Source organism: Planktotalea sp. (assembly GCF_965659345.1).
In the GTDB taxonomy this organism is placed as follows: Bacteria; Pseudomonadota; Alphaproteobacteria; order Rhodobacterales; family Rhodobacteraceae; genus Planktotalea.
Map to the genome: position 1 here is coordinate 57672 of NZ_CBFHVK010000012.1, position 54797 is coordinate 112468.

General features: G+C 52.5%; 59 protein-coding genes and 1 tRNA gene (2 of these 60 cut by a window edge). 34 read left to right on the forward strand and 26 right to left on the reverse strand.

The features are described 5' to 3' along the window. Both hpt and ACTG3Z_RS11325 read left to right on the forward strand, forming a co-directional pair. On the forward strand, positions 1 to 483 hold the 3' portion of the coding sequence (gene hpt / locus ACTG3Z_RS11320; RefSeq protein ID WP_439143175.1) for a hypoxanthine phosphoribosyltransferase. 81 nt of this gene lie to the left of the window's left edge; the window shows 483 of its 564 coding nt (coding positions 82-564); the start codon falls outside the window, past its left edge; it ends in the stop codon at positions 481 to 483. Further along, positions 480 to 650 (forward strand): hypothetical protein, encoded by a 171-nt coding sequence (locus ACTG3Z_RS11325; RefSeq protein WP_439143176.1) that lies wholly within the window; start codon positions 480 to 482, stop codon positions 648 to 650. The genes hpt and ACTG3Z_RS11325 overlap by 4 nt, the downstream gene beginning before the upstream one ends. On the opposite strand, the gene ACTG3Z_RS11330 is transcribed toward ACTG3Z_RS11325, so the two are convergent. Beyond that, positions 647 to 1057, reverse strand: a complete 411-nt coding sequence (locus ACTG3Z_RS11330) for a SufE family protein (protein ID WP_439143177.1) — start codon at positions 1055 to 1057, stop codon at positions 647 to 649. The two genes, ACTG3Z_RS11325 and ACTG3Z_RS11330, sit on opposite strands and share 4 nt — an antisense overlap. Positions 1058 to 1182: 125 nt before the next feature. Between ACTG3Z_RS11330 and ACTG3Z_RS11335 the strand changes: the two genes are divergently transcribed. Next, complete coding sequence (locus ACTG3Z_RS11335; RefSeq protein ID WP_439143178.1) at positions 1183 to 1701, forward strand: hypothetical protein; 519 nt, start codon at positions 1183 to 1185, stop codon at positions 1699 to 1701. A gap of 6 nt (positions 1702 to 1707) precedes the next feature. Here the strand turns inward: ACTG3Z_RS11335 and rnd are convergent, their stop codons facing one another. From rnd to purM, 3 genes are all read right to left on the reverse strand, one after another. Then, positions 1708 to 2865 carry a ribonuclease D gene (gene rnd, locus ACTG3Z_RS11340; RefSeq protein ID WP_439143179.1) on the reverse strand — a complete coding sequence of 386 codons (1158 nt, stop codon included), beginning with the start codon at positions 2863 to 2865 and terminating at the stop codon, positions 1708 to 1710. Positions 2866 to 2956: 91 nt separating this feature from the next. After that, positions 2957 to 3529, reverse strand: a complete 573-nt coding sequence (gene purN, locus ACTG3Z_RS11345; RefSeq protein WP_439143180.1) for a phosphoribosylglycinamide formyltransferase — start codon at positions 3527 to 3529, stop codon at positions 2957 to 2959. Then, on the reverse strand, positions 3526 to 4578 hold the full coding sequence (gene purM, locus ACTG3Z_RS11350) for a phosphoribosylformylglycinamidine cyclo-ligase (protein ID WP_439143181.1): 1053 nt from the start codon (positions 4576 to 4578) through the stop codon (positions 3526 to 3528). Before purM ends, purN begins: the two co-directional genes overlap by 4 nt. A gap of 108 nt (positions 4579 to 4686) precedes the next feature. On the opposite strand from purM, the gene ACTG3Z_RS11355 reads away from it, so the two are divergent. Continuing rightward, positions 4687 to 4763, forward strand: a tRNA-Ile gene (locus ACTG3Z_RS11355). 12 nt (positions 4764 to 4775) lie between these two features. Here ACTG3Z_RS11355 and ACTG3Z_RS11360 read toward each other — a convergent pair. The 3 genes from ACTG3Z_RS11360 to ACTG3Z_RS11370 form a co-directional block, all read right to left on the reverse strand. Continuing rightward, complete coding sequence (locus ACTG3Z_RS11360; RefSeq protein WP_439143182.1) at positions 4776 to 5174, reverse strand: WYL domain-containing protein; 399 nt, start codon at positions 5172 to 5174, stop codon at positions 4776 to 4778. Then, positions 5161 to 5895, reverse strand: coding sequence for an RlmE family RNA methyltransferase (locus tag ACTG3Z_RS11365; protein WP_439143183.1), 735 nt, complete (start codon positions 5893 to 5895; stop codon positions 5161 to 5163). The genes ACTG3Z_RS11360 and ACTG3Z_RS11365 overlap by 14 nt, the downstream gene beginning before the upstream one ends. A gap of 66 nt (positions 5896 to 5961) precedes the next feature. Continuing rightward, complete coding sequence (locus ACTG3Z_RS11370) at positions 5962 to 7098, reverse strand: Ppx/GppA phosphatase family protein (RefSeq protein WP_439143184.1); 1137 nt, start codon at positions 7096 to 7098, stop codon at positions 5962 to 5964. 264 nt (positions 7099 to 7362) lie between these two features. On the opposite strand from ACTG3Z_RS11370, the gene ACTG3Z_RS11375 reads away from it, so the two are divergent. From ACTG3Z_RS11375 to ACTG3Z_RS11385, 3 genes are read left to right on the forward strand one after another with little or no spacing between them, the layout of a single operon-like run. Further along, positions 7363 to 7659 carry a virulence factor gene (locus ACTG3Z_RS11375; RefSeq protein ID WP_439143185.1) on the forward strand — a complete coding sequence of 99 codons (297 nt, stop codon included), beginning with the start codon at positions 7363 to 7365 and terminating at the stop codon, positions 7657 to 7659. 42 nt (positions 7660 to 7701) lie between these two features. Next, positions 7702 to 8631: a methylenetetrahydrofolate reductase gene (locus tag ACTG3Z_RS11380; RefSeq protein WP_439143186.1), complete on the forward strand. Its 930-nt coding sequence runs from the start codon at positions 7702 to 7704 to the stop codon at positions 8629 to 8631. Between the two features lie 12 nt (positions 8632 to 8643). Further along, a complete protein-coding gene (locus ACTG3Z_RS11385; RefSeq protein ID WP_439143187.1) occupies positions 8644 to 9723 on the forward strand; it encodes a methyltetrahydrofolate cobalamin methyltransferase in 1080 nt (359 codons plus the stop codon). A gap of 83 nt (positions 9724 to 9806) precedes the next feature. Here ACTG3Z_RS11385 and ACTG3Z_RS11390 read toward each other — a convergent pair whose 3' ends face one another. From ACTG3Z_RS11390 to ACTG3Z_RS11410, 5 genes are all read right to left on the reverse strand, one after another. After that, positions 9807 to 10895, reverse strand: coding sequence for an ABC transporter ATP-binding protein (locus ACTG3Z_RS11390; protein ID WP_375266231.1), 1089 nt, complete (start codon positions 10893 to 10895; stop codon positions 9807 to 9809). Between the two features lie 26 nt (positions 10896 to 10921). Next, positions 10922 to 12574: an alpha-amylase family glycosyl hydrolase gene (locus ACTG3Z_RS11395; RefSeq protein WP_439143188.1), complete on the reverse strand. Its 1653-nt coding sequence runs from the start codon at positions 12572 to 12574 to the stop codon at positions 10922 to 10924. 64 nt (positions 12575 to 12638) lie between these two features. Further along, positions 12639 to 13787 carry a carbohydrate ABC transporter permease gene (locus ACTG3Z_RS11400; protein ID WP_439143189.1) on the reverse strand — a complete coding sequence of 383 codons (1149 nt, stop codon included), beginning with the start codon at positions 13785 to 13787 and terminating at the stop codon, positions 12639 to 12641. Between the two features lie 12 nt (positions 13788 to 13799). Further along, a complete protein-coding gene (locus tag ACTG3Z_RS11405; protein WP_439143190.1) occupies positions 13800 to 14819 on the reverse strand; it encodes a carbohydrate ABC transporter permease in 1020 nt (339 codons plus the stop codon). A 67-nt stretch (positions 14820 to 14886) separates the two neighbouring features. Next, positions 14887 to 16173 (reverse strand): ABC transporter substrate-binding protein, encoded by a 1287-nt coding sequence (locus ACTG3Z_RS11410; protein ID WP_439143191.1) that lies wholly within the window; start codon positions 16171 to 16173, stop codon positions 14887 to 14889. Positions 16174 to 16429: 256 nt separating this feature from the next. Here ACTG3Z_RS11410 and ACTG3Z_RS11415 point away from each other — a divergent pair, with 256 nt between their 5' ends. The 9 genes from ACTG3Z_RS11415 to ACTG3Z_RS11455 all read left to right on the forward strand — a co-directional run bounded on the left by ACTG3Z_RS11415 (position 16430) and on the right by ACTG3Z_RS11455 (position 22731). Beyond that, the gene (locus ACTG3Z_RS11415; protein WP_439143192.1) at positions 16430 to 17455 is read left to right on the forward strand and encodes a substrate-binding domain-containing protein; all 1026 of its coding nucleotides are present in this window, start codon (positions 16430 to 16432) and stop codon (positions 17453 to 17455) included. Between the two features lie 3 nt (positions 17456 to 17458). Next, positions 17459 to 18790 (forward strand): GH1 family beta-glucosidase, encoded by a 1332-nt coding sequence (locus ACTG3Z_RS11420; RefSeq protein WP_439143193.1) that lies wholly within the window; start codon positions 17459 to 17461, stop codon positions 18788 to 18790. 23 nt (positions 18791 to 18813) lie between these two features. Next, a complete protein-coding gene (locus tag ACTG3Z_RS11425; protein ID WP_439143194.1) occupies positions 18814 to 19767 on the forward strand; it encodes an ROK family protein in 954 nt (317 codons plus the stop codon). Between the two features lie 63 nt (positions 19768 to 19830). Beyond that, complete coding sequence (locus tag ACTG3Z_RS11430; RefSeq protein WP_439143195.1) at positions 19831 to 20325, forward strand: SspB family protein; 495 nt, start codon at positions 19831 to 19833, stop codon at positions 20323 to 20325. Between the two features lie 106 nt (positions 20326 to 20431). Further along, on the forward strand, positions 20432 to 21823 hold the full coding sequence (gene fumC, locus ACTG3Z_RS11435) for a class II fumarate hydratase (RefSeq protein ID WP_439143196.1): 1392 nt from the start codon (positions 20432 to 20434) through the stop codon (positions 21821 to 21823). Beyond that, a complete protein-coding gene (locus ACTG3Z_RS11440) occupies positions 21823 to 22002 on the forward strand; it encodes a DUF4169 family protein (RefSeq protein WP_439143197.1) in 180 nt (59 codons plus the stop codon). Before fumC ends, ACTG3Z_RS11440 begins: the two co-directional genes overlap by 1 nt. A gap of 74 nt (positions 22003 to 22076) precedes the next feature. Beyond that, the gene (locus ACTG3Z_RS11445) at positions 22077 to 22244 is read left to right on the forward strand and encodes a hypothetical protein (protein ID WP_439143198.1); all 168 of its coding nucleotides are present in this window, start codon (positions 22077 to 22079) and stop codon (positions 22242 to 22244) included. Next, positions 22241 to 22459, forward strand: a complete 219-nt coding sequence (locus tag ACTG3Z_RS11450) for a ribbon-helix-helix domain-containing protein (protein WP_375266243.1) — start codon at positions 22241 to 22243, stop codon at positions 22457 to 22459. Before ACTG3Z_RS11445 ends, ACTG3Z_RS11450 begins: the two co-directional genes overlap by 4 nt. A gap of 80 nt (positions 22460 to 22539) precedes the next feature. After that, on the forward strand, positions 22540 to 22731 hold the full coding sequence (locus ACTG3Z_RS11455; RefSeq protein ID WP_375266244.1) for a hypothetical protein: 192 nt from the start codon (positions 22540 to 22542) through the stop codon (positions 22729 to 22731). Between the two features lie 48 nt (positions 22732 to 22779). Here ACTG3Z_RS11455 and ACTG3Z_RS11460 read toward each other — a convergent pair whose 3' ends face one another. Genes ACTG3Z_RS11460 through ACTG3Z_RS11470 form a run of 3 tightly spaced genes read right to left on the reverse strand, consistent with a single transcriptional unit; the run spans position 22780 to position 26173 of the window. Next, a complete protein-coding gene (locus ACTG3Z_RS11460) occupies positions 22780 to 24141 on the reverse strand; it encodes a cytochrome P450 (RefSeq protein WP_439143199.1) in 1362 nt (453 codons plus the stop codon). Then, positions 24138 to 25361 carry a hypothetical protein gene (locus ACTG3Z_RS11465; RefSeq protein WP_439143200.1) on the reverse strand — a complete coding sequence of 408 codons (1224 nt, stop codon included), beginning with the start codon at positions 25359 to 25361 and terminating at the stop codon, positions 24138 to 24140. The genes ACTG3Z_RS11460 and ACTG3Z_RS11465 overlap by 4 nt, the downstream gene beginning before the upstream one ends. A 59-nt stretch (positions 25362 to 25420) precedes the next feature. Further along, positions 25421 to 26173, reverse strand: a complete 753-nt coding sequence (locus tag ACTG3Z_RS11470; RefSeq protein ID WP_439143201.1) for a cytochrome c biogenesis CcdA family protein — start codon at positions 26171 to 26173, stop codon at positions 25421 to 25423. A gap of 84 nt (positions 26174 to 26257) precedes the next feature. Here ACTG3Z_RS11470 and ACTG3Z_RS11475 point away from each other — a divergent pair, with 84 nt between their 5' ends. Then, on the forward strand, positions 26258 to 26491 hold the full coding sequence (locus tag ACTG3Z_RS11475) for a sulfurtransferase TusA family protein (protein WP_439143202.1): 234 nt from the start codon (positions 26258 to 26260) through the stop codon (positions 26489 to 26491). A 59-nt stretch (positions 26492 to 26550) separates the two neighbouring features. Here ACTG3Z_RS11475 and ACTG3Z_RS11480 read toward each other — a convergent pair whose 3' ends face one another. Next, entirely contained in the window at positions 26551 to 29343 is a 2793-nt protein-coding gene (locus tag ACTG3Z_RS11480) for an Rne/Rng family ribonuclease (protein ID WP_439143203.1), read from the reverse strand. Between the two features lie 746 nt (positions 29344 to 30089). Between ACTG3Z_RS11480 and ACTG3Z_RS11485 the strand changes: the two genes are divergently transcribed. Next, on the forward strand, positions 30090 to 30428 hold the full coding sequence (locus ACTG3Z_RS11485) for a TfoX/Sxy family protein (RefSeq protein WP_439143204.1): 339 nt from the start codon (positions 30090 to 30092) through the stop codon (positions 30426 to 30428). A gap of 1 nt (position 30429) precedes the next feature. Here ACTG3Z_RS11485 and ndk read toward each other — a convergent pair whose 3' ends face one another. After that, positions 30430 to 30852: a nucleoside-diphosphate kinase gene (ndk, locus tag ACTG3Z_RS11490; protein ID WP_375265327.1), complete on the reverse strand. Its 423-nt coding sequence runs from the start codon at positions 30850 to 30852 to the stop codon at positions 30430 to 30432. 156 nt (positions 30853 to 31008) lie between these two features. On the opposite strand from ndk, the gene ACTG3Z_RS11495 reads away from it, so the two are divergent. From ACTG3Z_RS11495 to ACTG3Z_RS11510, 4 genes are read left to right on the forward strand one after another with little or no spacing between them, the layout of a single operon-like run. Beyond that, on the forward strand, positions 31009 to 31410 hold the full coding sequence (locus ACTG3Z_RS11495) for a DUF6157 family protein (RefSeq protein WP_439143205.1): 402 nt from the start codon (positions 31009 to 31011) through the stop codon (positions 31408 to 31410). Positions 31411 to 31454: 44 nt separating this feature from the next. Continuing rightward, complete coding sequence (locus ACTG3Z_RS11500; protein ID WP_439143207.1) at positions 31455 to 33320, forward strand: ATP-binding cassette domain-containing protein; 1866 nt, start codon at positions 31455 to 31457, stop codon at positions 33318 to 33320. Next, positions 33317 to 33952 carry a MarC family protein gene (locus tag ACTG3Z_RS11505; protein WP_439143208.1) on the forward strand — a complete coding sequence of 212 codons (636 nt, stop codon included), beginning with the start codon at positions 33317 to 33319 and terminating at the stop codon, positions 33950 to 33952. Before ACTG3Z_RS11500 ends, ACTG3Z_RS11505 begins: the two co-directional genes overlap by 4 nt. Before the next feature lie 18 nt (positions 33953 to 33970). Beyond that, on the forward strand, positions 33971 to 34561 hold the full coding sequence (locus ACTG3Z_RS11510) for a retropepsin-like aspartic protease family protein (protein WP_439143209.1): 591 nt from the start codon (positions 33971 to 33973) through the stop codon (positions 34559 to 34561). 87 nt (positions 34562 to 34648) lie between these two features. Here ACTG3Z_RS11510 and ACTG3Z_RS11515 read toward each other — a convergent pair whose 3' ends face one another. Continuing rightward, a complete protein-coding gene (locus ACTG3Z_RS11515; protein WP_439143249.1) occupies positions 34649 to 35110 on the reverse strand; it encodes a DNA polymerase III subunit chi in 462 nt (153 codons plus the stop codon). 1 nt (position 35111) lies between these two features. Beyond that, positions 35112 to 36581: a leucyl aminopeptidase gene (locus ACTG3Z_RS11520; protein ID WP_439143210.1), complete on the reverse strand. Its 1470-nt coding sequence runs from the start codon at positions 36579 to 36581 to the stop codon at positions 35112 to 35114. Positions 36582 to 36696: 115 nt separating this feature from the next. Between ACTG3Z_RS11520 and lptF the strand changes: the two genes are divergently transcribed. Genes lptF through rsmA form a run of 6 tightly spaced genes read left to right on the forward strand, consistent with a single transcriptional unit; the run spans position 36697 to position 44125 of the window. Next, positions 36697 to 37845, forward strand: coding sequence for an LPS export ABC transporter permease LptF (lptF, locus tag ACTG3Z_RS11525; RefSeq protein WP_439143211.1), 1149 nt, complete (start codon positions 36697 to 36699; stop codon positions 37843 to 37845). Next, entirely contained in the window at positions 37842 to 38939 is a 1098-nt protein-coding gene (gene lptG / locus ACTG3Z_RS11530) for an LPS export ABC transporter permease LptG (RefSeq protein WP_439143212.1), read from the forward strand. The genes lptF and lptG overlap by 4 nt, the downstream gene beginning before the upstream one ends. After that, entirely contained in the window at positions 38936 to 41065 is a 2130-nt protein-coding gene (locus tag ACTG3Z_RS11535; RefSeq protein ID WP_439143213.1) for an LPS-assembly protein LptD, read from the forward strand. The genes lptG and ACTG3Z_RS11535 overlap by 4 nt, the downstream gene beginning before the upstream one ends. A 5-nt stretch (positions 41066 to 41070) precedes the next feature. After that, positions 41071 to 42321 (forward strand): peptidylprolyl isomerase, encoded by a 1251-nt coding sequence (locus tag ACTG3Z_RS11540; protein ID WP_439143214.1) that lies wholly within the window; start codon positions 41071 to 41073, stop codon positions 42319 to 42321. A 2-nt stretch (positions 42322 to 42323) separates the two neighbouring features. Next, positions 42324 to 43286: a 4-hydroxythreonine-4-phosphate dehydrogenase PdxA gene (gene pdxA / locus ACTG3Z_RS11545; RefSeq protein WP_439143215.1), complete on the forward strand. Its 963-nt coding sequence runs from the start codon at positions 42324 to 42326 to the stop codon at positions 43284 to 43286. Then, positions 43283 to 44125 carry a 16S rRNA (adenine(1518)-N(6)/adenine(1519)-N(6))-dimethyltransferase RsmA gene (gene rsmA, locus ACTG3Z_RS11550; protein ID WP_439143216.1) on the forward strand — a complete coding sequence of 281 codons (843 nt, stop codon included), beginning with the start codon at positions 43283 to 43285 and terminating at the stop codon, positions 44123 to 44125. The genes pdxA and rsmA overlap by 4 nt, the downstream gene beginning before the upstream one ends. Before the next feature lie 11 nt (positions 44126 to 44136). Here the strand turns inward: rsmA and ACTG3Z_RS11555 are convergent, their stop codons facing one another. The 3 genes from ACTG3Z_RS11555 to prfA all read right to left on the reverse strand — a co-directional run bounded on the left by ACTG3Z_RS11555 (position 44137) and on the right by prfA (position 46864). Next, entirely contained in the window at positions 44137 to 44760 is a 624-nt protein-coding gene (locus tag ACTG3Z_RS11555; RefSeq protein WP_439143217.1) for a DUF4167 domain-containing protein, read from the reverse strand. Between the two features lie 173 nt (positions 44761 to 44933). Continuing rightward, complete coding sequence (prmC, locus tag ACTG3Z_RS11560) at positions 44934 to 45812, reverse strand: peptide chain release factor N(5)-glutamine methyltransferase (RefSeq protein ID WP_439143218.1); 879 nt, start codon at positions 45810 to 45812, stop codon at positions 44934 to 44936. After that, on the reverse strand, positions 45809 to 46864 hold the full coding sequence (gene prfA, locus ACTG3Z_RS11565; protein WP_439143219.1) for a peptide chain release factor 1: 1056 nt from the start codon (positions 46862 to 46864) through the stop codon (positions 45809 to 45811). The genes prmC and prfA overlap by 4 nt, the downstream gene beginning before the upstream one ends. 61 nt (positions 46865 to 46925) lie before the next feature. On the opposite strand from prfA, the gene ACTG3Z_RS11570 reads away from it, so the two are divergent. Continuing rightward, on the forward strand, positions 46926 to 47210 hold the full coding sequence (locus tag ACTG3Z_RS11570) for a hypothetical protein (protein ID WP_439143220.1): 285 nt from the start codon (positions 46926 to 46928) through the stop codon (positions 47208 to 47210). Here the strand turns inward: ACTG3Z_RS11570 and ACTG3Z_RS11575 are convergent. From ACTG3Z_RS11575 to ACTG3Z_RS11590, 4 genes are read right to left on the reverse strand one after another with little or no spacing between them, the layout of a single operon-like run. Further along, positions 47157 to 47537: a DUF1499 domain-containing protein gene (locus tag ACTG3Z_RS11575; protein WP_439143221.1), complete on the reverse strand. Its 381-nt coding sequence runs from the start codon at positions 47535 to 47537 to the stop codon at positions 47157 to 47159. The two genes, ACTG3Z_RS11570 and ACTG3Z_RS11575, sit on opposite strands and share 54 nt — an antisense overlap. 45 nt (positions 47538 to 47582) lie before the next feature. Further along, positions 47583 to 48524 carry an agmatinase gene (speB, locus tag ACTG3Z_RS11580; protein WP_439143222.1) on the reverse strand — a complete coding sequence of 314 codons (942 nt, stop codon included), beginning with the start codon at positions 48522 to 48524 and terminating at the stop codon, positions 47583 to 47585. Continuing rightward, positions 48521 to 49492 carry an agmatinase gene (speB, locus tag ACTG3Z_RS11585; RefSeq protein WP_439143223.1) on the reverse strand — a complete coding sequence of 324 codons (972 nt, stop codon included), beginning with the start codon at positions 49490 to 49492 and terminating at the stop codon, positions 48521 to 48523. The genes speB (ACTG3Z_RS11580) and speB (ACTG3Z_RS11585) overlap by 4 nt, the downstream gene beginning before the upstream one ends. Positions 49493 to 49495: 3 nt before the next feature. Next, complete coding sequence (locus tag ACTG3Z_RS11590; protein WP_439143224.1) at positions 49496 to 50665, reverse strand: M20 aminoacylase family protein; 1170 nt, start codon at positions 50663 to 50665, stop codon at positions 49496 to 49498. Between the two features lie 63 nt (positions 50666 to 50728). Between ACTG3Z_RS11590 and mazG the strand changes: the two genes are divergently transcribed. The 5 genes from mazG to ACTG3Z_RS11615 all read left to right on the forward strand — a co-directional run. Next, a complete protein-coding gene (gene mazG / locus ACTG3Z_RS11595) occupies positions 50729 to 51553 on the forward strand; it encodes a nucleoside triphosphate pyrophosphohydrolase (protein WP_439143225.1) in 825 nt (274 codons plus the stop codon). Between the two features lie 85 nt (positions 51554 to 51638). Beyond that, entirely contained in the window at positions 51639 to 52643 is a 1005-nt protein-coding gene (locus tag ACTG3Z_RS11600) for a Fe(3+) ABC transporter substrate-binding protein (protein ID WP_439143226.1), read from the forward strand. 115 nt (positions 52644 to 52758) lie between these two features. Further along, positions 52759 to 53700, forward strand: coding sequence for a nucleoside hydrolase (locus tag ACTG3Z_RS11605; protein WP_439143227.1), 942 nt, complete (start codon positions 52759 to 52761; stop codon positions 53698 to 53700). Further along, a complete protein-coding gene (locus ACTG3Z_RS11610) occupies positions 53697 to 54146 on the forward strand; it encodes a GNAT family N-acetyltransferase (protein WP_439143228.1) in 450 nt (149 codons plus the stop codon). Before ACTG3Z_RS11605 ends, ACTG3Z_RS11610 begins: the two co-directional genes overlap by 4 nt. Positions 54147 to 54158: 12 nt before the next feature. Next, on the forward strand, positions 54159 to 54797 hold the beginning of the coding sequence (locus ACTG3Z_RS11615; RefSeq protein ID WP_439143229.1) for a protein adenylyltransferase SelO. The gene runs 774 nt beyond the window's last position; the window shows 639 of its 1413 coding nt (coding positions 1-639); it begins with the start codon at positions 54159 to 54161; its stop codon lies off the right edge, out of view.

Sequence of the window (54797 nt, forward strand, 5' to 3'; positions counted from 1 at the left end):
ATCGAAGCCGAGTTCAAAGGCACGGACAAGCTTGTCGTTGTCGGCCTTTTGCGTGGATCATTTGTGTTTATTGCGGACATCGTGCGCGAGCTGGATTTACCTGTTGAGGTCGATTTCTTGGAAGCGTCTTCTTACGGTGATGGCATGGAAAGCTCTAGAGAAGTACGCATTCTCAAGGACTTGCGCGGCGCTATTGAAGGGCGTGATGTGCTGGTAGTCGAAGATATTGTTGATACAGGACATACACTCAATCATGTGACGCATCTTTTGCAGTCCCGTAACCCTGCTCGTTTGAAATCCATCGCTTTGCTCGACAAACCAACACGGCGCGAGGTTGATTTTCGCTCCGATTGGATCGGTTTTGAAATTCCTGATGAATTTGTCGTGGGCTACGGAATTGATTTTGCGCAGCGCAACCGCAACCTGCCCTTTATCGGTAAAGTACGATTCAGCGAAGCTGATCCAGAACCAGATCAACAATGATCAACCGGCGCCACTTTTTACGAATGGCCCGCTGGGCGCGCAATCCACCTTCTGAAAAGAAGGTGAAGTTTGTGTTTGGCATCATCTTGGTCTGTGCCGCTTTGTTCTTGGTGGAGCGCTACATCGGTTGGCCCGATGCCCTGCGCCCCAACAATTTCAAACTCTAAGCCGCAGCTGCCGCTGTCTCGCGAATGCGTGTGATCATCGCCGCCAATCCATTAGAGCGTTGCGCAGACAGATGATCATTCAACCCAAGGCGTGCAAGTTCGGACTTGGCATCTACATCGGTGACATCCGAAACTGGTAAGTCATTGTAAAGCATACGCAAAACGGCGATTAAACCATTGACGATCATTGCGTCGCTTTCGCCCTCAAAGCGAAATACACCATCGGTTATCGTCGGGTGGAGCCATACCTGACTGGCGCAGCCGTCTACTTTCGTCGCGGGCACTTTCAGCGCATCCTCAAGCGGATCCATAGCTTTACCTTGCTCAATTACATGGCGGTACCGCTCTTCCCAATCCTCAAGAAACTCGAAGTCTTCAACAATTTCTTCAAACGCTGCGCTGGCCATGGTCTGTCCTTTCTTCGCTTTCCTTGGAACTAGGTGGCAATGATGCAAAGGTCCAGTCTGCTCTTGCTGCTTTTCAAGGTCGCAGAGATGGGATAAATCATCTGAGAGCAAAGACGAGGAAAAAAATGACAGTCCTGACACAGCGTACGCGCCCTTTTCTCTTTTGTGCTGCATTGGCCTTGGCCGGATGCGGTGGTGGGCTTGCTGATAGCTGGGTAAACCCGGGCAATTGGTTCGGACAGTCCCGCAGTCAAGCGATTGATGCGAGCGGCCCAGTGAATCCTTTGATCCCCAAGCGCCGCTTAGGTCAACGCGCACCTGTTGAATATAGCGGAAATGCCGTTGATCAGGTCAAATCGCTTCGGATTGAACGCAAACCCGGTGGCGCGATTATCAATGTGGTCGGTGTTACGGACGCGATTGGGTATTACGATGTCCGTCTGCGTGCAGAAAACGACAATAAGCCTGTGAAAGGCGTGCTGACGTATACGCTTAGCGCAGAGCGTCCTGCCGATCTGCTCAACGGATCAGAAGCTGCGCGCCAAGTCGTGGCTGCGCGTTTCGTGAGCGATCAACAGCTTGAAGGCGTGCGCACAATTGTGGTGCAAGGCGCGCGCAACCAGCGTAGTACGCGTCGTCGCTAAACGAACCTAGACTGGAACGAGAATAACGTCGTTGCCTTTGGCTGCGAGCGCGATTTCACCGTTGCACAGTTTAAGAGCATCCTCACCAAACACCTCATAGCGCCAGCCTTGAAGCGCGCTGACACCACGTTCGCCTGCTGCGATCGCATCGAGCTCTGACGTCGGTGCGACAAGTTTGGACGCGACACCAGCTTGGCCCGTTTTGGTTTTGAGCAAGACGCGCAATAGATCAGCCAGCGCCGGGTTCACCTGAAGTTTTTCATACTTTCGATCAAGCTTAGGTAAATCTTTGTCTTTACACGCAATTCCAGCTTTCACAGCGGCTAGGATACCATCGGCAATATCGCCGCGGCGTGCCTCACGCAGTAAAAGACGCGAGCGCCCTAAGTCATTGGCATCTTTAGGTTTTGTTGCAGCCAGTTCCACCAATGCATCGTCTTTGTATACACGGCTACGCGGGATGTTACGGGTCTGTGCATAATCTTCGCGAAAGCGCGCAAGTTCGCGGACGATGGCAAGAAACCGCGGGCTGTTGTTACGGGTTTTCACGCGTTTCCAAGCATTTTCTGGCAAGGTGATGTAGGTGTCTGGCGTGTTGAGGATCTTCATCTCCTCATCTACCCAATGGGCGCGGCCTTGATCCTTCAGTTTTTTCGCAAGAAATTCATAGACTTGGCGCAGGTGTGTCACATCCGCCAAAGCATAGGTTTTCTGCGCATCACTCAAAGGGCGACGCGACCAATCTGTGAAGCGTGACGATTTATCCAACTCTGCCTTTGCAATTTTGCGCACCAGCGTTTCATAGCCGACCTGTTCCCCAAATCCACAGACCATCGCGGCCACTTGCGTATCAAACAAAGGCGCCGGAACAACGCCTGCATCCACTTGGAATATTTCGATATCCTGACGCGCTGCATGAAAAACTTTGACCACATTGGGATCTTTGAACAACTCATAGAGCGGATCAAGCGATAGACCCTCTACCAGTGGGTCCACCAAGCAACCGGAACTGTCATCCGTTCCCGGCATCGCCAGTTGAACGAGGCAAAGTTTTGAGTAGTAGGTGCGTTCGCGTAAAAATTCAGTGTCAACAGTCACATAGGGGTGTTTTCTGGCCTCTTCGCAAAACGTTGCAAGTGCCTCGGTCGTTGTGATTGTTAACATGCAGATTTGCCCAACTGATAGGTATTCATCTCTGGCCTACGCCAAAAAACCAATGAAATAAAGGGGCTCAAAGGTGCCGTTTACGCAACTCTTACAATTTATGGATGAATTGCCGTAAAGCTTGCGGATAAATGCGATGTTCTTCAATCAAAACGCGCGCGGCAAGGGTTTCTGGCGAGTCAGTCTCAAGGATCGGAACCCGTGCTTGAGCTAGGATCGGACCATCATCAAGCTTTGCCGTCACCTCGTGCACAGTGCAACCCGCTTCATTGTCACCTGCTTCGATCGCGCGGGCGTGTGTGTGCAAGCCTTTGTATTTAGGGAGCAATGAGGGATGAATATTGAGCATGCGACCATCGTAGCGATCAATGAAATGCGATGTAAGAACACGCATAAACCCAGCAAGGCAGATAACATCGGCCTGAACAGCGTCGAGTTTTGCTATCAATGCATCCTCAAACGCTTCGCGGTCTTTACCGTATGGCTTGTGATCCACAAAATCACTCTGGACCCCAAGAGCTCGCGCTTTGGCAAGCCCACCTGCACCCGCAGAGTTGGCCAACACAAGAACCGGTTCCGCTGGATGATCGCCATCCATGCTTTCCAGCAGCTTCACCATATTAGATCCACCACCAGAAATCAGAACCGCAACGCGTGGCTTCAAAGCAGCGATCCTGTATAGCGTACCTCGCCTGTGTCGGTGACGTGACCAAGGCGTGTGACCGTCTCGCCCTCAGTCTCAAGCAGCTCAACAAGCGCATCAGCGCGCGTTGCGTCAACGCTGAGCACCATGCCGATGCCACAGTTAAAGGTCTTCAGCATTTCCGCTTCTGCGATATTGCCGGTTGTGGCCATCCATTTGAAAACAGGTGGTAAATCCCATGAATCCAGGTCAATCGCTATGCCATGCCCCTCTGCGAGAACGCGTGGAATATTCTCGGTCAAACCACCACCTGTTATATGAGCCAATGCATGAACACCGCCGGCACGTACAGCAGCCAAAGCCTGCGTCACATAAAGCCTTGTCGGTGTAAGCAGTGCTTCCCCCAAAGTGCCGTCTGCGAAAGGACACTCTGCGTCCCAGCCCAAACCAGATATGTCCACCAGTTTGCGCACAAGCGAATACCCATTGGAATGCACACCGTCAGACGCCAGCCCGAGCAAAACGTCCCCGACTTGAACGTCTGCTGGCAATTCCGCCCCACGTTCCATCGCGCCGACAGAGAAACCTGCAAGATCGAAGTCTCCATCAGGATACATGCCCGGCATTTCTGCAGTCTCACCACCGATCAGCGCGCAGTTAGAGCGCACACAACCCTCTGCGATGCCTTCAATGATCCGCGCGGCGGTGTCTGTTTCAAGATGCCCCGTCGCAAAATAATCCAAGAAAAACAACGGCTCCGCCCCTTGGCATACCAAATCATTGACGCACATCGCCACAAGATCAATACCAACGCCGTCTACATTGCCCGTATCGATGGCAATGCGTAGCTTGGTGCCGACACCATCCGTTGCACCAACCAAAATAGGGTCACTATACCCTGCCCCTTTAAGATCAAAAAGCGCGCCAAACCCACCAAGACCCGACATAACGCCAGGACGATTGGTGCGCTTCGCAGCCGGTTTGATCCGTTCCACAAGCGCGTTACCCGCGTCGATATCAACGCCTGCGTCTGCATATGTGATACCGTTTTTGCCGTGTGTCTCGCTCATGGAAGTCTCCGAGGTGTTCGCGTTGCGCATCGCCTACATTATAGTGTGCTGCGTTGCAATCTGCATGCTTGACGCGCCCGTGCCTTATGCTAATCAAAGGTCAAGGTAGGGCCTGTAGCTCAATTGGTTAGAGCAGCGTGCTCATAACGCGTTGGTTGCAGGTTCAAGTCCTGCCGGGCCTACCAGTTCTTCAATTGTTATTCGCAGATATTCTCTTTGATAAAACAATTGGATCCGATGCAGCCATCCCAGCCAGCATCTTTTGCAAGCTGAGACGTCTCACCGAATTTACCGTCAATCAATTTCACCGATTTGATCTTCTCGAATTTGAAAATACGCTTTGCTTCAAAATCACGCCCTTTGGTGCAGCCGCGAAATTGCCATCCATGCATGTAAAGACTGCCATTGTTGCCAATCGCCACCTGATGCACGTCAATCAAACGTGGTTTGCACCCTTTAGAGACGTCTTTGTCATAAACCATTTCTATGGTTCGACTGGTTGTTGCTGCTTCGCACAACTCTTTTTCGAATTTGCTTTGGGCCTGCGCCGTTGCTGGAATAAGCGCTAAAAAGAAAACTACTTTAGCCTTCAGCATGCCCACGCCCCTTAAATCCAGTCGCCACCACAAATTTCTCAGAACTATCCGAGCGTGAGCTTGGCGGCTTCATGTGAGCAACTTTTGTGAAGTTCTGCTTTAGCAATTTTTGCAGATCGCCCTCAGCTCCGCCCGCAAGGACTTTGGCGACAAAGGTGCCGCCTTCTGCCAAAACGTCGAAAGCAAAATAAGCTGCAGTTTCGCACAGATGCATGATGCGCAAATGGTCTGTTTGCTTGTGCCCAGAGGAAGATGCCGCCATGTCGGACATGACAACATCAGCTTCGCCACCTAGCCACTCTTTCACTTTATCGTCAGCACCTTCGTCGAGAAAATCAAGCAAGTGGAATTCTGCGCCTGCCATCGTCTCGACCTCTTGGATGTCTATGCCCAAAAGGGTGCCAACAGCTTTGCCGCTGCGATCCCCCAGCGCGTTGATGCGTGGCACAGCCACCTGACACCAGCCCCCCGGGGCACAGCCAAGGTCGACCACGCGCGCACCAGGCACGAGAAAACGGTATTTATCATCCAGTTCCATGATCTTGAATGCGGCACGTCCGCGATAGCCTTCGGCCTTGGCACGTTTGACATACGGGTCGTTGAGTTGGCGTTGCAGCCAAAGCGTCGACGACATGCGCCGCCCACGCGCGCTTTTCACCTTAACGGTTAAGTCCCGCTGCCCGCGTCCGGAATTGTTTTTGCCCGTTGGGGTCTTCGCCATGATCTTTACTCTTTCAAACGCCTGACTTCGGCGGGATTCGATTTTTGCCAGAAAAATCGCGCCCCCTTAATACACGCCGTCCTCCAAAACACCATCCGCACTCATTTGCGCATAGAGCAATCCTTCGCGCAGGCCGCGGTCTGCGACAGACAGTTGATCGGTTGGCCAGCATCGCAACAATGCTTGCAAGATTGCTGCCCCTGACATGATCAAAGCTTGGCGGTCTTGCCCGATCCTTGGGTCACGGCGCCGACCTGTCGGGCCCAGTTTGAGATACATTCGGATCACTTTATCAATTTCATCCGAGCTCATCCGCAGCCCATCCACCTTGTTGCGGTCATAGCGTTTCAGCCCAAGATGCGATGCTGCGACCGTTGTGACAGTGCCTGATGTTCCCACGATCTGAAAACCCTTCTTCGTTTGCTCGTCTTTATATGGAGCAAACTCAGCTAGGTGTTCTTCGAAATACCAGCTCATCAGCGCAAAGCGTGCGGCGTCGTCTTCGACATCGTCAAAGTGATCACGCAGCGTAGCAACGCCTAATGGGACTGAAATCCAGTCAATGACTTTTGCAGCAACATGTTTGTGGCTTACCTCATGAAACCCGGCATGTAATCGCATGATTGCTTTAGGGCGCTCTGGTGCTGGAACTGCGCTTAGATCTATCCAAACGAGCTCAGTCGAGCCACCGCCAATGTCGACAACCAAAAGCTGTTCAGTCTCTTTTGAGACCAACGGGGCACATGAAATAACGGCCAGTCGTGCCTCTTCTTCGGGTTTGATGATATCAAGCGTTAGTCCGGTCTCACGCGTGATTTGGCGCATAAATCCAGCACCATTGCCCGCACGACGACAGGCTTCTGTCGCCACCAGCCGCATACGCTTCACCTTGTGCCGCTTTAGTTTTTGCTGACAGATCCGCAATGCTTGGATCGTGCGTGCCATAGACGCGCGACTTAGCTTTCCTGTGCTTTCTAAACCTGCACCCAATTGCACAGACTTTGAAAAGCTATCAATCACATGAAACTGACTGCCCCTAGGTTGGGCAATCAACATGCGACAACTATTGGTACCCAAATCCAGCGCAGCGTAAAGCGCGTCAGACTTAGGCGGTTTCGGCGCAGGGCTCTCTACCGTCTTGGGGCCATCGAATGGGCCATTCTTCGGGAGTGCGCCCGCACCTTTGGGACGCTTGGGCGTCATTATACGCCCTCCGATGTATCGTGTTGTCCTCAGCCTACGCGCGCTTTTCATTCCTCGCAAGAGGCATGTGCATCACTTCGCTTTCATAAACTCCATGAATATTTTGAGCGGCTGTGGCTCTTGCGAGCGATGCTGCGTCGCAGCTAGGTTCACGAGATCACGAAGCGTCGCTGCGGTGCGTCGTTTTGTCGATTACAAACCCTGCGCGCGGCGCTCGGTGCAGTACGAGGGATTAAGAATGCAAAGCTCCATAAGGAATCAGCGATGCCAGATGTAACAGTGGTCTATTGGCGTGATATCCCTGCTCAGGTGATTGTGGGCAAAGGGCGTCGTGGCTCTAAACGCCAGCTCGAAGAGCGGTTTGAACAAGCGATTGATCGCGCCGCTATGAAAGTGAACGCGAAAGACGCGGACGCATATCTGGCGGAATGGCGCAAAGCCGATCCCTACCCTATGGACGGCGAGCCTGACGCAATTGTGGAAGCCGAAGCACTGCGCATTGAGGCTGAGTATGACAATGAGCGTTTGAAAGCGCTGATCGCAAAGGATGGTTGGGCGTAAGCGCGTTCAATCAATGATTTGATGGGTTTGGGAGACAAAATCATGGCCTTGTTGAATTTCAAAAAGAAAGCCGCGCCAGCGGATTTAAGCAATAGCGCAGAAGTAGAAGCGTTTTTGCAAGGCTACTCCATCGAAGTGATGCCACGCACCGCTGAAAAAGTAGAAGACTTTAGCGCGCTTTTGCCGACAGGCACACGCGTCTACATCGCTCACATCGAAGGCACGCCGATTGAAGACATGGTTGCCACCGCCGCACGTATCAAGCGCGAAGGCTATGATGTCATGCCGCATTTCCCAGCCCGCATTATCAAGGATGAAGCGGTTTTGGCGGATTGGATCGCTCGCTATCAAGGCGAAGCAGATGTAGACCAAGCGCTGTTGCTTGCAGGCGGCGTCGCAACGCCCCATGGTGATTTTCACAGCTCCATGCAGCTGATGGAAACCGGTCTTTTTGATAAAGCAGGTTTCAAACGTTTGCATGTCGCCGGTCACCCTGAGGGCAATAAAGACATTGATCCCAGTGGTTCTGATACGAACGTCATGGACGCCTTGCGCTGGAAGCAGTCGTTCAACGAGCGCACTGATGCAGATATGGCGCTTGCAACACAGTTTGCTTTTGAAGCAGGCCCAATCATCGAATGGGCTGACGCGATAAAAGCTGCGGGCATCGATATTCCGATCCACATCGGTATCGCGGGTCCGGCAAAGCTTCAAACGTTGATCAAATTCGCTATCGCCTGCGGTGTTGGACCGTCTTTGAAGGTTCTTCAAAAGCGCGCGATGGATGTGACCAAGCTCTTGTTGCCATACGAGCCCACCGAAGTTTTGGCCGAGCTTGCCGCGCATAAAGCTGCAAACCCTGACTTTAACATCGAAAAAGTACACTTCTTCCCACTTGGCGGCATCAAAACCAATGCCAACTGGGCCATCGACAATGGCGGTGCCTCGGCCCGTCCCGCAAACGCTTCCTAAGGATCGAAATACATGACGCGCACTGTAATTGAGTCTAAAACGAAAACGGCCATCATGGGCTTTGATCAGCCGTTCTGCGTTATTGGCGAGCGGATCAACCCCACGGGACGCAAGATCCTGAACGAAGAGCTAGAGCGCGGCGATTTCTCCCGCGTTGAAGCAGATGCGATTGCGCAGGTTGCGGCAGGTGCGAACATCCTCGACATCAACTCGGGCGCTGTGTTTTCAGGCAAAATGGCCGAAGACCCGCGCTATGCGGACAACAACTTTGTTGAGCCGACGTTGATGCGTCAGTTGATCGAAGTCGTGCAAAAGGTCACCGATTGCCCGCTGTGCATCGACAGCTCCGTCCCTGGTGCGTTGGAGCAAGGTTTGGCTGCGGCTGAAGGGCGTCCATTGTTGAACTCCGTGACGGGCGAAGAAGAACGCCTGGAGATGGTTTTGCCTTTGGTGAAAAAATACAACGTCCCCGTTGTCGCGATTTCTAACGATGACACAGGCATTTCCGAAGACCCTGATGTGCGTTTCGCGGTTGCCAAGAAGATCGTTGAACGGGCAGCTGATTTTGGCATCCCAGCGCATGATATTGTCGTTGATCCGCTCGTGATGCCGATCGGTGCGATGGGGACTGCGGGCTTGCAGGTCTTTACGCTGGTGCGTCGTTTGCGCGAAGAATTGGGTGTGAACACGACCTGCGGTGCGTCCAACATTTCCTTTGGCCTGCCGAACCGTCATGGCATCAACAATGCGTTTTTGCCAATGGCAATGGCGGCGGGCATGACGTCAGCAATTATGAACCCTGTTGCACTGGCGACCGGCCCTAAGAAAATCGCTGAAAAACGCGCAGAGGTTGAAGCCGCTGGTATCGATTTGCCCGAAGGCATGGATGATGAAGCGTTTTGTCAGATGTTTGGGATCGGTTCGACTAAGCCACGTTCTGGCAAGGAAATGGAAGCCATTCGTGCCGCGAACTTCCTCACCAACAACGATGAAGGTGGTGGCGAGTGGATCAAAGCCAACAAAATCGCGCCTAAAGCAGGGCAAGAAGGGCGTGGCCGTGCGGGTCGCACAGGTGGACGCCGTCGCGCATAACATGTTAAAACAATGATGAAAAAAGGGTGTCGCCAATGAATGGCGGCACCCTTTTTTTTGTGAGCCATCAAATTGGTTAAATGTCACCTGTAGTGCAGTGAGATACCGTTCTTAAAGATTTGAACTTTTTCTGGCACAGCACTCAAAGCAATAGTCTTGCCGCGTAGATCTTTATGCGTCCCCGGCAGTTTGCCAAGGACAGCATTCTCTATGCCTTCGCTTTCAAAATAAAGCAGTGTCACCTCACCAAGCGCCTCAACAAAATCAACTTTTCCTTGATAGATGAAGTCGCCACTTGCTTCTGTCAGATCTTCAGGACGCACACCAATGTTGACCTGAGCGCCCATATCAGCCGCAACACTTGGCGCGTTCGACAAAGCAACGCCGCCGCCGTCCAGCTCAACTTTCGTGACGCTACCTGTCTCAACAATCTTTCCCGGCAGCAAATTCATCGCGGGTGATCCGATAAATTGCGCGACAAACTCGTTCTCTGGCCGCTCGTATAGCTCTAAAGGCGTGCCAACTTGAGCAATGCCTTTGTTCGCCAAAACCACAATCCGTGTTGCAAGCGTCATCGCTTCGACCTGATCATGGGTTACATAGATCATTGTGCTGTCTGGCATCTGCTCTTTGAGCTGCGCAATCTCGATCCGCGTTGCAACACGCAAAGCAGCATCTAGGTTAGAAAGCGGCTCATCAAAGAGATACACCTTGGGATCACGCACAATCGAGCGACCAATCGCAACGCGCTGACGCTGACCACCTGACAAAGCTTTAGGCAAGCGATCCAGATACTCTGTCAGTTGCAACTTATCAGCGGCTGCCGTGATCGCCTTGTCAATCTCAGCTGGTGTTTTCTTGGCCAGTTTCAGCGCAAAAGCCATATTTTCGCGCACAGTCATATGCGGATAAAGGGCGTAGCTTTGGAACACCATCGCGATACCACGTTGGCTGGGCGGAACATTATTCACCACCTGCCCTTCGATTTCCAATGTGCCGCCTGTGATCTTTTCCAGTCCGGCAATCATCCGCAAAAGCGTTGATTTACCACATCCAGATGGGCCAACGAAAACAATCAGTTCGCCGGTTTTGATGTCGAGATTGATGTTCTTAAGTACATCAACTGAACCGCCATAAGTTTTAGCAACATCTGTAAGTTTCAGGTCGGCCATGTGCTGTCCTTTCGGAAATATCTTATCTAAGAGACTTTACGCAAAATTGCGGCTGTCCAAGGGTCGAGTATAAAGGTGGCGGAGGCTGGCTCAATGCCGCCAACGTCTTTTGCGATAGAGGTCCACTCGCCCGCTGGAAGCGTGGCGTTGTTTTCATCATTGGACATATTGAAGATGCAAAGCACGTTTTCGCCGTCAAATGAGCGCTCAAAGCTCAGCACATCGCCCGTCGCCGTGAGATTTGTCATATCGCCTTTTGCGAAAACGGGATGATCTGCGCGCAATTTAATGGCGCGGCGATAGTGGTGCAGCAATGCGGTGTCGTCATCTTCCTGTTGGGCAACGCTTAGCGGTAGGTGATTGCTAGACACGGGAAGCCAAGGTTTGCTGTCGCTAAAACCGCCTGTGTCGTTGGATTTTGACCAAACCATTGGTGTGCGGCAGCCATCGCGGCCTTTAAACTCTGGCCAGAACTCAATGCCATAGGGATCTTGGAGATCTTCGAACGCAACATCAGCTTCGCCTAGACCAAGTTCCTCGCCTTGATAGATACAGGCAGAGCCGCGCATGCACATCATAAGCGTCGTCATCAAACGCAAGCTCGCATCGCCCATATCCCAGCGCGTGACATGGCGCTTAACATCATGGTTTGAAAACGCCCATGTGGCCCAACCATCTGGCGCTGTTTCATCAAGACGTGTCAAAACATCACGCACAAGGCTTGCTGTAGGTCGATCATTCGCGAGAAATTCAAATGCGTAGCACATCTGCATAAGGTCATCACCAGCAGTGTATTCCCCCAAAAGCTCAAGACCAAATTGCGCGTCTCCCACCTCACCAACGGCAGCGGCATTGAAAGGCTCCATCACGGCACGCAAACGGCGCAGAAACGCGAGGTTCTCTGGCTGGTTTTTGTCGTATTTATGGTTCTGGTGATTATAGGGATTCACCGAGGGGGCAATTGTCGAGTTTCGCAAGTGCTTTTCAAGCGGCGGGTTTGAGCGCAGTTGCTTGTCATGCACATAGAAGTTGATCGTATCAAGACGGAACCCATCGACGCCCCGTTCAAGCCAGAAACGCGCAACATCAAGAAGTGCGTCTTGCACATCCATATTGTGAAAGTTCAGATCTGGCTGGGAGGATAGGAAATTGTGCAAGAAATACTGCTCGCGTCGTGCATCCCACTGCCACGCAGAGCCACCAAAAATCGACAACCAGTTGTTGGGTGGCGTGCCGTCCGGATTTGGCTCTGACCAGACGTACCAATCCGACTTAGCATTGTCGGTGCTTGCACGGCTCTCAACAAACCAAGGGTGTTGATCCGATGTGTGGCTCAACACGAGGTCGATCATCACCCGTACGCCGAGCTCATGAGCGCGGCTGACCAATGCGTCGAAGTCTGCAAGCGTGCCGAACATTGGGTCAACATCGCAATAGTTCGAGACGTCATAGCCAAAGTCCTTCATGGGTGACGTAAAGAAGGGTGAAATCCAAACCGCATCCACACCAAGCGAGGCGATATGCGGCAACCGCTGCGTGATGCCACGTAGGTCACCGACGCCATCCCCTGTGCTGTCTTGAAAACTGCGAGGGTAAACCTGGTAGATAACCGCACCACGCCACCAGTCTTTATCGACATCTAGCAAAGTTGACGCGGGAGTGGATGTCATTGCATTCATATTTTGGTCTCGTTGAGTAAGAGTAGGTATAGACAGGAGCCGGCACCATTTTGGCGCGCGGCGTTTATTTTACAGAACCGGCGAGCAAGCCACGTACAAGATACTTTTGCATCGCAAAGAACATCGCCAGCGGCACAGCAATCGACACGAACGCCGCTGTTGCCAGAATTTCCCAATTACCGCCACGTGTGCCAAGCAATTCGACAATTTGGTTGGTCATCACGGTGGTCTGCCCCGTTGCATCAATTAGGAACACTTTGGCGACGAGCAGATCATTCCAAGTCCACAAGAACTGAAAGATCGCGAAACTGGCCAATGCAGGGAAGCTCAGAGGCAGGATGATCTTGGTAAAGATCTGAAACTCGGTAGCCCCGTCAACACGCGCATTCTCAATAATGTCGCGCGGCAAGGAAACCATGTAATTTCGCAGCAAATATATGGCAAGCGGTAAGCCAAAGCCCGTATGGGCCAACCATGTCCCTAAATAGCCTTTGCCGATGCCAATTCCCAAATGCAACTTGAGAAGCGGAATAAGCGCCAATTGCAGCGGTACAACCAACAATCCAACAACGAAGGCGACTAGGATCGCGCGTGCAGGAAATTCCATCCAAGCCAAGGCGTAAGCTGCAAACGCCGCAATCACGATGGGAATAATTGTTGCCGGTATGGTGACTGTGAGCGTGTTGAAAAAGGCCTTTGCCATGCCCTCAAGGTTGTTTTCATCAAAAAGCATGAGCCGGTAATTGTCGAACGTGAACTTCGGCGGTGTTTCGGCCGTGACGAAGATACGTGAGCCGCGCGCCCCTGTCAGCGCTTCTGCGCTCTCAAGGCGGTAAGCACCGTCAATTTCTACCGTCACCTTTGCGCCATTGCGAAGCTCAACAGTATCGCCCGGAACGTTTGTATCAATTGCGCGCGAAGAAACGCCCCAAACACTGATCTCTGCCTCAACGCCCTCTTCGAAAAGCTGGCCTTGGACGACGAAAAGATTGCCCTCTTGGACCATTGCGTCAGGCGCCGCGGTACGCAGTGTTACGCTTTGCTCTGTCGGGAAAAGTGATTTCCACCAAGCAGAGCTCGCGATCTGATCTGTGGTGCGAAATGACGACACAAACAAACCGACAGTCGGAAAGAGCCACAACAACACCAACGCGAGAACGGAAATATGTACCAGCCACGTAAGGGATGATTTGCTACCTGCAATGTTATCCATCTTCTGGTCCTCCTATCGCATTTCTTGGCGCACATTGCGCACGTTCCAGATCAAGATCGGCATGACCAAGATCATAATAACGATGGCCGCTGCAGACCCGACGCCCCAATCGTTCGACCGGAACAGTTTGTCGAACATGTAATTTGCCAAAACTTGGGTTTGCCACTGACCGTTTGTCATGGCGAATACGATATCAAAGACCTTAAGCACGGTGAGCGTGATCGTTGTCCAGACCACCACAATCGTCCCTTTGATCTGCGGGATCTTGATTTTGAAGAAGATCTGGAAAGGGTTTGCACCATCCACAATCGCCGCTTCGATGGTTTCCTCTGGGATACCGCGCAAAGCAGCGGACAGGATCACCATCGCAAAGCCTGTTTGGATCCAGACCAGAACGATCATCAACAAGAAGCTGTTCCAAATCGGGATTGTCAGCCATTGCTGTGGGTCATTGCCTGAAAAATAGACGTAAATCGCGTTCAGCACACCAATCTGTTCAGCACCTGGTGGACGCGCGTCATAGACGAGCTTCCAGATCACAGCGGCGCCAACAAACGAAATAGCCATTGGCATGAAGATAAGCGATTTCGCGATGCTGCCCCAACCAATTCGGTCAGTCAGTTGCGCGGCAAGCAGGCCGAAGGCCGTGGACATTGCAGGCACAACGATAAGCCATAGCATGTTGTTGCCAAGGGCTTCCCAGAACTTGGGTTCCGCCATCACCTGTGAGTAATTCGCGAGGCCCACAAAGTCATACACTGTAGAGCCATCGGGTTGCGTCACGCGCTCTGTCAAAGACAAGCGGATCGTCTCAAGTACAGGGTATGCAAGATAAATGCTAAGCGCAGCGAGCGCAGGAAATAAGAAAAGCCATGGGCGAATGATATTGGCGCGGTTTATGTTGCGCCCTGCATTCTTGCCGCGTGGCGGGTAAATAAAGGTATCTAATACGTAGTTGGAGAGCCAAAAGTAACCGACGCAACCGCCGACACCCATAATGATTGTCACAAGACCAAGAAGTGCTGGATGCATTATGTCGTCCTCCCCCGAAAACAAGAACCTGCCCGCTGATCGCGGACAGGCTTTTGATATTTAACGCTTACTTCAAAGCGTCCCAAGACTGCTGGATCGCGGTTGCAACTTCGCCAGCGTCTTTGCCGCCTGCGTAGTCAACCATGCCTGTCCAGAAAGATCCTGCACCTACGCCGCCTGGCATCAGGTCAGACCCGTCAAAGCGGAACGTTGTTGCGTTCAGCAAGATGTCGTTCATCTTTGCAGTTGCTGCATCAGAGAACTTGGAGCTGTCTACGCCTTTGTGTGGTGTCAAGAAACCACCCATCGCCATCCACGTCTCATGCGCTTCTGGTGTCTGGAGATACTCTATCAACGCGTGTGCGCCTTCGCTCTCGTTGGTGATGCCCCAAACTGTACCCGCGCCCAGAACAGGTGCGCCAAGGTCCTTGCCTGCATAGGCTGGGAAGTAGAAGAAGTCTGCGTCTGCGCCAACTTCTGTACCCTCAGGGAAGAATGCTGGAATGAAGCTCGCCTGACGGTGCATGTAGCATTGTGGTGGGCTCGAGAAGAGACCTTTCGGGCTGTCACGGAAGTCAGTGGACGCAACCGCGCCTGCACCACCAGCAACATAGGCATCATTGCGTGCGAACGCGCCGAATTCTTCGATTGCCGCAACGACTTTAGGGTCGTCGAACTTCATTTCGTTGGAGACCCAAGCATCATAGTCAGCTGGGGATTGTGTGCGCAGCATCAGGTCTTCAACCCAATCCGTCGCTGGCCAACCTGTTGCACCACCTGAACCCAGACCGATGCACCAAGGTGTGCCACCATCTGCAACGATTTGGTCTGTGAGTGCTTTCAGCTCTTCCATGGATGCCGGGATATCGTAACCCGCATCTTCGAAGTTCTCAGGTGAATACCAAACGAGTGATTTCACGTCGACTTTGTAGAAGAAACCGTATAGGCTGTCGGATCCATCGGCACCTGCATATGTGCCAAGATCAACCCAAGACTGACCAGCGGCGTAGTTATCAACAACCCAGTCGCCAACGCCGTCTTTCAAAGGTGTCAGGAAACCGCGTGCGGCCATATCAGCTGCAAGACCCGGCTGCGGGAACACCGCGATGTTGGGCGCAGAACCCGCTTCGGCATCAACCATGATCTGCTGCTCAAAGCTGTCAGAACCAACGTAGCGCACATCAGCGCCTGTCTTTTCAGCGAAACCTGCCAGTACTTTTTCAACCGTCTCCTGGTCAGGCCCAAGCCATGGACCGAACACAGTGATCTGCTCGCCAGCGAGGTGCCCATCGGCAGACGCCAAACCAGCTGTCAAAGCAAGCGCACCAGCGCCTGCAAACAAATACTTCTTCATGAATGTTCTCCCAAACAAACGTCCGCAAATTAACCGGACTTTCCACCATGCGCCCAAAGCGCTTTGATAAGCCGTAGCATTGCGAAAAAAGTACAAGTGTCAAGCTTTAACCTGAGGTTCTTATCAAAGATTTGTATAACATGACCAAAGCTATCATAATAAATTTGGTCTTTGACGAAGCGCCCTCTTCGTGTCTATCAAAGAGAAATTGAAAGCGCTTTGGGTACTTAAGTTGCGGATAGGTTAGGAAGTATAGGTGAATTTAAAAGAGCTCTCCGAAATTTTAGGCCTATCTCAGACCACGGTGAGTCGTGCGCTGAACGGCTATCCTGAAGTGTCAGAAGCCACGCGTCTGCGCGTGCAGCAAATGGCACGGGAAAACAACTACAGCCCGAATGCACGTGCGCGTGGTCTAGCCACGGGGCGTGCAAGCGCAATCGGCCATGTGATTCCGATTGGACAACGTCATGAGATGGTGAATCCGATTTTTGGTGACTTCATCGCTGGTGTTGGCGAAGTCTATGCCCGCGAAGGGTTCGACCTCATCATGTCTGTGGTTTCAGCTGAAGAGGAAATGAATGCATATAGCAATCTAAGCGCACGCAGTTCTGTCGACGGGGTTTTGTTGCACGCCCCTTTGATGACTGATCCTCGCATTGCTTTGTTGCGTGATCTGAAGATGCCTTTTGTGGTGCATGGTCGTGCGTCTAACGAAGAGCAACCTTATTCATGGCTCGATGTGAACAACACATCAGCATTTCGCCGAGCAACGAATTTTCTGATGGACCTCGGTCACACGCGGGTTGCCTTGGTTAATGGTTTGGAAACGATGGATTTCGCTTTTCGGCGCCGCGAGGGGTATGTGGCGGCACTCACAGAACGCGGCATTGGCATTGATCCAGATCTGATGCGCTCAGACGAAATGACAGAAGACTTCGGATATCACACTGCAAAAGAGTTTCTTGCGCGTGACGTGGCACCATCTGCATTTCTTGCAGCCTCTATGATCTGTGCTTTCGGCATTCGCCGCGCTATTGAAGAACGTGGTCTTGCAATGGGCAAAGACGTTTCGGTTGTAACGTTTGACGATGACCTGAGCTACCTCGCCAATGGTCAGAATGTCCCCATTTTCACGGCGACGCGCTCTTCAGTGCGCACCGCCGGTGTGCGCTTGGCAGAAATGCTGTTGCGCCAGATTCAAAACCCGAATGCCCCGCCTGAAACAGAATTGCTCGAGGCGGAACTGATAGCAGGCCAATCAACTGGCCCCTACAAGGACTAAAACATGAAGAAGTTTAATCTTGGCCGCTCCGATTTTCCGGATGGCTTTTTATTTGGCTCTGCGACCTCATCTTATCAGATCGAAGGTCACGGGTTTGGCGGCGCCGGACGCACCCATTGGGATGATTTTGCGGCCACACCGGGCAATGTCGTGCGCGCAGAGCATGGTCAGCTCGCATGCGATCATTATCATCGCTTTGAAGAAGACCTAGATCTCATCGCCGCCGCTGGCCTTGATGCCTATCGTTTCTCTATCTCTTGGGCGCGGGTGATGCCCGACGGGCGTAGCGCGATAAATGCCGAGGGGCTCGATTTTTATGATCGGTTGACCGATGCTATGCTAGAGCGCGGTTTGAAACCTTGCGCCACGCTTTATCACTGGGAACTCCCTTCTGCGCTTGCGGATTTAGGGGGATGGCGCAATGGCGATATCGCGCAGTGGTTTGGCGATTACACGGATGTGGTCATGGGCAAACTTGGTGATCGCATGCACTCTGTTGCGCCGATCAATGAGCCATGGTGCGTTGGCTGGCTGTCTCACTTTCTAGGGCATCACGCGCCGGGTTTGCGCGACATTCGCGCCACTGCGCGTGCGATGCATCATGTGCTCTTGTCCCATGGCACCGCGATAGAGCGGATGCGCGCATTGGGAATGAACAACCTTGGTGGCGTGTTTAACTTTGAATATGCGCACCCTGTGGATGAGACCCCCGAAGCGATTGAAGCAGCGGCGCTTTATGATGAATATTATAACCACTTCTTTCTAAGTGGCATTTTTAAAGGCACTTACCCTACCCGTGTTCTGCAAGCATTCGAACCACATCTTCCAGATGGGTGGCATGATGATTTCAAAACCATCCAAGCCCCTATCGATTGGGTTGGTCTGAATTATTACACGTGCAAACGTATTGCGCCGAATCGGGCTGCTTGGCCGTCCCATGATGAAGTCGAGGGACCTTTGCCAAAAACGCAGATGGGCTGGGAAATCTACCCCGATGGTCTGCATCACTTCCTGACACGCATCAAGGACATGTATTCAGGTGACTTGCCACTGATCGTTACAGAAAACGGGCTCGCCAATGCGGATGTTCTGACGGACGGTGCTGTTTCTGACCCCGAACGCATTTCCTACGTAGATCAACATTTGCACGCCGTTCAGCGTGCTATTCAGGACGGCGCACCCGTTCAAGGCTACTTCTTATGGTCGCTGATGGATAACTATGAATGGGCGCTGGGCTATGAAAAACGCTTTGGTGCCGTACACGTAGATTTTGATACTCTGGTACGCACGCCAAAAGCATCCTACTATGCACTACAAGACGCCTTGCGCCGCTAGCGCAACTATTTATTGAGCACCTTATGACAACAAATGCCCCCCTTATCCTTGCCGCAGACATTGGCGGCACGAACACACGTGTCGCTTTGCTGGATGCAACATCACTGCGCGCGCAAACCGTGACGCGGTATCAAAACGCGAAATCTAGCGGCCTTGAGGACATCTTGCGTCACTATATGGATGCACAGGGCGCAAAGCCTGACGCAGTCAGTCTGGCGCTTGCCGGACCTATCGAGAATGGCTCTGGTCGTTTAACCAATTTGGACTGGGCAATCGATACCGCGAGCGCGAGTGCCGCCACCGATGGTGCGATGGGGGTTTTACTGAACGATCTACAAGCTCAGGGACGCGCGCTGCCCTTTTTGGCCCCTCAATCGCTGAAAGGTGTTCAAACGGGCGATCCAAGTTCAAACGAAGCGACGTGCTTGATGATCGGCATTGGCACTGGATTGAATGTTGCACCTGTGCACCGCGTTGGTGGGCAAACGTATGTGCCTGCCGCAGAGGCAGGTCATATCAGTTTTTCCGCTCGTGACGCAGCGCTTGGCGCCTTTGAGAAAGATCTGGAGGGTCGTCTAGGGCATGTCGCTGCGGAAGATATCATGTCAGGCCGCGGGCTAGAACGTGCCTACCGCCATGTCACAGGGCATGATTTGGCGGCATCTGACGTAATGGCGCTTTGCGGACAGAGCGACAAAGACGCGGACACTGCTGTTGGCCTGCTTGTGCGGGCACTTGGGCATTTTTGCGGTGACATGGCTCTTGCGCATTTACCGCTTGGCGGCATCTACTTGGTTGGTGGCGTCGCGCGTGCGCTGCTGCCGTTCATGGACAAGCACGGCTTTCTCAGCTGCTTCGCTGACAAAGGTCGTTTTTCTGGGTTTATGGGCCAATTTCCGATTTCGGTGGTCGAAGACGACTACGCGGCATTGGTGGGTGCAGCCTCTTATGCACAAGAGCGTCTTAACGTGCGTTAAGAGCCCTTTTGGTTTGCGACAAAAGTGCCTATGCTTCGCGCTAGGTAAACCTTGGGGGCGATCATGTCAGATTCGATAGATTACGGACATCTCATGCACAACGCGATGCGTGGTTTGATAAAGACCGTGCTCGAGGACGTCAGAGATCACGGCCTGCCTGGTGAACACCACTTTTTCATCACCTTTGACACCACTCATCCTGATGTGGAGGTCGCAGATTGGTTGCGTGAGCGTTATCCTGCAGAAATGACTGTTGTCGTGCAGCATTGGTTCGACAATCTTGATATTCGGGACGATGGTTTCTCGATCACGTTGAATTTCGGTGATGCGCCTGAACCGCTCAACATTCCGTTTGATGCATTGCGCACATTTGTTGACCCTTCAGTAGAATTCGGATTACGTTTTGAAGCAGAAGACGACGATGAAGACGACCTTGGCCTACATTCTGTAGACGACGAAGCACACATCGACGCACAGCCTGCCGCTCAAAAGCCAGAGCCGGAAGAAAAGCCGAAGAAAGACGCAGACGTTGTGTCTTTGGATGCATTTCGCAAATAAGCTTTCGCTTTTCACGTTTCTCCAATTGCAAAAGCGGTTGGTTTTGACCTAAACGGCATGCAACTGTATACCAAAATTCCCCCTGATCCACGCACAGGAGACGACCATGTCCAACACGCGCACAGAAACCGACAGTTTTGGCCCTCTTGAAGTTCCTTCAGATAAATACTGGGGCGCACAAACACAGCGATCTTTGATGAACTTTCCGATTGGTTGGGAAAAACAACCTGTCGCCATCGTACGTGCGCTGGGCGTGATCAAGAAAGCCTGCGCTATGGCCAACAAGGCCTCGGGCGATTTGGACCCTAAGTTGGCAGATGCAATCATTGAAGCCGCTGGTGAAGTGATTGAGGGCAAGTTTGACGACAACTTCCCGCTGGTCGTTTGGCAAACAGGATCTGGCACGCAATCCAACATGAACTCCAACGAAGTCATTGCAAATCGCGCAATTGAGATCTTGGGCGGCGTGATTGGTTCCAAGGACCCCGTGCATCCAAATGATCACTGCAATATGGGCCAATCGTCCAACGATACTTTCCCCACGGCAATGCACATTGCCTCTGCAATGATGGTGCGCGATACGCTGTTGCCCGGTTTGCAGCAGTTGCTTGCTGGTTTGGATGCCAAGGCGGAAGAATTCAAAGACATCATCAAGATCGGCCGGACCCACACCCAAGACGCAACGCCTTTGACGCTCGGACAAGAGTTCTCAGGCTATGCACATCAAATCCGCCAAGGCATCGCGCGTATTGAAGCCACAATGCCAGGCATTTACGAGCTTGCTCAAGGCGGTACCGCTGTGGGCACAGGGTTGAACACAAAACATGGTTGGGGCGAAACTGTCGCAGCGCATATGGCCGATATCACTGGCCTGCCCTTCGTCACGGCGCCCAACAAGTTTGAAGCGCTGGCTGCACATGATGCAATGGTCTTCACCTCTGGTGCGATCGCAAGTGTTGCCGGCGCCTGCTACAAAATCGCCAACGACATGCGTTTCTTGGGCTCTGGTCCGCGTTCTGGCCTTGGTGAGTTGATCTTGCCAGAAAATGAGCCAGGCTCCTCCATTATGCCAGGCAAAGTAAACCCGACACAGGCGGAAGCCCTCACTCAGGTTGCTGCTCATGTGATGGGTAATGATGCTGCGATCAAATTCGCAGGTTCACAAGGCCATTTCGAGCTGAATGTTTACAACCCAATGATGAGTTATAACCTGTTGCAATCCATGCAACTTTTGGGCGACGCCGCATCAAGCTTTACCGAGCGTATGCTCAACGGCACGAAAGCAAACGAGCCACGTATCGACAAATTGATGAAAGAAAGCTTGATGCTGGTCACCGCATTGGCTCCGACAATCGGGTATGACAACGCAACAAAGGTAGCCAAGACAGCGCATAAGAATGGCACGACCCTGAAGGAAGAAGCGATCGCTATGGGTTTTGTCGACGCTGAAACATTTGAACGTGTCGTGCGTCCAGAAGACATGATCGGCCCAAAATAATGGGTAAGCCGGTCAATCTTAACCGGTTCAAAAAACAAAAAGCGCGGGCTGAAGAAAAAGCCCGCGCAGACAATAACGCAGCTGTTCACGGGTTGAGTAAAGCGCAGCGGGAATTGGCGAAAGCCAAACGAGAGCAGAAAAACCGCTTGCTCGATGGTTTGAAACGCCAAGATGACTAATTAAGAGTGTCATCAAAATATCGCCGTATTTGTAAGTGATAAAGTGTCGAATCTAATAGGTCCGAGCTGTCAGAATGTCCGAGAACGAGAGATACAACGAAATTTCACGCGCCGAGCTGATCGCGATCAGACAAGCGCGTCGTTATCTCAAACGCAACGATGGCACCCTCGCTCGGATTTTGAATGCCTATAACAGCGCGCGTGAAAACGGCAACCAACTTGGATTCTTACCAGAAAGATGATGCAGCGCCCTCAAAAACGTTCCCTTACACTAAAAGGCCACCGCACGTCGGTGTCTTTGGAAGATGCATTTTGGGATGCGTTTCGCGATATTGCGCAGGATAAAGGGCGTGCTATCAATGATCTCGCGGCAGAGATCGATGCGATCCGCGGAACCGATTGCGGGTTGGCCTCAGCCATTCGTCTCTACGTTTTGGATCATTGCAAACCAAGCTAGCCTTTAGACATTGTTAAGTCTGTTGCTGATATTGCGGTCTTATGTATTTAAAACCGTCCCCTCTTTCTGCGAAACTTTGGATGCGCAACGTATTTGCGTCAAAAACCGCTATGGATGGGGGTGTGGTGCGACGCAAATCTTCTGATGTTGCGCGTATCGTGGGGCGCGAACGCTTCCTAGACGAAATTGAACGACGTGGGTTTCGCGCACTCGAAAACAGTGGGCAGATCATCGTTATCTGCAATACAGATCCAATTCGAATGCTGCGCTAAAAGTCTTTTTGCAAAAAGACTTCACAAGGCCCTTTGCAAAGGGCCTTTCTACCGCTCTTCAATTTTTAAGTAGATCCCATCCTTTGAGCGTACGGTTAGATGTGCCACAGGTTCTGGAGGCGCGCGATCTGTCAAAGACACTCGATACTGCTTTAAAATCATCGAAAGTAATAAAACCCCTTCGATTAAAGCAAACCCCGCTCCGGGACAAACGCGGCTCCCCGCAGAGAATGGCACATAAGCATCACGCATGCAGGTCTTGCCGTTTTCAGTATTCCATCGATTGGGGTTAAACCCATCAGGGTTGTCCCAAAGCCGCTCATGGCGATGCAGATGCCACGCACTTACGACCACCTGACTCCCGGTTCGCACGTCACGCTCACGGAACTCTTCCGGGCACGTGTTCTGCCGGACCATCATAGGAACCGGCGGATACAAACGCAGTGCTTCGCGGAACACATCACGACTTATACGCAGCTTTGAGATAGCCGAAAATTCTTTGACCAAACCCGCTTGTGCTTCGTCTGCGACCTTGTCCTGCCACTTGGGGAACATCGCCATCAAATACAAAGCCCACGCCAAAGCGGATGCGCTGGTCTCATGTCCCGCAAGGAAAAAGATCGAGACTTGATCAACCATTTCTTCAGCTGTGAATTTCTCCCCCGACAGCGGATCTGTCGTTGTCATGATTTTGGTGGCAAGATCATCAGGCGCTGTGCCCGCAGCAATCTGTGCGTGCCGCTCGGTCGTCAACTGTGTGATCGCTGAGCGGATTTTTGTCGCCGATCCACGTGTTGCAGAGCGAAAAAAGCGTGGCATCCAACGCGGCAGCGGCAAAACTGCTGCAAGGTTTAACAAAGGCTGTGAACGCTGGTAGCGGTGAAATTCGCGAAACATCTCTGCTGCAATTTCGTTTTCGATCGGGATTGAAAAAAGTGTGCGGAAAATGACATCGGCCGTTGCGTGGCTTGTGTGTTGCTCGACTTCAATCTCACGCCCCACGCTTGGCGCGAGACGCTTCACAGCCCCTTCGGCAGCGGCCCACATAGATGGGAAAGTTTCGCGCAATCGTCCGCCTTCAAATGCCGGATCGATGATACGGCGTTGTCGCTTCCAAAGCTCACCGTTGGTTAAAAACACGCCATCGCCAAGCAAAGGACGTAACCCTTCACTGACGCGGCCGCTTTTGGGGAAATCATCAGGCCGCTCTTTCAGAACGAGCTTCACCAATTCGGGTTGATTGATCAGGTACGAGCTAAAGAACGGCGTTCGAAATTCTGCCATCCACGCGCGATAAAGCCTTGCGGGCTGCGCAGACAAAATGTCTTTGCGAAAGAGTTTGGCGTATTGGCGCAGGCTCACCTTTTCCGCGCGCGCCTTTGGTTTGGGGGGCAAGAGCGGTGTTGTCATGGCGTGACACGATTGTAGCGGTTTACAGGGGTTTCTATTCTGCTCTTTGAGGCTGGGCGCCCTTCATAGCGCTCGATCAGCGTTTTGGGGCCTGCCGTGATCTGGAAGTAATCATAGTCTTTTGGGCGATCAAAAGCGCATAAATATTGAAAGTGTAACCTGAAAAAGCGCCGCTTGAGCGCGTTCCACCGTTCTGGACTAAGCGTTTGTGTAAAGGCCGCGGAAAACACCAATGGCTGTGATTTGTCAGCTGGTGCGACGCCGCTTACGCTTACAGGATCACACAATGCAAAAGCACAACCATCGCCCGGCGCGGTCACATCCACCCAGAAAGGGGTCTCTTGGGATGCGAGAAATGACAAATCTGCGCGCAATCGCCATGCATCTGGCAAGAAAGAAACCATCGGCACGACTTGACCGAGCGTCAGGAAGCTAAGAGTTGGCCCACTGTCTCGCACGCGCCCTGCTCTAACCAGATCGGCCAAAACGGACACGCCCAAATGCGCCCCTGATGAATGGCCAACGACAAGCACCTCATCCGCATCCGATGCCAAAGCGTCGGATATTCGCGCGACAAAATCTGACATGCGCTTTTCTAGCTCTAGTGGGTTCGCACCATTGGTTCTGGCCGAATAAGCATAGTCATGCATCAGATAATAGGCGAAGAACTTGTTGTCCTTTCGCCGAAACCATTCCAGCACCCCATACGCGGCGCCGGCACCTACGGCCCAGCCAAGCATCACAGCAAAAGGCCCCGACAGCAGGAGTTGTGCCAATTGGGCAATCCCATAGGCCACCAGCCACGCGAGAAATGCCTGTAACAATAAGAAACCAACAGGGTAAAGTGCCGCGATGACGGGCCCTTTGCGCAGCCTCATCAAACGCCACAGCGCACCAGACCCGATGTAGGTCCAAGCGGTGCGCGTCATGACACCATAGGTCGCTGCGATGCCCATGTTCATACTGGTCTTCACAAGATCGGCCCAATAAAGCACTTCGATTTCAGTCTCAACATCAGCGCCATCAATAGACGCGCTCACATGCCAACCATAAGGCCCTTTGCCCTGCTTTGGCTTAAGCCCGATATCGTAGCCTGATATTTCGCTCTGTAGCGCACTTTCTTTGCGATATAGCTCGCGGTAGCGTCGCGGATGAAACGGATCATAACCGGGGATGTAGAACACCAACCGCTTTCTCACCGATTTGTCCTGATCACTCATACTGCGCGCACCTTTTTGCCTAACATCCGCATAGCAGCGCTATTTGGCAAGAGTATGACTTAACCGAGTGTTGAGAGTGCTGGAAATGTCTCAAGCAACCAAAATGCAAAAAGCGAGAAAGCTCCGGTGATCATCGCCAAGCCTACAGCGATCAACAAGATGCCAGAAACCTTTTCGATCAGCCCCATGTGCTGTTTGAGCTTGCTCATGACCCCCATCGCGCGATCAATAAAGAACGCGGCCAACAAAAAAGGAATGCCAAGGCCTAGTGCGTAAACGCCAAGCAATGTCGTGCCACGTGCAACGTCTGCCTCAGATGCGGCAAGCGACAATATTGCGCCAAGCTGCGGGCCGATGCAGGGCGTCCAGCCAAATGCGAACGCAAGGCCAAGCACATAAGCTCCAAAAGCACTGCCCCCTCGGTCCCCGGCATCTAGCCGTGCTTCGCGATCCAGAAATCCAATCCGGAAAACGCCCAGAAAATGAAGTCCGAAAATGATTATGACGACCCCTGCAATGCGACCGAAAAGCACTTGGTTTTGCAAGAAAAACGCACCGAATACCGACGCCGTAAATCCAAGAAGCAAAAAGATCGTCGATAGCCCCATAACAAAAAAGAGCGCGGCAATCCCTGTTTGGCGACGCGCGGCGCGGGTGCCTTGCATCTCTGGTAGCGATACGCCGCTCATAAACGCCAGATACGGCGGAACAATGGGCAGCACGCATGGGCTGAGGAAGGAAATGACCCCGGCCAACAAGGCCACGATCATGGCAGGTGCGAGGCCTGCGGATATGATGTCGATTCCAAACATGTGCTCACTTAGCCTGAGCGCAACCATGAAGCAAAGTCACAACAGTGTCACAAGGGCGTGGACAGTGTGTCACATCAGACCTAAATGAACGTAATGCGATATGATCTTGATGCCACCGACTTGCTTTGCCCCTTGCCTGTATTGAAGGCGCGCAAGCGTTTGCAGCCTTTAAATGCGGGTGATCTTCTTGAGATGCGCGCGAATGATCCTGCGGCAATTGTTGATGTCCCACATTTTTGTGCTGAAGCAGGACATGCATTGGTTGAGACCCGCGAAGACGGCGACGTGCAGGTTTATCTGATCCGCAAAGGCGGTTGATGAAATAAAAAACGCCGCATCCTTAGACGCGGCGTTTTAATTTTATCTATAGGATTGGCCTACTTCCCAAGCGACCACCAACCGCGCCGCTTTGGCTTGCTTGGCTCTACCGAAGCCAGAACTTCCGGCTCTTTTGCAGGCTCAGGCGCTGACTCAACAGCTGAGGCCACTTGAAGGTCCGCTTGCGGTTCAGGCTGAGGATCTGGCGTGGTGTCTACCGTTTCCACTGCAACAGGCGCCGTTTCAGCGTCCACAGGGGCCGCTGCAGCTTCGACAACAGCCTCAACAGAAGTTGTTTCTACGGCTGCGACCTTCGGCTTGCGTGCCCGTGGTTTGCGCTTGGGCTTTTCTGCCACTGGCTCTGCTGCCACTTCTTCTGCAGGTGCTTCAGCAACTGTTTCGGCCTCAGCCGCCGCTTCTGGTGCTGCTTCGCCCTCTGTCGCCTCATCGGCTTTCGGTTTCGCACGGCTACGCGAGCGTCTGACACGCTTAGGCTTTTCCGCTGTCTCTGCTTCACTCTCAGAGGATTCGGCAGCTACAGGTGCCGCGCCAGCATCGGCATCGGCGTCGGCGTCTGCTGGTGTTTCAGCAGTTCCTTCAGATGCAGCATTCTCCTCGGATTGCTGTGCATCAGCACCACCGTTGTTGTTTTTCTTACCACCACGACGACGGCGACGACGACGCTTCTTAGGCTTGTCCTCACCTTCGCCCTCAGCCGCACTTGGCGCGGTGTTTTCGCTTGCTGGAGCTTCATCCTCATCAAAGGGTGCTTCATCCTCATCGACTTGATCCATGATAGACGTATCAACCGAAACAACATGTGCTGATGGCTCTGGCACGACGCGTGTCGCTGTTTTGAACTTCTCAAGTGCGAAATCAGGGCTGACCAAATGGACATCCGCCTCAATACGCACGGACAGACCATACCGCATTTCGATTTGGGCAATGTGTTCGCGCTTCTGGTTCATCAAATAGTTTGCGATTGGCACAGGCGCACGCACGAGAACCTCGCGAGAACGACGGCGCACGCCTTCTTCTTCGATCTGGCGCAAAATGCTGAGCGCCATGTTATCATCAGAGCGGATCAAACCCGTACCATGGCACGATGGGCACGGTGCAGTCGTCGCCTCAATCATTCCAGGACGCAGACGCTGGCGCGACATTTCCATCAGACCGAAGCCAGAGATCCGACCGACTTGAATGCGCGCACGATCTGACTTCAGCTTATCCTTCATGCGCTTTTCGACGGCCGCATTATTTTTGCGCTCGTCCATGTCGATGAAGTCGATGACGATCAGGCCGGCAAGGTCACGCAGACGCAATTGGCGCGCCACTTCTTCCGCTGCTTCAAGGTTGGTCTTTGTCGCTGTATCCTCGATCGAGCCTTCTTTGGTCGCACGACCAGAGTTTACGTCAATCGCAACAAGCGCTTCTGTGACACCGATCACGATGTAACCACCAGATTTCAGTTGCACCGTGGGATTAAACATCCCGGCCAGGTAGCTTTCCACCTGATACCGCGCGAACAGCGGCATGGATTCAGCATATAGCTTCACGTTTTTCGCGTGCGACGGCATGATCATTTTCATGAAGTCTTTCGCGATACGATACCCGCGCTCACCTTCAACAAACACCTCGTCGATGTCGCGATTATAAAGATCGCGGATCGAGCGTTTGATCAGATCACCTTCCTCATAAATCTTCGCAGGTGCGATCGATTTGAGGGTCAGCTCGCGGATTTGCTCCCATAGGCGCTGTAGGTACTCATAATCGCGTTTTATTTCTGTCTTGGTGCGCTTGGCACCCGCCGTCCGGACGATCAAACCAGCGCCTTGAGGCACTTCAATTTCGTTCGCTATCTCTTTGAGTTTCTTGCGATCTACGGCGTTGGTGATCTTGCGGGAAATGCCACCACCGCGTGCAGTATTGGGCATCAAAACGCAGTAACGACCTGCGAGCGAAAGATATGTAGTGAGCGCCGCGCCTTTGTTGCCACGCTCTTCTTTAACGACCTGCACCAAGAGAATTTGGCGTACTTTGACAACTTCTTGAATCTTGTAGCGACGCGGACGTGGCTTACGTGGTGGGCGAATGTCCTCCACGTCATCATCATCGGCAACGGATTCGATGTTCTCGTCACGCTGTGTCGCCTTTTTGGCCTTACGCGCGTGATCGTCTTCAACTTCATCTTCATCGCTTTGAGCGGCGGCAACGATTTCGTCAGATGGAACCGCAGCGTCTGCGTCAACTTCACGCGCAGCATCTTCAGCCGCTTCTGTGACTTCGACTGCAACTTCATCTGTTGCAGGCGTCTCAACGGGCGTTTCCGCAACCGTTTCCATCGGGGAAGATCCCTCTGGCGTTGCTTCTGTGGCATCCTCGCCCAGATCAATCGTCTCCATACCAGCAATATCGCTGGTCGGCGCATTTTCTGGCGTCTCTACTTCTTTGCTGACAACCGCATCATCAGAAGATGCGTCTGCTGCCTTGGTAGATGAACGCCGGCGCGAACGGCGCGGCTTGGGCTTGTCTTGTTCTTCATCACGCTGACGCTGGCTTTCTGCATACGCGCGCTCTTCTTCCATCAGGGCCTCACGGTCCGCGACAGGAATCTGATAATAGTCAGGATGAATCTCTGAAAACGCGAGAAAACCATGACGGTTCCCGCCATAATCAACGAAGGCCGCCTGTAGCGACGGCTCTACGCGTGTGACTTTTGCAAGATAGATGTTGCCAGCAAGCTGGCGTTTATTTTCGGATTCAAAGTCAAATTCCTCAACCTTGTTTCCGTCGACCACCACAACGCGGGTTTCTTCCGCGTGGGTGGCATCGATAAGCATTTTCTTAGCCATGGTATCCGTTTGCGCCCGGCACAACGTCCAACAGCCCCCTGATTGCTTTCGCAAACCGGCGGTCCGTTCGTATGAAGTCTGGGGCGTCTATTTGAGGCGATGGTGCGCGCATGGCGGCAGAGCCCGTAAGGGGCCCTTGCTCTCATACTCATGTCCTGCGCGCGCTTCATCGCGTTTCTTCTCCGACGCGTCTCACTATTCAAAGCGGCGCGCCCGTTAATTTGCTGCTTTCTTTGACAAAAACAGCGCGTCGTATGGCCAATCCAGTATCTGTTTTAGAAGATCACCAAATGGGCCGTATCGGTCTGCGTCCTATCGCGGTGCCATCTGGCCGTGCGGGACGCAGCGAAACTCTCCCGATCCATGTTTGCTTAGGCAACCACCGACCGTACCCCCTACATAGGGTCTAAACGAGTTGTTTCGCAATGCTTAATCGGTGCGTGTTGAAAGAATTGCGCAGAGTTCGCGCTAAGAACCTTATAATTTTCGAGAGGCACTCAGATACCACCCAATGGTCACAATTCAGGCAAGGCGACGCCCCAAATCTCTCCGTAAGGTCTCTAAATAAGCACTGTATCAGCCTTGAGAGGAAAAAACATGGGCTCTTCCCTGCCGACACAACCGGTCAAACAGGAGGCGTCGCCAAAAGGCGATGCACCACAAACCAACAAACCAAAAGAACCAACGCCCATTTTCACAGATTTCGCGAGTATCTAAACGCGCGACAATAAAATATAGATTTTCGAATGAGCGACCCTGTTTCTTCGATTCCCAATCTCGGCCCTGCAAGCGACACGAGCTTTGCGAAAGCCGGCATAACAACGGCAGAGCAAGTGCGCGCCCTTGGCGCAGAGGCCTGTTATAGCAAACTGATCAAATCAGGCACAAAACCGCATTTCATCGGCTTTTATGCGCTCGCAATGGGGCTTCAGGGGCGTCCTTGGAATGACTGTCAAGGCGCTGAAAAAGTGGCGCTGCGCGCAACGTTTGACAAGCTCAAAGCCGACGCAATCGGCACAAAAGAAAAGGGCCGCTCCGATCTGGAAGCAGCCCTTGACCTAATCGGTGTCATTGAAAAGCGTTAACTTAGCCAACCAACTCAAGACCGGAGAAGAAGAACGCGATTTCTTCTGCTGCTGTCTCTGGCGCGTCGGAGCCGTGTACGGAGTTTTCGCCGACTGATTCTGCGAACTCAGCGCGGATTGTACCCGCTGCCGCGTCTGCAGGGTTGGTCGCGCCCATAACTTCGCGGTTCTTCGCAATTGCGTTTTCACCTTCAAGAACCTGAACAACAACTGGCTCAGAGATCATGAATTCGCAAAGCTCGCCGAAGAACGGACGCTCGGAGTGGACGCCGTAAAATGTTTGTGCTTGCGCCAAAGTCATTTGAATACGCTTGGATGCGACAACGCGCAGGCCAGCTTCTTCGAATTTAGCAACGATTTTGCCAGTCAGGTTGCGGCGTGTTGCATCAGGTTTGATGATCGAAAATGTGCGTTCCAGAGCCATGTAAGACTTCCTTTTATTATAGGCGACCTGCCCCATGCAGGATGCACCTGTGAATTCTGAGGCGCGCTTAGCATGGGGTTTGACCTATGAAAAGCGCCCTGTTGACTTATTAACATGATGTGAGAACATATTGAGAACAAAATGAAGGTAGAGGACATGCACACCACCAATTATCGCGATACGCTTATTCAGCCCGCCGAGGATTGCCGCGCAGAATGCGCAACGGTGCCAAACAAACAAGGTTCAGTTGCCTTGATGCAATATGAACGCGTCATCGAAACCCCTTATGTTTTGCAAAGTGACGATTTGCTCTGTTCGGTTGCGGCCTTGCGCAAGGACATCCCAGACGATGAATATGGTCTTTTTCGAAATGAGTTCTTTTCCAAGGGCCAAGCCTGCCTGCGTGCATCGCCATTGGTAAAGACCTTTGGGTGGGCTATTCATCATGATAGCGACGCAAGAATTGCATTGATTGATCCTGCCAGTGCACAGTTTGAAGACCTCTGCAAAAATTCTGCAATTAAGGTCGTCAAAGGCATGCGCAACAAACGCGCATAAAACACGGGCTAGCGCCGCATCAAAGCCTCTGTTAGAGGCTCGCCATGCTTAAGATTTCAGACATCACATATTCCGTCGCGGGCCGCACCTTGGTCGAAAACGCATCCGTCACCATTCCAACAGGGCACAAGGTTGGCCTCGTGGGACGCAATGGTTCGGGTAAAACCACGCTGTTCAAGATCATTCGTAAAGAAATGGTGCTTGATACGGGCAACGTGAGCATGCCTCAAGGGTGGAAAATCGGCGGTGTATCGCAAGAGGTTCCGGGCAACGAGGTTTCGCTCATCGACACTGTTTTGCGCGCTGATACCGAACGCGAAGCACTGTTGGCCGAAGCTGAAACAGCCACTGATCCGGGCCGTATTTCAGAAATCCAAACGCGTCTGACTGATATTGATGCATGGTCCGCTGAAGCGCGCGCTGCGACTATTCTAAAGGGTCTGGGCTTTACCCATGATGAGCAGCTTCAGCCTTGTTCTGCGTTCTCAGGCGGTTGGCGTATGCGTGTCGCTTTGGCGGCTGTCCTTTTCTCTGAACCTGATTTGCTGCTGCTCGACGAACCGACAAACTATCTCGACCTAGAGGGCGCGCTTTGGCTTGAGGCGTACCTCGTCAAATACCCGCACACTGTTTTGATCGTCAGCCACGACCGCGAGCTTTTGAACCGCTCTGTCGGCGGTATTCTGCATCTCGAAGACAAGGGCCTGATTTATTACACGGGCACTTATGACATGTTCGCCAAGCAACGCGCGCAAAAGCGTGCTTTGATGGCATCTGCCGCGAAGAAACAAGAAGCAAAACGTGAACATTTACAAGCCTTTGTGGACCGCTTTAAAGCCAAAGCTTCAAAGGCAAAGCAAGCGCAATCACGCGTCAAAGCACTGGAAAAAATGGAAACCATTCGCGCGCCGGAAGATGTGGCGCGCACCGTGTTCACCTTCCCCAAGCCCGAAGAGCTTTCCCCGCCTATCATTGCGACCGAAAAAGCCTCTGTTGGCTACGGCGAAACGATCATTCTGCGTGACCTGAACCTGCGCATTGACCAAGATGACCGCATCGCTTTGCTAGGCCGAAATGGCGAGGGCAAATCAACACTATCTAAAATGCTCTCGGATCGGTTGAAAATCGCCAGCGGGAATATGGTGACGTCCAACAAACTGCGCATCGGTTTCTTTGCGCAGCACCAGGTGGATGAACTTTACGTTGATGAAACCCCGCTTGAGCACTTGCTGCGCGAACGCCCTGCTGAGGGCCAAGCCAAATTGCGCGCACGTCTGGCAGGTTTTGGCCTTGGCGCGGATCAGGCCGATACAGCCGTTGGGCGACTATCAGGTGGACAAAAAGCGCGTTTGTCTCTGTTGCTTGCCACGCTCCCTGCCCCACATTTGCTGATCCTCGACGAGCCGACGAACCACCTCGATATTGAATCTCGTGAGGCGCTTGTAGATGCGCTTACGGCTTACAGCGGCGCGGTCATTCTGGTGAGCCACGACATGCACCTTCTGTCCATGGTCGCGGATCGCTTGTGGTTGGTGAAGGACGGTCACGTCTCTGTGTATGACGAAGACTTGCAAGCCTATCGCAAGATGCTGTTGAGCAATGACAAGCCTGCCAAGAAAGACAAAGACGCCAAAAAGGCAGAAAAACCAAAAGTGAAGCGCCCGTCGCAAGATCAGATCAAAGCTCTCCGCGCGGATGTTCGCAAATGCGAAGATCGTATGACCAAGATCGATGACATGCGTGACAAACTGGCTAAAAAGCTTGCGGATCCAGTGCTTTACGAAGATGCACGTAAGGGTGAACTTGAGACATGGAACAAGAAATACGCAGAAGTCATGGAAGCCCATGGCCGCGCAGAGACCATGTGGATGACGGCGCTTGAGAAGTTAGAAGCCGCCAACGCGACATGATCGATACGGCGTTTTTTATAACGTCATTCGTGACGCTTTTTGTGATCATCGACCCGATTGGTCTGACACCATTGTTCGTGGCTTTGACGCAAGGCATGACGGTCAAGCAGCGCCGCGCGATTGCGATCCGAGCGACACTGACATCAGCCGGCATCCTTGCGCTTTTCGCGGTGTTTGGCGAAGCACTGCTTGGGTTCGTTGGCATTTCCATGGCCGCGTTCAAGATTGCAGGAGGTATCCTGTTGCTGCTAACCGCACTGGATATGTTGTTTCAACGTCGTTCCAAACGTCGCGAAGACACGGCAGAGGAAGAGGATGATCTCGATGATCCCTCTGTCTTTCCATTGGCAATTCCGCTCATCGCTGGTCCGGGCTCGATTGCGACCGTCATCTTACTTGCGGGCACGCACCCCGGATTTACAGGGCTTGGTTTATCGTTAGCCGTAATGCTTTTGGTGTTAATGGTGACGTTTATTTTCTTTGAAGCCGCAACACCGCTAGAGCGACTTTTGGGCAAGACCGGTATCAATGTTGTTTCACGCTTGTTGGGCATGTTGCTGGCAGCATTGGCGGTGCAATTTATGCTCAATGGCCTGCAAGACTTTGGTGTTTTGGGAATCGTACCTAAATAAACTCCAAAGGAGGCCCGTATGGCGCAACTGTCTGGCGATGACTTTGGCAATTTGATCTATCTCGTGCTGCTTGGCGGCGTTATAGCCTTTTGGTTTTTCACTTCTTCGCGCGGATCTATGAATAAGGTCTTACAACAGATGTCCGTTTGGGCGCTGATCTTCATCGGTGTGATCGCGGCATATGGCATGTGGGGCGACATTCGCCAAACGGTCGTGCCGCAACAGAGTGTCATTAGCAATGGCGAGCGAATTGAACTCCCCCGCGCACGCGATGGTCACTATTACGCCACTGCAATGGTGAACGATGTGCCCATTCGTTTTGTCGTTGATACCGGTGCCACTGGGGTAGTGTTGCGTAAAGCAGATGCATTCGCCGCAGGGATCGATCCTGATGAGCTGGCTTTCGTGCGCGAAGCGATGACCGCCAACGGGTCTGTGCGCATCGCTTCTGTTCGCACCGATAGTTTCGGCTTTGCGGGAGCAGAGCTGCCGCGGTTCCGAGTAGATGTGAATGAAGGACAGATGTCACAATCGCTCATGGGAATGAGCTACCTGCAAACCTTTGAAAAGATAGAGATATCTGGCGGTACTTTAGTTTTAGTGCGTTAGCGCTTTTGGCATAGCGGCCCTTTGGGAAGAGTTTATTTGGAAAAATGAAGCGTTAGGGTCGTCGTGCATAATGGGGTGAATAAGGGTTTACTCTTTTTTGGCTTTCATTTGCCAAGTTCCACTTTCTTCTGACCAATATTGCGCTGCACATCCTGCATCGGTGAGCATTTTCCATTGGCCACGCGCGATTTGCAAAGCAGTGTCATCATTGCCATCAAACAGGATGCAGGTCCGCTCATAACTTTTGACGAGTTCAGGGGCGATGTCGGCCCCATCGATACACATTGCACAAGCAGCGTTATTGGACGTCACATGGCTGTCACTCAAAAGGATCGGGTTCGCAGCGTCGTTCGATGTTCCCGCGAGGCCGTGCGCGAGAAAGTCGGTGTTTCTGCCATTCCATAATGCTTGATCCAGCGCGCTCAAACGTTGTTCACTGCGTCCCACCACGACACAGCGCCACCCTGCCCCAAGCGCTTTGCCAAGGAGCAAAGGAAGCGTGGTTTCCAGTGAGTTGCGCGTGAGGTGATAGAAGTAGGCCGCCCCCATATCAGGTTTCAAACATATCCGAGACGAGACGGTTCAGTGCCATGACGCCCCAGCCTGTCGCGCCAGTGGGTGCAAGAGTGCTTTCAGATTTCAGCGAGGCCACGCCTGCGATATCAAGATGGACCCAAGGTGTTTCGTCTTTCACAAAGCGTTGCAGAAATTGCGCCGCAGTGACGGAGCCTGCGGGGCGACCCCCAATGTTTTTCATATCCGCGATGCGCGATTTGAGCATGTCATCATAGGCTTGGCCAAGCGGCATACGCCAAGCGCCTTCGCCCTCGGATTCAGCCGCTTTGAGGAAGGCATTACATAGATCGTCATTGTTGGAAAACACACCTGCGTTTTCATGCCCCAGGCCGATGATAATCGCCCCTGTCAGGGTTGCGAGATCGATCATGCCAGCGGGTTCAAAGCGTTCTTGCGCATACCACATCACATCGCACAGGACGAGGCGACCCTCAGCGTCTGTGTTGATCACTTCGACGGTGTCGCCTTTCATTGACGTTACAACATCACCGGGACGCACAGCATTACCCGATGGCATGTTTTCCACGAGCCCCACGAGTCCCACGACATTTGCCTTAGCGCCACGCAACGCCAGCGAACGCATCACGCCAGAAACGACGCCCGCACCGCCCATATCCATAGTCATGTCTTCCATGCCGCCAGCCGGTTTGAGCGAAATGCCGCCTGTATCAAACACAACCCCTTTGCCGACAAGTGCCAGCGGTTTGGCGTCCTTTTCACCGCCATTCCACTGCATCACAACAACTTTAGACGGGCTGTCAGATCCTTGACCGACGCACAAAAGCGTCCCCATGCCCAGCTTTTCCAGTTCCGCTTCTTCCAGCACTTCGACGTTCAGACCGAGGCTTTCCATCTCTTTTAGGCGATCCGCAAATTCCGTTGTCGTTAAAACGTTGGCAGGCTCATTGACCAAATCGCGAGTCATATGCGCGCCTTCGGCTATTGCGAGGAGCGGTTTTGCGTCGGCCACTACCTCTTCCGGTTTTGCGCACATAACACTCAATGAGCGGGATTTGTCGTCAGAGGCCGTCTTGTGCGGATTAAATTCATATGCGCGCATAGCCGCACCAAGCACGATTTGCGCCGTTTTTGTATTGCTTCCAGCAATCAAGAGCGCGTTTCCTGCACTTAAGATCTTGCCAAACGCGGCCCCGGCCTTGCGTGCGTCCAATGCGCTTGGGCGACGATCAAGGACCAGCACATCTACGGCCTCTGCCGCCATGCCAGCAGGGAAGTTCAAGGTGATCACCTTGCCAGCTTTTGCGTCTTCAAGTTTGCCAGCCTCAACAAGTCGCGCCAAAGCCCCCTTGCTCAATCGATTGATCCTGCGCGCACCGGCATCAAGTTTGCCATCACTCGCGACCACAACGGCAACGCGCCCTTCAAAACCTGCAAGAGCGTCAAGATCAACAGCCGTAAACGAAGTAGCAATGAGATTGGTCATAAGTGCGCGTTCCTTTTTGTGAATTTAACTTAGGGATAGCGAGGTTCGAAGAGCTTTGCCAGATAGCAGTTTTCCACAGGGTAAAAATAGGTTACAGATCAAGAAAAAGCAGCAGATGACGGGGGCAGTTTTGGCAAGATTTGACAGATATGTCCTGTCGCAACTGTTTGTGCTGTTCGGCTTCTTCTCTCTTGTGTTGGTGTCAGTCTATTGGATCAACCGCGCGGTCATCTTATTTGATCGCCTGATCGCAGATGGGCAACCCGCATCCGTGTTCTTGGAATTTACAGCCCTAAGCCTCCCAAATGTGGTGCGCATGGTTCTACCTTTGTCTGCTTTTGCGGCTTCGGTTTATGTGACCAACCGTCTTGCCTCTGAGAGTGAGCTGGTCGTCATGCAAGCCACAGGCTACTCGCCCTGGCGTTTGGCGCGGCCTGTTGTGATATTCGGTCTGATCGTCGGTACGTTTATGATGGTTCTGACCCAATATTTGGTGCCCAGTTCACTTGAGCAATTACGTTTTCGGGAAAACGAAATTAGTGGCACACTGTCGGCTAAATTGCTGCGTGAGGGAGAGTTTATGAACCCGACACAAGGCGTGACATTCTACGTTCGAGAAATCACGCCAGAAGGTGTCCTAAAAGATGTATTTCTTAGTGATCGGCGTAATGCTGATCGCGCTTCAACATATTCCTCCGTTGATGGTTTTTTGGTCAATGAATCGACGGGTCCGAAGCTTTTTATGGTAAATGGTATCGCGCAAACGCTGAATGCAGAAACTCGCAAATTGACCAAAACCAAGTTCACTGATTTCGCATATAATATTTCGGATCTGATTGATGCGCCGGGCGCATTGTTCAAGCCGCTTGATCAACGCCCGACAAAAGAGCTTTATTTCGCTACAGATCTTGTTAGCAAAGCTTCAGGACAAACGGTTGGCCGCATTCTAGAAGAAGTTCATGGCCGGTTTAATCAACCGATCCTTTGCGTCGTCGCGGCCCTTATAGGCTTTTCAACTCTTTTGGTCGGCGGGTTCTCAAGGTTCGGAGTGGGCCGCCAAATCATTGGCGCAATATTGCTTCTTGTTCTGGTGAAGCTTGTTGAAAGTATTGTGACAGATCCTATCCGCGCCAACGCAAATCTTTGGCCGTTGGTCTATGCGCAAAGTGTGTTTGGGCTTGGTGTATCGATGTTGATGTTGCGATTAGCAGCACGCCCCCGACGACGTCGCAAAGACGCGTCTTTGAGCGAGTCGACGGCATGATACTTCACCTTTACTTTGCCCGTCGTTTCATAAGAGTTTTCTTGACGACGCTTTTCATCTTTTTGGCGTTTTTGACCTTGATTGATTTGGTTGAGCAAATGCGTCGGTTCAACAGTGACAATGTGAGCTTTATAGATGTTTTTTTACTGACTCTTTTGAATGCTCCAGCTGGTATCTATCAGATTTTACCATTGGTGATGATTTTGTCGTCAGTTTCACTGTTCCTCACACTCGCGCGCACGTCTGAACTGGTTGTAACACGATCAGCTGGGCGTTCTGCTTTGACCACCTTAGCGTCACCCATGCTGGTATCCGCTATTATTGGCGTGTCTGCTGTAACGCTCTTCAATCCTATTGTCGCGGCAACGAGCAAGCAATTCATCACGCTGGAACGCGAATATAAGAACCAAGAAACAAGCACTGTTTCAATCGGTCGCGAAGGGCTTTGGCTTCGCCAAGGGGATGAAGACGGACAAACTGTTATTCACGCACGCTCCGCGATTGAACAAATGACGACGCTATATGATGTCAGTTTTTTGCAATACGACACCACGGGCCAACCGCGTACGCAGATTATAGCAGATCGAGCCGTACTGACCCAAAGTGGCTGGCAATTGCTAAATGCAAAGCAATGGGCATTGAATACCAGCGAAAATCCAGAGGAAACCGCGCGCACTGATCCGCAGCTTTTTATTCCAACCAGTTTGACCGAAGAGCGCATCCGCGAGAGTTTTTCGGAACCTTCTGCGATTTCGATCTGGGACATGAACGGATACATCAATGAACTTGAAGAAGCCGGATTTTCAGCGCGCCGCCACAAAGTTTGGCTCCAGATGGAGATCGCACGTCCTTTATTCCTGATGGCTATGGTGCTTGTTGGAGCTGGCTTTACAATGCGTCACACACGTTTTGGAAAAACGGGCGTTGCCGTGCTTGCCGCTGTCATGCTTGGGTTCGGGCTCTATTATATACGTAATTTCGCGCAAATTCTGGGAGAGAACGGGCAGCTTCCCACAATGATTGCAGCATGGACACCACCAATCGCTTCGATTTTACTTGCGCTCGGTCTGTTGCTGCATATGGAGGACGGATGAGCCGGATCGTCCATATGTTGCGTGCCCTTGTCGCTGTTGCGTTGATCGCATTTCCACTTTCTGCCCGCGCGCAGGATGCAGATGCTGCATTACTTGTTGCTGATAGCGTTTTGATCACTGAAGATGAGCGTCTGGTTGCAAGCGGTAATGTAGAAGCATTCTACGATGGCATTCGTCTTTTTACGGATGAAATCATTTACGACCAAAAGCGTGATGAGTTGATAATCAAGGGTGCCATTCGCCTATCACAGGAAAATGGCGACGTGATCATCGCAGACAGCGCGGATCTTGATAGCAAACTCGAGAATGGTATTTTGCGCGGTGCGCGTTACGTTTTGAATCAAGAGCTGCAAATCTTGTCTGCTCAAACCGATCGTGTTGAAGGCCGCTACACAGTTCTGCGCAAAGTGGTTGCGACGTCCTGCCAAATTTGCGGCAATGGTGCGCCGATTTGGCAAATCCGCGCAGATCGCGCGATTCATGATCGAGAAGAAAAGCAGATTTATTTCCGTCGCGCGCAATTCAGGCTTTTGGGTGTTCCTGTTCTTTACCTTCCCACGATGCGCATTCCCGATCCTACGCTCAAACGTTCCACCGGTTTTTTGGTGCCGCGTTTTTTCTCTGATTCCGAGCTCGGGTTCGGGGTGAAGCTGCCCTATTTCATCACGCTCGGGGAACATGCAGATATAACGATTGCTCCTTTCATAACACCCGTGACGCGAACTTTAGAACTGCGGTTTCGTAAAATGTTTCGCCGTGGATATTTTGAGCTAAACGGCGCGGTGTCCCAAGATACACTTGTGCCAAATACGACGCGCCACTATCTGACGGGCTTTGGTACGTTCGATCTGGGCCAGTCATTTATTCTGAGCTTTGACGTCGAAACCGCGTCAGATAGTGGGTATCGATCGAACTACGGCTACTCTGGACGTGATCGCTTGGGATCTGGCATCACGCTGACACGGGTCAAACGGGACGTGTTTTTTCAAGCTGAGATGCTGAATTTTGAAACGTTACGAGACAATGAAAGCAACAATACGCAACCAACTGTCATTGGCAACGTAGCATACGAGCGTCGGTATCAGCTGCCAAGCATTGGTGGTGAATTGCGCGCATCGCTTGGTATACATGGGCACAAACGCGTATCTTTGGATGACGTGCTAGGGCGCGATATGGCAAGGCTCAACCTTGATTTATCTTGGCAAGATGAATGGACAATCGGCAACGGGCTTCGCTTAGGGTTAGTCACCTCGCTTGGCCTTGATAGTTATGGCGTCCAGCAAGACAGCACTGTTTTGGGCCGCACAAACGACGTGACACCTGCGATCGCTGCGACATTGCGCTATCCGCTCATGAATGTTGCACCAGACGGGTCAAGATTCCTGATCGAGCCAATCGCACAGATTGCTTGGGCTGGCGGCTCACCTTCGGTTTTGCCTAACGACGAAAGCGTCAGTTCGGAATTTGATGAAAGCAACTTGCTTTCGCTGTCTCGCTTTCCCGTAAAAGATCGTCGCGAAACTGGGACAGTGGGCGCACTTGGCTTTCGAATGGCGCGGCTCAATACGGAAAGCTGGTCTGCGGGTCTGACTGTCGGGCAGGTGTTTCGCGAAACTGCCGACCCATCATTTTCAGACAGTTCCGGCTTGCAGGGCTTGACGTCAGATACATTGCTCGCGCTCAATTACACATCCAATTGGGGCGGATCATTCATGGCACGTGGCTTGTTTGAAGCTGATTTTGAACCCGTAAAAACAGAAGCGCGCATTTCCTACTCGCGCAACAAACTCGCGCTTTCTGGCACATATGTGCAGATGAGAGCCGATGCAGCGGAAAACCGCACATCCCCTGTCGCGGAATGGTCCCTTGCTAGCACTTACAAGTTTAATCGACACTGGACGGCCAATGCTAATGTCCAATATGATTTACTCGCAGATCGAATGGCAAGAACCGGTGGCAAGATAACATATGAAAACGAATGCGTCTCTGTCGGCTTTGGAGCCACACGCAGTTTCGCAAGATCAACGACTCTGGTGCCAGCCACAACCTATGAGCTGGCCATCTCGCTTCGCGGGTTTAGTACAGGAGGCAGCGGTAAAGCAGCGCGCCGCACATGCAGGAATTGAGAGAAATGTTTTACACAGATACCCCCGATAAACGCAGCTTCAAAAACGGTTTTGTCGCGATTGCTTGCGCGGCCTTGCTTACATTCAGCGCACCGCTCGCGAGCCACGCACAAAGCCTGTTCGCTACAGCAATCAAGGTTAATGATAGCTCCATCACCAACTTTGAACTCGCAGAGCGCACACGCTTTTTGGGTCTGTTGCGCGCGCCGGGTGATCACAAGAAACTCGCGCGGCAACAATTGATCGAAGATCGCTTAAAACTTGGGGCCGCGCGCTCTGTCGGAATCGTTCCATCGCGCGAAGAAGTTGAGGCGGGCATGGATGAGTTTGCCGGTCGCGTTAACCTGACCCGAGCCGAGTTCATCCAAGCTTTGAATGCCGGCGATGTGTCCGAAGATGCGTTCCGCGCTTTTGTTCGTTCCGGTCTTGCGTGGCGCGAACTCGTGCAAGCCAAGTTTGCAAGCCGTATCGGCGTCACCGAAGACGACATTGATCGCAGCGTTGCGACATCTGGCACAGGCGCCACCATCCGTGTCCTCTTGTCCGAAATCATTATGCCGGCGCCCCCACCCCAAGCAGCAGCCGTGCAGAAACGCGCGGAACGCATTTCGCAAATCACAAGCGTATCGGCCTTTGCAGCTGAAGCGCGGCGTTACTCTGCATCCGCCTCAAAAGCGCGCAGTGGACGTTTAGAGTGGTTGCCAATCACGCAGTTGCCAGCGCCTTTGCGCCCGATTTTGTTGGGCCTCGCACCGGGTGAAGTGACAGACCCGATCCCGTTGCAAAACGCGGTTGCGCTGTTCCAGCTGCGCGATATTGAAGAGGTGCAAGCGGGCGAGCCACAATACGCAGCAATCGAATACGCAGCCTACTACATTGCAGGCGGGCGCACGGAGGCCGCACTGGCCGAAGCGCGTAAAATCGAAAGCCGCATTGATCGCTGTGACGATCTTTATGGTATCGCGAAGGGTCAAGACCCAAGCGTGCTTGATCGCGGAAGCAAGGCACCAGAAGAAATCCCATCAGACATTGCAATTGAATTGGCAAAGATGGATCCGGGCGAAACATCTACGACACTCACACGCGCGAATGGGCAGACCTTGGTTCTTTTAATGCTCTGTGGCCGCACTCCAGTGCTTGAGGAAGAAGTAGACCGAGCGGAGCTGTCTTTGGGACTGCAAAACCAGCGCTTGGCCTCCTATTCCAACGGGTATCTTGAGCAACTGCGCGCAGATGCCCGCATAATCGAGAAGTAAGCGTGACACGCCCCATCGCACTAAGTTGCGGCGAACCTGCTGGAATCGGCCCCGAAATAGCGATTAAAGCGTGGGATGCTTTGCGCGATGCTTTGCCATTCTTCTGGATTGGCGATCCAGCGCATTTGCCTGCGGGATCAGCGTTCGAGCTGATATCAACCCCGACCGACGCGGTGCATGTCAGCCCATCGGCGATGCCAGTCCTCGCGCAGCCATTTGCAGGCAGCGCACAAAAGGGCAGTGCAGACAGTGCAAATGCGCAAGGTGTGATTGACGCAATTGAAACCGGTGTCCGTTTGGTGAAATCAGGCGCGGCAGCCGCACTTTGCACAGCCCCGATCCATAAGAAAGCGCTGCAAGATGGCGCAGCATTTGCGCATCCCGGTCATACAGAATTTTTGGCAGCGCTTGATGGCAAAGAAAACGTTGTCATGATGCTCGCTTCCGAGCAACTGCGCGTGGTTCCTGCAACGATCCATATACCACTTAAAGACGTGCCAAGCGCTTTGACGCCAGATCGCTTGGAAAGCACACTAAGGATCACACACGCTGCGCTGAGCGCACAATTCGGGATCAAAAAGCCCGTCATTGCGGTCGCTGGTCTTAATCCTCATGCGGGTGAAGGTGGCAAGATGGGGTTCGAGGACGCGGATATTATCACACCCGTGTTGGAAAAACTCCGCGTTGAGGGCTTTGATCTAAGCGGTCCATTGCCCGCTGATACGATGTTTCACGCCAACGCGCGCGCGCGCTACGACGCTGCGGTCTGCATGTATCATGACCAAGCTTTGATCCCCATTAAAACGCTCGATTTTGACAAAGGTGTGAATGTAACTCTGGGATTAAGCTTCATAAGAACCTCGCCTGATCACGGCACTGCGTTTGATATCGCGGGCAAAGGTATCGCCAACCCAACCAGCCTAATCGAAGCGCTGCGTATGGCTGCCAGAATGAGTGCACTATGACCCAAGATGATCCACTACCGCCCCTGCGTGATGTGATCGAACGCCATGATCTGCGCGCGCGTAAATCACTTGGTCAGAATTTTCTTCTTGATCTCAATTTGACGGCTAAAATAGCGCGTCAGGCAGGTGATCTGAGTGCCTGTGATGTACTTGAAATCGGTCCAGGACCTGGGGGCCTAACACGTGGATTGCTTAGCGAAGGGGCACGCAAAGTCCTCGCGATTGAAAAAGATGCGCGGTGTTTGCCGGCTCTGGCAGAAATCGCTGACGCCTATCCCAACCGTTTGGACGTCATCGAGGGTGATGCGCTGGCGATTGACCCACTTGCGCACCTCACACCGCCCATACGTGTTGCGTCAAACCTGCCGTATAATGTTGGGACAGAGCTACTCATCCGGTGGTTAACACCAAAGCAATGGCCGCCATTTTGGGACAGTCTCACATTGATGTTCCAACGCGAAGTGGCGCAAAGGATCACTGCAGAGACGGGAAGCAAAGCCTATGGTCGCCTTGCGATCTTGTCACAATGGCGCTGTGATGCGCGGATTGTGCTGCATTTGCCGCCCGAAGCATTCAGTCCGCCGCCAAAAGTATCTAGCGCAGTTGTGCACCTCAAGATGCTGCCAGAACCACGTTTCCCTGCGGATTTTAAAACGCTCGAACGCGTCGTCGCAGCAGCATTTAACCAACGCCGCAAAATGCTGCGCTCTTCGTTAAAATCAGTTTCACCGGATATAGAAGACATGATAGCTGCGGCGGGCATCAAACCGACAGAGCGCGCTGAGCAAGTATCTTTGGAAGAATTTTGTGCCCTCGCGCGCGAAGTCGCGAAGGCATAAGCTTTAAAGCTCTACTCAGCCGCGTCTGGTGCCACTTGTACAGGAGCATCTTGTGTGGGGGCTGCTGAATCCTCTGTCGCAGGGGCAGCTTTTTCTGCAGCGGGTTTGCGCGGCGCGCGAGGTTTGCGCGGGGTACGCGCACGACGGGGTTTGCTCTCCGGCGTTTCTACCAAACCAATGTCTTCTGTGCTTGCTGGCTCAACAACATCAGGCTGATCACCCGTGCCTGCGGTTGTTTCTTCGACCACTGGCTGTTGTTGTTCTTGCTCCGCACGTTCTGCATCACGTGTGGCCCGCTGCGCGTCGCGTTCTGCGCGCTCACGATCACGTTCCGCCTGACGCTCACGATTTTCACGCTCTTGCTGTTCACGACGTTCATCAATCTCTTTTTGAGCGGCGCTCAACATGCGCAAATAATGCTCTGCGTGCTGGGAAAAATTCTCTGTTGCGACACGGTCACCTGACAACTGTGCATCACGCGCAAGCTGTTGATACTTGTCTATGATCTGCTGCGGCGTGCCGCGCACTTTGCCCTCTGGACCGCTGCTATCAAAAACGCGGTTCGGGATATTTCCGCCACCCTGAGGGGCGCGGTTACGATTGTTCTTACGCGAACGTGGTTTTGATGATCTCATCTAGCTTCAATCCAGCATATCAATGTCACTGTGATCCAAACCTTGCGCTAACTTTGGGCGCGAGAAACAAGATCACTATTTGTGGCTTGGTGCTATGGGGAACGAACAGAAAAGTTCACCCGTTTAGCAACATCCATAAAGCACTTCACGCGGGGTGCTGCAACATGATTCCTTTAAACCCGAGAAAAACCGCGATAATTTTGCACAGCTAAAGCGTGTTCACCACTCCACAGGCCAGACACAACGCGATCTCTCCCAGCCATATCTGGCAAACATTTAACTTGTGTAAATCCGGCTGAATCAAACAGTGCTCGCACGGCGCGCCCTTGTTGATGACCGATCTCCACAATCAAATGTCCGCCCTTTTCCAAATAAGCCCCCGCTTGCGCTGCTATAATGCGATAGGCTGACAACCCATCGCCGTTATCCGTGAGCGCAATTTTCGGATCAAATTGCACTTCCAGATCAAGCGTCTGCCATTCATCCAGCGAAATATAAGGAGGGTTTGACACGATAAGGTCATAGGTGCCGATCACCTTGTCAAACCAGTCAGAGACCTGAAAACGCACAGTATCTGCAACGCCGATTTGGTTCATGTTCTGGCGCGCAATGGTCAAAGCGCCTTCAGAAATATCAGTGCACAGCACGTTCGCGCGCGGCCATTCAGCGGCCAATGTCAGCCCAATTGCCCCGCTGCCTGTCCCCAGATCGAGCACATTTGACTTTGGCTCCAGCTCTAAACAAGCGGCGATGAGCGTTTCTGTATCAGCGCGCGGATCGAGGACGTCGAAATCGACACTAAACTCCCGCCCCCAAAAGAGACGCCGTTTGATCAGTTTGGAGATCGGCATATGCGCGCTACGTCCACCGACCAACGCTTCAAAAAGCTCGCGCTGGTTTGCGCTGACGTCATCATGCATGTGCAAGGTCATACGTGAGGCATCGACCTCTATCACATGCGCCGCCAGAATACGTAGATCGCGCATGACATCCTCGGTTTTGACCGCAGATAAGCGATGGCGCACAGATAAAATCAGCTCTTGCCAATTCACCCGTTCATTTCCGCCAGTTTCGTTGCTTGATCATCCGCCGTAAGTGCGTCGATGATTTCATCTAGCTCGCCCTGCATCACCTGATCGAGCTTATAGAGCGTAAGGTTGATGCGGTGATCACTCATACGACCTTGCGGGAAATTATACGTCCTGATCCGCTCAGAGCGATCGCCGGAGCCAACCTGCGATTTACGATCCGCAGAGCGTTCATCATCAATACGCTGACGCTCCGCATCATAAAGACGCGTGCGCAGAACCTGCATCGCAATCTCACGGTTGCGGTGTTGCGATTTTTCGGCGCTGACCACGATGATACCTGTGGGTAAATGGGTTATGCGTACCGCAGAGTCAGTGGTGTTCACGTGTTGCCCACCTGCCCCGGACGCGCGCATCGTATCAATGCGAATATCGTTTGGAGCAATGACCAGATCAACCTCTTGCGCTTCAGGCAGAACCGCGACAGTCGCCGCAGATGTGTGAATGCGCCCGCCACTTTCTGTTGTTGGCACACGCTGCACACGGTGCACGCCAGATTCGTATTTCAAACGGGCAAAAACATTCTCGCCTTTGATGTGCCCTGTCACCTCTTTGATGCCGCCAAGTTCGGTCAGCTGTTCTTCAAGGATTTCAAACTTCCAACCACGCGCTTCTGAATAGCGCTGATACATCCGCAACAAATCCGCTGCGAAAAGTGCTGCTTCATCGCCGCCTGTGCCGGGACGTATTTCAATCATAGCTGGGCGAGCGTCCGCCTCATCTTTTGGCAAAAGCGCCAATTGCAACGCAATCTCGGCCTCTGGCAGCGCTTCTTTCAGCGCTGGAAGTTCTTCTTCAGCAAGCTCTTTCATATCAGGATCGGCCAACATCTCTGTGGCCTCTTCAATATCGGCTAAAAGCTGCTTGTAGGCCGCCACCTGCTCAACAACTGGTTTCAGTTCGGAATATTCCCGAGCTAAATCAGCTATTTCGCCGCCCTCAGCGCCGCCTGCCATCTTCGCTTCGAGAAACTCGAAACGCTGGGTTATTTGCATAAGGCGGTCCATTGGAACCATTGCGACGTCTCCAAATTACGCACGACTTGCGTGCTTTTGCGCTTATGATATACTTTTCGCTATGAGAAAAGTCCTGACCTTGATCGCATTCGTGCTTCCTGTCGGCTCTTTTGCGGACGTGACAAGCCCAAGTGGAAAAACCGTCGATTGTTATTGCACGGACAAAGGTGGCGCGCGCATGGAATTGGGTCAAATGACCTGTCTTCAAGTAGATGGTCGTATGTTTATGGCGCAATGCCAGATGAGCTTGAACGTTCCGATGTGGCGCGAGGTGGCTCCTGGCTGTTTATCCTCAGAGCTTGGAAATCCAACCCTCTATTCGCTTCCTGTTGACGGACAGGTCTGACTTGCCAAAGCGTAAGCGGCCATAAATCGCAAGTTGCGGGCCACGGCGCTGAACGGTTGTGTAATCCGGAAAGCCAACAATGCGTGTGCGCGAAATATAAGTGATTAACCCGTCTTCGACGCTCCCTGCGAGCACGCGGCCCCCGCTTTCACGAATGACGCGATCAAGATCAGCAAGCTCCACTTCGACAATCCGCAACGCACCGCCAGCAAAGTCGGCGTTCTGCTCACCTGTCACGTCCTTATGCCAACGATTTGGATCGCTGGGTGCGAATTGCACATAAGCCACAAACACCGCGAGCAGTACGAGTATAATGAGCGTCCACATATGTTGGCCTTTGTCTTTCATTTCAAGTTTCGGATTTTTCAGCGCTCACCGGTAGGAAACACCGGGCAAAACACAGAGCATCTCATAAACAAGGTTGGCCGCAGTCAGTGCGGTGTTACCAGATGTGTCATAAGGCGGGCTGACTTCGACGAGGTCACATCCAACGATATTCAAACCGCGCATTCCCCTGATAAGCTCCATCGCTTGCATTGAGGTCAGACCACCAATTTCTGGTGTCCCTGTACCCGGTGCAAAAGCAGGATCAAGGCTATCAATGTCATAGCTGATATAGACCGGCGTATCACCAATTTTAGACCTTATTTCAGAGGCTAACGGCGTAAGGCTCTTGTGCCATAAGTCGGGTGCAAGGTGCTGATGAAAGCCCCAACCTGCCGCTTCCGTAAAATCATCCGCACCATACCCCGTGCCACGCAAACCAATCTGAAAAACCTTGTCAGCTTGAAGACAGCCATCCTCATATGCGCGCCGAAATACAGTTCCGTGGGTTTCTTGCTCTTCGAACATATGTTCATTCACATCCGCATGCGCATCCACATGTACCAAGGCAACAGGCCCGTGTTTCTTCGCGACGCTACGCAATATAGGCAAGGTAAGCGAATGATCCCCACCAAGCGCAACGGGTATCGTTGGGCACTTTAAGAGTTCATCGTAATAATTTGTAATAATGGACAAACTTTTCTCAAGAGAGAACGTATTGATTGGAACGTCACCGATATCGCCCACGTTCAAACTATCAAAAGGCGCAGCGCCAGTTTGCAAATTATAGGGCCGGATCATCGCGCTTTGCTCACGGATTTGCTTTGGCCCGAAACGTGTGCCAGAGCGCCAGCTGGTTCCAATGTCCATGGGGATGCCAAGGATTGAAACGTCTAACCCTTCCGAGCCTTCCTGCGAGGGCAAACGCATAAACGTCTGAGGGCCGGAAAAACGCGCAAGTTCGTTTCCACCAAGAGGTTGGTTGTTCATTTGCTTTTTCCCAAGTGATTCCAGCCCCATAAGGAAAGAAGTTCAACTGCCACATGTGCGCCCGCGATCGCTGTTGCGCCGGTCGTATCAAAGGGTGGTGATACTTCTACGATGTCGCCGCCTACCATATTGATTCCGGCCAAATCCCGCAGGATTGCAGCAGCCTGCCAAGACGCAAGACCACCCCAAACAGGTGTGCCTGTGCCGGGTGCAAACGCCGGATCAAGGCAATCGATATCAAAGGTCACATAGCTCTTATGATCTGTAACAATCTCCTTCACACGTGCCGCGACCGCCGCAGCACCATTTTCATGCACCCAACGCGCGTCAAGGATGTTAACCCCCATCGTGTCAGGATTATCAGTGCGAATACCGATAGATACAGAGCGTTCTGGATCGATGAGACCAAGCTTAATTGCTTTGTAAAACATCGTTCCGTGATCAATCCGCTCCATATTGTCGTCTTGCCAAGTGTCCGTGTGCGCATCGAATTGGATCAAGCTAAGCGGGCCAAATTTCTCTACATAAGCTTGCAGAATTGGAAAGCTTATGTAGTGATCCCCACCAAGGCATATGCTCGCTGCACCAGCATCCAAAATCCCCTTGATATGAGCCTTTAGCGCGGCAGGAAATTCACTGACCATCGCGTAATCAAACGCCAGATCGCCGTAATCGACAATATCCAACTCTGAAAGCGGATCGTACCCCCAACCATAGGGAGCGTCAGGCGCTTGCAGGCTACAGGCCTCACGGATCGCCCTAGGGCCAAGGCGTGTGCCAGTGCGATTGGTTGTGGCCTGATCAAAGGGGATACCCGTAATTGCCAGATCAACGCCGCTTAAATCCTTGCTGTAGCGGCGACGCAAAAATGACGTGGCACCACCAAAAGTGTTCTCATTGCTCAATCCACGCAAGCTTTCACGCGTAAATGCATGATCTACTTGTGTTTTTGCATCCTCTAGCGCCATCGCTTAAGCACCTTTCAGCGGTTGGGATCGCTCGACCAAACGTGCGAAGAAACTTGCGCCGACTGGGGCGACGTCATCGTTGAAGTTGTATTCAGGATGATGAAGCCCTGCACTTTCGCCTTGGCCAAGGAATAAATACGCACCGGGACGTTTCTCTAACATATAGGCGAAATCTTCGGCACCCATCTCGCGACCTGCGTCAGCGACAACTTTATCAGAACCAGAAATTTCTATCGCAACATCAGCAGCATGCGCGGCTTCTTTCTCGCAATTTATCGTCGCAGGATAGCCGCGTTCGTACCTAAGCTCACCTGACACCCCATAAGAAGCGGCTTGCCCTGCAACAATCTCGCCCAAGCGTCGTTCAACCATATCCTGAACTTTACGGTCAAAGGTGCGCACAGTGCCGTTGATATACGCGTAGTCAGGAATAACGTTATCTACCGTGCCTGTATGAATTTGCGTCACGGATACGACCAAGTCATCCAATGCATAATGATTGCGCGACACAATCGTCTGAATCGCTTGCGCCATGCCACAGGCTGCAATCACCGGATCACAAGTTTCATGCGGCATTGCGCCGTGCCCACCAACGCCTTTGATATCAATGTGGAACGTATCAACCGCGGCCATGATCGGCCCGGGCGTCGTGTAAAACCCGCCTGCGACAAAACCAGGCGCATTGTGAATGCCATAAACTTGCGCGATATCGAAGGTGTCCATGATGCCCTCGTTCACCATGACCTCCGCACCGCCGCCATTTTCTTCTGCGGGCTGAAAAATCAATGCAACGCGACCAGAGAAATTACGTGTCTCTGCAAGGTAGCGCGCCGCACCAAGCAACATCGTCGTGTGACCGTCGTGACCACATGCATGCATCTTCCCCTCGTGCGTTGATGTATACTCTAGCCCGGTGGCTTCGATGATCGGCAGACCATCAAAGTCCGCACGCAATCCTATCGTAGGGCCATCGCCCTGCCCGTTGATGATTGCAACAATGCCAGTCTGCGCGATTCCTTCATGCATTTCATCAACACCAATTTCGCGCAAACGCTCTGCGATAAAGGCTGCTGTCTTTGGGCAATCAAAGGATAATTCAGGAATCGTATGCAGGTGGCGCCGCCATGCAGTCATGTCTTCGGCAAACTCCGCGATGCGGTTCACAATTGGCATAGGATGGACTCCGTAAAGGGTATCGTTAGAAACGTATTTGATACAAATGAAAGCCCCAGCGCAATGCCCGATGAAACCTTGATCCACACACCAAACGGCGGAATGCCTCGTCTGCTCGAAATTATGCGTGCGTTGCGCGATCCAAAGACCGGTTGCCCATGGGACATCGAACAGGATTTTGCGTCAATTGCGCCCTATACGATTGAAGAAGCTTATGAAGTTGCGGATGCAATCGAGCGCGAAGAGTGGGATGAATTGCGTGGCGAACTAGGGGATTTGCTGTTTCAGTCGGTGTTTCATGCTCAAATGGCATCTGAGCGTGGCTTGTTCGATTTTGATGACGTGGCCGATACAATGTCGGACAAAATGGTCGCGCGTCATCCCCATGTCTTTGGCGATCAAAGCAATGCTAAGTCCGCGGATCAACAAACCAAGGATTGGGAAACGATCAAAGCAGCAGAACGCGCACAAAAGGCGCAAAAAGGCACGCTTGAGGGTGTTGCCGTGGGCCTGCCCGCGCTTTTGCGTGCGAAAAAGCTACAAAAACGTGCGGCACGCGTTGGGTTTGATTGGCCCTTAACGGATGAAGTCTTGGACAAGATCGTTGAGGAAGCCGGTGAATTGGTCGAAGCACGTGACACCTTGAGCCAAGCAGAAGTTGAAGAAGAGTTCGGTGATCTTTTGTTCGTGATGGTGAATTTGGGACGGCATCTGGGAATCGAATCTGAAACAGCTTTGCGCGCAGCAAACGCAAAATTCACACGGCGCTTTGAGAGCATTGAGCGCGCGTTGGCAGAGCAAGGAAAGACACCTGAGCAGTCGACCCTAGAAGAAATGGATGCCCTATGGGACGCCGCCAAGATTGCGGAAAAAACATCGACCAAATAAACCTGATAATTTTATTCAGGTATTGACCTGACTATTTTAGTCAGATTAGTAATGCATGAGAAGAACATGCACAAAGGACCGCATCATGCGCCGCACACTTACGACTTTTCTTGCTGCAAGCACCCTTGCAACAGCCGCATACGCTGACGAAGTGAATATTTATTCTTACCGTCAACCGGAGCTTATCAAACCACTCACTGATGCGTTCACCGCCGAAACAGGCATCAAAGTGAATGTTGCATTTCTTGCCAAAGGCATGGTCGAGCGTTTGGCGGCGGAGGGTGATCGCTCGCCTGCGGATCTGGTTCTGACAGTTGATATTTCGCGTCTTGCGTCCATCGTCGATGGCGGCTTTACCGCGCCTTTGACGTCCGAGAAAATGAACAGCAACGTTCCCGAAAACCTGCGTGATCCAGAGGGCCACTGGTTCGGCGTGACAACGCGGGCGCGGATCATCTATGCGTCCAAAGAGCGTGTCGCTGATGGTGAAGTCACCACCTACGAAGATCTTGCAGATCCTAAATGGGAAGGTCGCATTTGCACGCGTTCGGGCACGCACGCGTACAACGTTGCGCTGACGTCAGCAGTCATCGAGCATCAAGGCATTGACGGCGCAAAAACTTGGTTACAAGGCGTGAAAGATAATCTCGCGCGCAAACCTCAAGGTAATGACCGCGCACAAGTCAAAGCGATCTGGTCAGGTCAGTGTGATATTGCAGTCGGAAACACTTATTACATGGGCCAAATGCTCGGAGATGATGAACAAAAAGAATGGGCCGATAGCGTGCGTATCGTGTTTCCCACGTTCGAAAATGGTGGCACGCATGTGAATGTATCCGGCGTGGCTTTGATCAAATCAGCGCCCAATCGTAACAATGCAATCAAAATGATGGAATTCCTTGCGTCCCCAATGGCACAGGAAATCTATGCCTCTGCGAATTTTGAATACCCGATTGCACCGGGCACCGAAGCGGATCCGCTAGTGAAAAGCTGGGGATCTTTCACACCTGATGAGGTGAATTTGATGACCCTTGCCGGAAACCGCCCTGCGGCTTTGAAGCTGATCGAAGAGGTGGATTTCGACGGCTAAACCACAGTCTTTTGACAAGCAAAGGCCCGCCACTGCGCGGGCTTTTGTGTGTCTGCCCCATGGACAAGCCCAGCCGGGTGGCACAGATTACGCGCAGACAAACAGGAGCGCCGCTTTGCCCCCAAGAGACATCATCATCGACACAGACCCCGGACAGGACGATGCCGCTGCAATCTTGCTCGCGCTTGCTAGCCCTGACGAGATCAATATTTTGGGGATTACGGCCGTTGCGGGGAATGTTCCACTCCCCTTAACCCAGAAAAATACGCGCATTGTCTGTGAATTAGCTGGCAAGACAGATGTACGTGTCTTCGCAGGATGCGATGCACCCATTGCGCGCAAGTTGATCACCGCAGAGCATGTGCATGGCTCCACAGGCCTTGACGGGCCAAGCTTGCCGGACCCAACGATGGCTTTGCAAGACCAACACGGCGTCGACTTCATCATTGAAACCCTGCGAGAGCGACCTAGCGATAGCGTGACGCTTTGCCCGCTCGGTCCGCTCACCAATATCGCAAGTGCGCTGCAACGCGCGCCCGACATCGCAGAACGTATTCAAGAGATTGTGCTTATGGGCGGCGCATATTTCGAAGTTGGCAACATCACACCCGCCGCAGAGTTCAACATTTACGTTGACCCCGAAGCTGCTGAAATAGTGTTTAAATCTGGCGTGAAGATCACTGTCATGCCGCTGGATGTAACGCACAAAGTGCTTGTCACCCCAGACCGCGTACAAGCTTTGCGCGATTGCAAAACCAAAGTCTGCGACGTGATGGCCGACATGATCGACTTTTTTGAACGGTTTGATACGGACAAATACGGCTCTGACGGTGCACCCCTGCATGATCCTTGTGTGACGGCTTATTTGATCAAACCGGAGCTATTCTCAGGCCGCTATATCAATGTCGAGGTTGAAACGACGTCAGAGTTGACGCTTGGAATGACGGTTGCGGACTGGTGGGGCGTGTCTGGACGCGAACCCAACGCAATGTTCATGGGTGATGTAGATGCGCAAGGATTCTTTGATTTGCTGACAGTGCGCTTGGCACGTTTATGAGCGCGGCTCTTCACCTAGCAAAACCTGATGATCTTGAACGGCTGATGGGATTGGTCGGCGCGTTTCATGCGGAAACCGACTTGAGTAGCACATCAGAGCAGCGCGAAGCAGCGCTGGCCCCCTTGTTAGAAGGCTCGCCACATGGTGCGATTTATCTCATTGGCCCTGCCCGCGCGCCAATCGGTTATATCGTAATCACTTTCGGCTGGTCTGTGGAATTTGGTGGATTGGATGGATTCATCGACGAAATTTATATCCGCTCCGGCGTGCGCGGCCGCGGCGTTGGTTCTGAGGTCATCACCGCCCTTGTCGCTATGCTGAAATCCGTTGGTATGAAAGCGTTGCATCTGGAAGTCGAACCAAAGAATGAGCGCGCGTTACGGCTTTATAAACGTTGCCATTTCAAGCCCCGTACAGGGTATCAAATGATGTCCCGTATCCTTTGAAGGATCCCTCAAATGCAGACTAAAATTCCATTCGATAACAGCTTTGTTGGGCTTGGCACTGGATTTTTCACACATCAAATGCCCGAACCCGCACCGACGCCCGAATTGATAGCGTATAATGACGCGCTTGGGGCGGAGCTTGGGATCGAACAGGGCGACGACCTTGGTGCTATTTTTGGTGGCGCTCATATTCCCGACGGTGCGGAGCCGCTTGCACAGCTCTATGCTGGGCATCAGTTTGGCAATTACAACCCACAGCTTGGTGATGGGCGCGCCGTATTGCTTGGGGAAGTCATCGATGTCAAAGGCCAGCGCCGCGACATCCAGCTCAAAGGATCAGGGCGCACGCCTTATTCGCGCGGTGGTGACGGAAAGGCATGGCTTGGTCCAGTTCTGCGCGAATATGTGGTGTCTGAAGCGATGCACGCGCTTGGCATTCCCACCACCCGCGCCTTGGCCGCTGTACGAACAGGTGAGCAAATCTACCGCGAAGCTATGCTGCCCGGCGCAATTGTGACGCGTGTTGCGGCCTCTCACATACGCGTTGGCACCTTTCAAGTGTTCGCAGCACGCCAGCAAATCGACAAGCTACAAGAGCTCTGCGATTACACAATTGCGCGTCATTACCCAGACGTGAATGGACCCGAAGGG

Excerpts from the sequence above, each read along its gene's own strand:
- ACTG3Z_RS11495 (WP_439143205.1), top strand. The coding sequence starts at position 31,009 with ATGCACACCACCAATTATCGCGATACGCTTATTCAGCCCGCCGAGGAT.
- mazG (WP_439143225.1), top strand. The coding sequence starts at position 50,729 with ATGCCCGATGAAACCTTGATCCACACACCAAACGGCGGAATGCCTCGT.
- ACTG3Z_RS11480 (WP_439143203.1), bottom strand. The coding sequence starts at position 29,343 with ATGGCTAAGAAAATGCTTATCGATGCCACCCACGCGGAAGAAACCCGC.
- speB (WP_439143223.1), bottom strand. The coding sequence starts at position 49,492 with ATGGCGCTAGAGGATGCAAAAACACAAGTAGATCATGCATTTACGCGT.
- ACTG3Z_RS11325 (WP_439143176.1), top strand. The coding sequence starts at position 480 with ATGATCAACCGGCGCCACTTTTTACGAATGGCCCGCTGGGCGCGCAAT.
- ACTG3Z_RS11470 (WP_439143201.1), bottom strand. The coding sequence starts at position 26,173 with ATGTTTGGAATCGACATCATATCCGCAGGCCTCGCACCTGCCATGATC.
- lptG (WP_439143212.1), top strand. The coding sequence starts at position 37,842 with ATGATACTTCACCTTTACTTTGCCCGTCGTTTCATAAGAGTTTTCTTG.
- fumC (WP_439143196.1), top strand. The coding sequence starts at position 20,432 with ATGTCCAACACGCGCACAGAAACCGACAGTTTTGGCCCTCTTGAAGTT.
- ACTG3Z_RS11425 (WP_439143194.1), top strand. The coding sequence starts at position 18,814 with ATGACAACAAATGCCCCCCTTATCCTTGCCGCAGACATTGGCGGCACG.
- ACTG3Z_RS11410 (WP_439143191.1), bottom strand. The coding sequence starts at position 16,173 with ATGAAGAAGTATTTGTTTGCAGGCGCTGGTGCGCTTGCTTTGACAGCT.
- rnd (WP_439143179.1), bottom strand. The coding sequence starts at position 2,865 with ATGTTAACAATCACAACGACCGAGGCACTTGCAACGTTTTGCGAAGAG.
- ACTG3Z_RS11330 (WP_439143177.1), bottom strand. The coding sequence starts at position 1,057 with ATGGCCAGCGCAGCGTTTGAAGAAATTGTTGAAGACTTCGAGTTTCTT.
- ACTG3Z_RS11610 (WP_439143228.1), top strand. The coding sequence starts at position 53,697 with ATGAGCGCGGCTCTTCACCTAGCAAAACCTGATGATCTTGAACGGCTG.
- ACTG3Z_RS11360 (WP_439143182.1), bottom strand. The coding sequence starts at position 5,174 with ATGCTGAAGGCTAAAGTAGTTTTCTTTTTAGCGCTTATTCCAGCAACG.
- ACTG3Z_RS11400 (WP_439143189.1), bottom strand. The coding sequence starts at position 13,787 with ATGGATAACATTGCAGGTAGCAAATCATCCCTTACGTGGCTGGTACAT.
- ACTG3Z_RS11420 (WP_439143193.1), top strand. The coding sequence starts at position 17,459 with ATGAAGAAGTTTAATCTTGGCCGCTCCGATTTTCCGGATGGCTTTTTA.
- ACTG3Z_RS11450 (WP_375266243.1), top strand. The coding sequence starts at position 22,241 with ATGATGCAGCGCCCTCAAAAACGTTCCCTTACACTAAAAGGCCACCGC.
- ACTG3Z_RS11515 (WP_439143249.1), bottom strand. The coding sequence starts at position 35,110 with ATGGGGGCGGCCTACTTCTATCACCTCACGCGCAACTCACTGGAAACC.
- ACTG3Z_RS11365 (WP_439143183.1), bottom strand. The coding sequence starts at position 5,895 with ATGGCGAAGACCCCAACGGGCAAAAACAATTCCGGACGCGGGCAGCGG.
- ACTG3Z_RS11570 (WP_439143220.1), top strand. The coding sequence starts at position 46,926 with ATGAGAAAAGTCCTGACCTTGATCGCATTCGTGCTTCCTGTCGGCTCT.
- ACTG3Z_RS11455 (WP_375266244.1), top strand. The coding sequence starts at position 22,540 with ATGCGCAACGTATTTGCGTCAAAAACCGCTATGGATGGGGGTGTGGTG.
- ACTG3Z_RS11460 (WP_439143199.1), bottom strand. The coding sequence starts at position 24,141 with ATGACAACACCGCTCTTGCCCCCCAAACCAAAGGCGCGCGCGGAAAAG.
- ACTG3Z_RS11375 (WP_439143185.1), top strand. The coding sequence starts at position 7,363 with ATGCCAGATGTAACAGTGGTCTATTGGCGTGATATCCCTGCTCAGGTG.
- ACTG3Z_RS11390 (WP_375266231.1), bottom strand. The coding sequence starts at position 10,895 with ATGGCCGACCTGAAACTTACAGATGTTGCTAAAACTTATGGCGGTTCA.
- ACTG3Z_RS11540 (WP_439143214.1), top strand. The coding sequence starts at position 41,071 with ATGTTTTACACAGATACCCCCGATAAACGCAGCTTCAAAAACGGTTTT.
- ACTG3Z_RS11445 (WP_439143198.1), top strand. The coding sequence starts at position 22,077 with ATGTCCGAGAACGAGAGATACAACGAAATTTCACGCGCCGAGCTGATC.
- ACTG3Z_RS11485 (WP_439143204.1), top strand. The coding sequence starts at position 30,090 with ATGAGCGACCCTGTTTCTTCGATTCCCAATCTCGGCCCTGCAAGCGAC.
- purM (WP_439143181.1), bottom strand. The coding sequence starts at position 4,578 with ATGAGCGAGACACACGGCAAAAACGGTATCACATATGCAGACGCAGGC.
- ACTG3Z_RS11520 (WP_439143210.1), bottom strand. The coding sequence starts at position 36,581 with ATGACCAATCTCATTGCTACTTCGTTTACGGCTGTTGATCTTGACGCT.
- rsmA (WP_439143216.1), top strand. The coding sequence starts at position 43,283 with ATGACCCAAGATGATCCACTACCGCCCCTGCGTGATGTGATCGAACGC.
- ACTG3Z_RS11370 (WP_439143184.1), bottom strand. The coding sequence starts at position 7,098 with ATGACGCCCAAGCGTCCCAAAGGTGCGGGCGCACTCCCGAAGAATGGC.
- prfA (WP_439143219.1), bottom strand. The coding sequence starts at position 46,864 with ATGGTTCCAATGGACCGCCTTATGCAAATAACCCAGCGTTTCGAGTTT.
- ACTG3Z_RS11335 (WP_439143178.1), top strand. The coding sequence starts at position 1,183 with ATGACAGTCCTGACACAGCGTACGCGCCCTTTTCTCTTTTGTGCTGCA.
- ACTG3Z_RS11385 (WP_439143187.1), top strand. The coding sequence starts at position 8,644 with ATGACGCGCACTGTAATTGAGTCTAAAACGAAAACGGCCATCATGGGC.
- ndk (WP_375265327.1), bottom strand. The coding sequence starts at position 30,852 with ATGGCTCTGGAACGCACATTTTCGATCATCAAACCTGATGCAACACGC.
- ACTG3Z_RS11510 (WP_439143209.1), top strand. The coding sequence starts at position 33,971 with ATGGCGCAACTGTCTGGCGATGACTTTGGCAATTTGATCTATCTCGTG.
- ACTG3Z_RS11590 (WP_439143224.1), bottom strand. The coding sequence starts at position 50,665 with ATGCCAATTGTGAACCGCATCGCGGAGTTTGCCGAAGACATGACTGCA.
- ACTG3Z_RS11440 (WP_439143197.1), top strand. The coding sequence starts at position 21,823 with ATGGGTAAGCCGGTCAATCTTAACCGGTTCAAAAAACAAAAAGCGCGG.
- lptF (WP_439143211.1), top strand. The coding sequence starts at position 36,697 with ATGACGGGGGCAGTTTTGGCAAGATTTGACAGATATGTCCTGTCGCAA.
- ACTG3Z_RS11395 (WP_439143188.1), bottom strand. The coding sequence starts at position 12,574 with ATGAATGCAATGACATCCACTCCCGCGTCAACTTTGCTAGATGTCGAT.
- ACTG3Z_RS11500 (WP_439143207.1), top strand. The coding sequence starts at position 31,455 with ATGCTTAAGATTTCAGACATCACATATTCCGTCGCGGGCCGCACCTTG.
- ACTG3Z_RS11505 (WP_439143208.1), top strand. The coding sequence starts at position 33,317 with ATGATCGATACGGCGTTTTTTATAACGTCATTCGTGACGCTTTTTGTG.
- ACTG3Z_RS11430 (WP_439143195.1), top strand. The coding sequence starts at position 19,831 with ATGTCAGATTCGATAGATTACGGACATCTCATGCACAACGCGATGCGT.
- ACTG3Z_RS11475 (WP_439143202.1), top strand. The coding sequence starts at position 26,258 with ATGAACGTAATGCGATATGATCTTGATGCCACCGACTTGCTTTGCCCC.
- ACTG3Z_RS11555 (WP_439143217.1), bottom strand. The coding sequence starts at position 44,760 with ATGAGATCATCAAAACCACGTTCGCGTAAGAACAATCGTAACCGCGCC.
- ACTG3Z_RS11465 (WP_439143200.1), bottom strand. The coding sequence starts at position 25,361 with ATGAGTGATCAGGACAAATCGGTGAGAAAGCGGTTGGTGTTCTACATC.
- ACTG3Z_RS11405 (WP_439143190.1), bottom strand. The coding sequence starts at position 14,819 with ATGCATCCAGCACTTCTTGGTCTTGTGACAATCATTATGGGTGTCGGC.
- speB (WP_439143222.1), bottom strand. The coding sequence starts at position 48,524 with ATGAACAACCAACCTCTTGGTGGAAACGAACTTGCGCGTTTTTCCGGC.
- ACTG3Z_RS11575 (WP_439143221.1), bottom strand. The coding sequence starts at position 47,537 with ATGTGGACGCTCATTATACTCGTACTGCTCGCGGTGTTTGTGGCTTAT.
- ACTG3Z_RS11535 (WP_439143213.1), top strand. The coding sequence starts at position 38,936 with ATGAGCCGGATCGTCCATATGTTGCGTGCCCTTGTCGCTGTTGCGTTG.
- ACTG3Z_RS11380 (WP_439143186.1), top strand. The coding sequence starts at position 7,702 with ATGGCCTTGTTGAATTTCAAAAAGAAAGCCGCGCCAGCGGATTTAAGC.
- ACTG3Z_RS11600 (WP_439143226.1), top strand. The coding sequence starts at position 51,639 with ATGCGCCGCACACTTACGACTTTTCTTGCTGCAAGCACCCTTGCAACA.